Source organism: Enterobacter adelaidei (assembly GCF_041937165.1).
Taxonomy (GTDB): Bacteria; Pseudomonadota; Gammaproteobacteria; order Enterobacterales; family Enterobacteriaceae; genus Enterobacter; species Enterobacter adelaidei.
Genome location: NZ_CP154354.1, coordinates 1 through 57,671, shown reverse-complemented (window position 1 = coordinate 57,671; position 57,671 = coordinate 1). Strand labels below are relative to the sequence as shown.

The 57,671-nt window shown below is 41.1% G+C and carries 52 protein-coding genes (1 of these 52 running past the window's edge); 6 read left to right on the top strand and 46 right to left on the bottom strand.

Annotated features, from left to right (window positions below):
• The 22 genes from AAHF05_RS22740 to trhI all read right to left on the bottom strand — a co-directional run.
• Positions 1 to 714, bottom strand: partial view of a DNA replication terminus site-binding protein gene (locus tag AAHF05_RS22740; protein WP_000119428.1) — the 5' portion only. Its footprint begins 249 nt before the window's first position; the window shows 714 of its 963 coding nt (coding positions 1-714); the start codon lies at positions 712 to 714; its stop codon lies off the left edge, out of view.
• A 90-nt stretch (positions 715 to 804) separates the two neighbouring features.
• Complete coding sequence (locus AAHF05_RS22735) at positions 805 to 1,251, bottom strand: hypothetical protein (RefSeq protein WP_000549069.1); 447 nt, start codon at positions 1,249 to 1,251, stop codon at positions 805 to 807.
• 16 nt (positions 1,252 to 1,267) lie between these two features.
• A complete protein-coding gene (locus tag AAHF05_RS22730) occupies positions 1,268 to 1,804 on the bottom strand; it encodes a hypothetical protein (RefSeq protein ID WP_000107167.1) in 537 nt (178 codons plus the stop codon).
• A 73-nt stretch (positions 1,805 to 1,877) separates the two neighbouring features.
• The gene (locus AAHF05_RS22725; protein WP_001371933.1) at positions 1,878 to 2,135 is read right to left on the bottom strand and encodes a hypothetical protein; all 258 of its coding nucleotides are present in this window, start codon (positions 2,133 to 2,135) and stop codon (positions 1,878 to 1,880) included.
• Positions 2,136 to 2,142: 7 nt separating this feature from the next.
• On the bottom strand, positions 2,143 to 2,733 hold the full coding sequence (locus AAHF05_RS22720; protein WP_000578891.1) for a hypothetical protein: 591 nt from the start codon (positions 2,731 to 2,733) through the stop codon (positions 2,143 to 2,145).
• Between the two features lie 44 nt (positions 2,734 to 2,777).
• Positions 2,778 to 3,053 carry a hypothetical protein gene (locus AAHF05_RS22715; RefSeq protein WP_001004200.1) on the bottom strand — a complete coding sequence of 92 codons (276 nt, stop codon included), beginning with the start codon at positions 3,051 to 3,053 and terminating at the stop codon, positions 2,778 to 2,780.
• A 263-nt stretch (positions 3,054 to 3,316) separates the two neighbouring features.
• On the bottom strand, positions 3,317 to 4,273 hold the full coding sequence (locus AAHF05_RS22710; protein WP_000149830.1) for a hypothetical protein: 957 nt from the start codon (positions 4,271 to 4,273) through the stop codon (positions 3,317 to 3,319).
• 171 nt (positions 4,274 to 4,444) lie between these two features.
• On the bottom strand, positions 4,445 to 5,383 hold the full coding sequence (locus tag AAHF05_RS22705) for a hypothetical protein (RefSeq protein WP_000472041.1): 939 nt from the start codon (positions 5,381 to 5,383) through the stop codon (positions 4,445 to 4,447).
• Between the two features lie 66 nt (positions 5,384 to 5,449).
• Positions 5,450 to 6,370 (bottom strand): hypothetical protein, encoded by a 921-nt coding sequence (locus AAHF05_RS22700; protein ID WP_000991697.1) that lies wholly within the window; start codon positions 6,368 to 6,370, stop codon positions 5,450 to 5,452.
• A 68-nt stretch (positions 6,371 to 6,438) separates the two neighbouring features.
• Positions 6,439 to 7,374 (bottom strand): hypothetical protein, encoded by a 936-nt coding sequence (locus tag AAHF05_RS22695; protein WP_000691119.1) that lies wholly within the window; start codon positions 7,372 to 7,374, stop codon positions 6,439 to 6,441.
• 69 nt (positions 7,375 to 7,443) lie between these two features.
• A complete protein-coding gene (locus AAHF05_RS22690) occupies positions 7,444 to 8,322 on the bottom strand; it encodes a hypothetical protein (protein ID WP_000762003.1) in 879 nt (292 codons plus the stop codon).
• 78 nt (positions 8,323 to 8,400) lie between these two features.
• Entirely contained in the window at positions 8,401 to 8,922 is a 522-nt protein-coding gene (locus tag AAHF05_RS22685) for a hypothetical protein (protein ID WP_001011130.1), read from the bottom strand.
• A gap of 269 nt (positions 8,923 to 9,191) precedes the next feature.
• Positions 9,192 to 10,424 carry a toprim domain-containing protein gene (locus AAHF05_RS22680; RefSeq protein ID WP_000220379.1) on the bottom strand — a complete coding sequence of 411 codons (1,233 nt, stop codon included), beginning with the start codon at positions 10,422 to 10,424 and terminating at the stop codon, positions 9,192 to 9,194.
• A 113-nt stretch (positions 10,425 to 10,537) separates the two neighbouring features.
• On the bottom strand, positions 10,538 to 10,759 hold the full coding sequence (locus tag AAHF05_RS22675) for a hypothetical protein (protein WP_000192120.1): 222 nt from the start codon (positions 10,757 to 10,759) through the stop codon (positions 10,538 to 10,540).
• A 72-nt stretch (positions 10,760 to 10,831) separates the two neighbouring features.
• Positions 10,832 to 12,838 (bottom strand): VWA domain-containing protein, encoded by a 2,007-nt coding sequence (locus AAHF05_RS22670; protein ID WP_000762700.1) that lies wholly within the window; start codon positions 12,836 to 12,838, stop codon positions 10,832 to 10,834.
• A 76-nt stretch (positions 12,839 to 12,914) separates the two neighbouring features.
• The gene (locus AAHF05_RS22665) at positions 12,915 to 14,042 is read right to left on the bottom strand and encodes a DUF3150 domain-containing protein (RefSeq protein ID WP_000174396.1); all 1,128 of its coding nucleotides are present in this window, start codon (positions 14,040 to 14,042) and stop codon (positions 12,915 to 12,917) included.
• Between the two features lie 63 nt (positions 14,043 to 14,105).
• Positions 14,106 to 14,279 carry a hypothetical protein gene (locus AAHF05_RS22660; RefSeq protein WP_001176645.1) on the bottom strand — a complete coding sequence of 58 codons (174 nt, stop codon included), beginning with the start codon at positions 14,277 to 14,279 and terminating at the stop codon, positions 14,106 to 14,108.
• A gap of 131 nt (positions 14,280 to 14,410) precedes the next feature.
• Positions 14,411 to 15,469: an AAA family ATPase gene (locus tag AAHF05_RS22655; RefSeq protein ID WP_000063335.1), complete on the bottom strand. Its 1,059-nt coding sequence runs from the start codon at positions 15,467 to 15,469 to the stop codon at positions 14,411 to 14,413.
• A 57-nt stretch (positions 15,470 to 15,526) separates the two neighbouring features.
• Positions 15,527 to 16,504, bottom strand: coding sequence for a hypothetical protein (locus tag AAHF05_RS22650; RefSeq protein ID WP_000810361.1), 978 nt, complete (start codon positions 16,502 to 16,504; stop codon positions 15,527 to 15,529).
• A 60-nt stretch (positions 16,505 to 16,564) separates the two neighbouring features.
• Positions 16,565 to 16,942: a hypothetical protein gene (locus AAHF05_RS22645; RefSeq protein WP_000120822.1), complete on the bottom strand. Its 378-nt coding sequence runs from the start codon at positions 16,940 to 16,942 to the stop codon at positions 16,565 to 16,567.
• A 57-nt stretch (positions 16,943 to 16,999) separates the two neighbouring features.
• Positions 17,000 to 17,872, bottom strand: coding sequence for a hypothetical protein (locus AAHF05_RS22640; RefSeq protein ID WP_000041927.1), 873 nt, complete (start codon positions 17,870 to 17,872; stop codon positions 17,000 to 17,002).
• Positions 17,873 to 18,266: 394 nt separating this feature from the next.
• On the bottom strand, positions 18,267 to 20,051 hold the full coding sequence (gene trhI, locus AAHF05_RS22635; RefSeq protein WP_000517885.1) for an IncHI-type conjugal transfer helicase TrhI: 1,785 nt from the start codon (positions 20,049 to 20,051) through the stop codon (positions 18,267 to 18,269).
• A gap of 179 nt (positions 20,052 to 20,230) precedes the next feature.
• Between trhI and AAHF05_RS22630 the strand changes: the two genes are divergently transcribed.
• Positions 20,231 to 21,103: a hypothetical protein gene (locus AAHF05_RS22630; protein ID WP_000771834.1), complete on the top strand. Its 873-nt coding sequence runs from the start codon at positions 20,231 to 20,233 to the stop codon at positions 21,101 to 21,103.
• Between the two features lie 28 nt (positions 21,104 to 21,131).
• Here AAHF05_RS22630 and trhN read toward each other — a convergent pair whose 3' ends face one another.
• The 8 genes from trhN to hdtA all read right to left on the bottom strand — a co-directional run bounded on the left by trhN (position 21,132) and on the right by hdtA (position 33,681).
• Positions 21,132 to 24,320, bottom strand: a complete 3,189-nt coding sequence (gene trhN / locus AAHF05_RS22625) for an IncHI-type conjugal transfer protein TrhN (protein ID WP_000776701.1) — start codon at positions 24,318 to 24,320, stop codon at positions 21,132 to 21,134.
• Positions 24,321 to 24,338: 18 nt separating this feature from the next.
• The gene (trhU, locus tag AAHF05_RS22620; RefSeq protein ID WP_181231580.1) at positions 24,339 to 25,394 is read right to left on the bottom strand and encodes an IncHI-type conjugal transfer protein TrhU; all 1,056 of its coding nucleotides are present in this window, start codon (positions 25,392 to 25,394) and stop codon (positions 24,339 to 24,341) included.
• Between the two features lie 144 nt (positions 25,395 to 25,538).
• The gene (locus tag AAHF05_RS22615) at positions 25,539 to 27,050 is read right to left on the bottom strand and encodes a TrbC family F-type conjugative pilus assembly protein (RefSeq protein WP_001256132.1); all 1,512 of its coding nucleotides are present in this window, start codon (positions 27,048 to 27,050) and stop codon (positions 25,539 to 25,541) included.
• Positions 27,037 to 27,549, bottom strand: coding sequence for an IncHI-type conjugal transfer protein TrhF (gene trhF, locus AAHF05_RS22610; protein WP_001286760.1), 513 nt, complete (start codon positions 27,547 to 27,549; stop codon positions 27,037 to 27,039). Before trhF ends, AAHF05_RS22615 begins: the two co-directional genes overlap by 14 nt.
• Before the next feature lie 277 nt (positions 27,550 to 27,826).
• Positions 27,827 to 32,131 (bottom strand): IncHI-type conjugal transfer protein RSP, encoded by a 4,305-nt coding sequence (gene rsp, locus AAHF05_RS22605; protein WP_001232109.1) that lies wholly within the window; start codon positions 32,129 to 32,131, stop codon positions 27,827 to 27,829.
• A gap of 119 nt (positions 32,132 to 32,250) precedes the next feature.
• Positions 32,251 to 32,805 carry a plasmid transfer protein gene (locus AAHF05_RS22600; protein WP_000235773.1) on the bottom strand — a complete coding sequence of 185 codons (555 nt, stop codon included), beginning with the start codon at positions 32,803 to 32,805 and terminating at the stop codon, positions 32,251 to 32,253.
• 8 nt (positions 32,806 to 32,813) lie between these two features.
• Complete coding sequence (locus AAHF05_RS22595; RefSeq protein ID WP_000836981.1) at positions 32,814 to 33,239, bottom strand: hypothetical protein; 426 nt, start codon at positions 33,237 to 33,239, stop codon at positions 32,814 to 32,816.
• Positions 33,229 to 33,681 (bottom strand): H transfer determinant A, encoded by a 453-nt coding sequence (gene hdtA, locus AAHF05_RS22590; protein ID WP_000952689.1) that lies wholly within the window; start codon positions 33,679 to 33,681, stop codon positions 33,229 to 33,231. Before hdtA ends, AAHF05_RS22595 begins: the two co-directional genes overlap by 11 nt.
• Before the next feature lie 443 nt (positions 33,682 to 34,124).
• On the opposite strand from hdtA, the gene AAHF05_RS22585 reads away from it, so the two are divergent.
• Entirely contained in the window at positions 34,125 to 35,093 is a 969-nt protein-coding gene (locus tag AAHF05_RS22585; protein ID WP_072201439.1) for an IS5-like element IS903B family transposase, read from the top strand.
• A gap of 56 nt (positions 35,094 to 35,149) precedes the next feature.
• Here the strand turns inward: AAHF05_RS22585 and AAHF05_RS22580 are convergent, their stop codons facing one another.
• Together AAHF05_RS22580 and parM are read right to left on the bottom strand one after the other, a co-directional pair.
• Entirely contained in the window at positions 35,150 to 35,788 is a 639-nt protein-coding gene (locus AAHF05_RS22580; RefSeq protein ID WP_012695436.1) for a hypothetical protein, read from the bottom strand.
• Between the two features lie 11 nt (positions 35,789 to 35,799).
• The gene (gene parM, locus AAHF05_RS22575; protein WP_000818954.1) at positions 35,800 to 36,837 is read right to left on the bottom strand and encodes a plasmid segregation protein ParM domain-containing protein; all 1,038 of its coding nucleotides are present in this window, start codon (positions 36,835 to 36,837) and stop codon (positions 35,800 to 35,802) included.
• Between the two features lie 363 nt (positions 36,838 to 37,200).
• Between parM and AAHF05_RS22570 the strand changes: the two genes are divergently transcribed.
• Genes AAHF05_RS22570 through AAHF05_RS22555 form a run of 4 tightly spaced genes read left to right on the top strand, consistent with a single transcriptional unit; the run spans position 37,201 to position 39,881 of the window.
• Entirely contained in the window at positions 37,201 to 38,148 is a 948-nt protein-coding gene (locus tag AAHF05_RS22570) for a metallophosphoesterase (protein WP_000718595.1), read from the top strand.
• Positions 38,145 to 38,981 carry a hypothetical protein gene (locus tag AAHF05_RS22565; protein ID WP_000700976.1) on the top strand — a complete coding sequence of 279 codons (837 nt, stop codon included), beginning with the start codon at positions 38,145 to 38,147 and terminating at the stop codon, positions 38,979 to 38,981. Before AAHF05_RS22570 ends, AAHF05_RS22565 begins: the two co-directional genes overlap by 4 nt.
• Positions 38,974 to 39,495, top strand: a complete 522-nt coding sequence (locus AAHF05_RS22560; protein WP_000598517.1) for a hypothetical protein — start codon at positions 38,974 to 38,976, stop codon at positions 39,493 to 39,495. The genes AAHF05_RS22565 and AAHF05_RS22560 overlap by 8 nt, the downstream gene beginning before the upstream one ends.
• Positions 39,492 to 39,881, top strand: a complete 390-nt coding sequence (locus AAHF05_RS22555; RefSeq protein ID WP_000815011.1) for a hypothetical protein — start codon at positions 39,492 to 39,494, stop codon at positions 39,879 to 39,881. Before AAHF05_RS22560 ends, AAHF05_RS22555 begins: the two co-directional genes overlap by 4 nt.
• Before the next feature lie 61 nt (positions 39,882 to 39,942).
• Here AAHF05_RS22555 and AAHF05_RS22550 read toward each other — a convergent pair whose 3' ends face one another.
• The 14 genes from AAHF05_RS22550 to AAHF05_RS22485 all read right to left on the bottom strand — a co-directional run bounded on the left by AAHF05_RS22550 (position 39,943) and on the right by AAHF05_RS22485 (position 57,671).
• Complete coding sequence (locus tag AAHF05_RS22550) at positions 39,943 to 40,947, bottom strand: ParB family protein (RefSeq protein ID WP_001278838.1); 1,005 nt, start codon at positions 40,945 to 40,947, stop codon at positions 39,943 to 39,945.
• On the bottom strand, positions 40,944 to 42,197 hold the full coding sequence (locus AAHF05_RS22545; RefSeq protein WP_033487955.1) for a ParA family protein: 1,254 nt from the start codon (positions 42,195 to 42,197) through the stop codon (positions 40,944 to 40,946). Before AAHF05_RS22545 ends, AAHF05_RS22550 begins: the two co-directional genes overlap by 4 nt.
• Before the next feature lie 1,128 nt (positions 42,198 to 43,325).
• Positions 43,326 to 43,487 (bottom strand): hypothetical protein, encoded by a 162-nt coding sequence (locus AAHF05_RS22540; RefSeq protein WP_001371949.1) that lies wholly within the window; start codon positions 43,485 to 43,487, stop codon positions 43,326 to 43,328.
• Positions 43,488 to 46,035: 2,548 nt separating this feature from the next.
• Positions 46,036 to 48,717 (bottom strand): TraC family protein, encoded by a 2,682-nt coding sequence (locus AAHF05_RS22535; RefSeq protein ID WP_000387412.1) that lies wholly within the window; start codon positions 48,715 to 48,717, stop codon positions 46,036 to 46,038.
• Positions 48,718 to 48,725: 8 nt separating this feature from the next.
• On the bottom strand, positions 48,726 to 49,676 hold the full coding sequence (gene trhV / locus AAHF05_RS22530) for an IncHI-type conjugal transfer lipoprotein TrhV (protein ID WP_001022588.1): 951 nt from the start codon (positions 49,674 to 49,676) through the stop codon (positions 48,726 to 48,728).
• Positions 49,677 to 49,685: 9 nt separating this feature from the next.
• On the bottom strand, positions 49,686 to 50,438 hold the full coding sequence (gene htdT / locus AAHF05_RS22525; protein WP_182911723.1) for a protein-disulfide isomerase HtdT: 753 nt from the start codon (positions 50,436 to 50,438) through the stop codon (positions 49,686 to 49,688).
• 118 nt (positions 50,439 to 50,556) lie between these two features.
• Complete coding sequence (locus AAHF05_RS22520; RefSeq protein WP_000377632.1) at positions 50,557 to 51,039, bottom strand: hypothetical protein; 483 nt, start codon at positions 51,037 to 51,039, stop codon at positions 50,557 to 50,559.
• A 7-nt stretch (positions 51,040 to 51,046) separates the two neighbouring features.
• Positions 51,047 to 52,402 (bottom strand): IncHI-type conjugal transfer protein TrhB, encoded by a 1,356-nt coding sequence (trhB, locus tag AAHF05_RS22515; protein ID WP_000351841.1) that lies wholly within the window; start codon positions 52,400 to 52,402, stop codon positions 51,047 to 51,049.
• Entirely contained in the window at positions 52,392 to 52,853 is a 462-nt protein-coding gene (htdO, locus tag AAHF05_RS22510) for a plasmid transfer protein HtdO (protein ID WP_000521242.1), read from the bottom strand. The genes trhB and htdO overlap by 11 nt, the downstream gene beginning before the upstream one ends.
• 1 nt (position 52,854) lies before the next feature.
• Positions 52,855 to 54,126, bottom strand: a complete 1,272-nt coding sequence (locus tag AAHF05_RS22505; RefSeq protein ID WP_000592092.1) for a type-F conjugative transfer system secretin TraK — start codon at positions 54,124 to 54,126, stop codon at positions 52,855 to 52,857.
• Positions 54,126 to 54,914 carry a TraE/TraK family type IV conjugative transfer system protein gene (locus AAHF05_RS22500; RefSeq protein ID WP_000783153.1) on the bottom strand — a complete coding sequence of 263 codons (789 nt, stop codon included), beginning with the start codon at positions 54,912 to 54,914 and terminating at the stop codon, positions 54,126 to 54,128. The genes AAHF05_RS22505 and AAHF05_RS22500 overlap by 1 nt, the downstream gene beginning before the upstream one ends.
• Positions 54,915 to 54,925: 11 nt before the next feature.
• Positions 54,926 to 55,276, bottom strand: a complete 351-nt coding sequence (locus tag AAHF05_RS22495; protein ID WP_001447770.1) for a type IV conjugative transfer system protein TraL — start codon at positions 55,274 to 55,276, stop codon at positions 54,926 to 54,928.
• 17 nt (positions 55,277 to 55,293) lie between these two features.
• Positions 55,294 to 55,647: a hypothetical protein gene (locus AAHF05_RS22490; RefSeq protein ID WP_000423602.1), complete on the bottom strand. Its 354-nt coding sequence runs from the start codon at positions 55,645 to 55,647 to the stop codon at positions 55,294 to 55,296.
• 1,148 nt (positions 55,648 to 56,795) lie between these two features.
• On the bottom strand, positions 56,796 to 57,671 hold the full coding sequence (locus tag AAHF05_RS22485; protein WP_000594611.1) for a RepB family plasmid replication initiator protein: 876 nt from the start codon (positions 57,669 to 57,671) through the stop codon (positions 56,796 to 56,798).

Below are 57,671 nucleotides of genomic sequence, written 5' to 3'. Positions count from 1 at the left end.
AGCAATCGGAACAGGGAAAGAGTTAGTTCGACAAAGGCGATAAGATTCGCCCTGCTTCAGTGGGTGAAATTCAAGACGGTGTAAAGCCTTATCGATATTAGACACGACATTCAAATTGGTAGTTGCTACATTTTTTACTTCTGAGGCTCTCCTGCGCTCCAACAAACTCACAAGTTGCTCTGCTGTTTTAACTTCCTGGTTTCGGTTTAGCCGCCATGAAAAAGTAACTTTTTTAAGCTGGGACTTGATGAAAAGGATATTTCTTGTTGAGTGCATAGCGACAAGGCCCGGGAGCTTCTTGTGCACTTTATCAAAACGGACATTCTTTTTATTATCGATACGCCTCATTGCCGCAGCAAAATCATTTTTTGCTTCGTTTATAGAAGTGATCAAGCTTTCGAGAAGATCTGCTCTTTCGGGGACAATGATTAGACCCGGGTATTTAGTGGTTACTTTGGTGGAATCATGACTTAATGACTCTATGTCATCCACACAGATGTCAGTAAGTGCCTGAATAATTTCCTCAACCGAAGCATCGTCTTTAATACTAACCCTGATGGGTTTAACCTGCTTCAAGCGCTCTTCTGTTCTAGATACGGTGGAGACAGTCATCAGGTTTGCCATCATCGGGGGGGTGTTCGAAAGAAAACACTTGAGCGAGTCGATGCGTTCCAGAATCTGGTCACGAAAATAGGGCAAATCGTCATAACTCATACGTTTCTCCAGGCTCATGTTATTTCCAATCAATTTTGCTGCCCAGGCTGACCTTGCAGAACATAAATGTCATGTAAACCTCTAAAGAAGTCATTTTGAAACAGCTTTCACAGCATGCGATTTATGTTCGATAGGGCTCATGAACAAAGGATGATAATGGAGACGCCATGGATAGTGGATAGTCTTACCCACCTGGGTGATCCGATTGAGGCGAAAACGACCATTTATACAGTCAACTGACCAAAGCCCGGGAGAAACTAACCTCTTCCAGCGGTAAAAAGAGAAACCTGCAACACAGAGGTCATGCTCCAGGAAATGTTGAGTTTCGACGACGCGAACTTTTATCAAAAACCCCAGCATTGGCGAAAACCAGATCAACAACCATGTTGGCGGCAGGATGACTTTGTTCAGGAGATGATCTGTCATAAGCAAGGCAGATAACATCAGAAAACTGATAGTCAACCACAGGGCCATCCAACCGGCCCATACGCGGCTCTGACAGGGTTTCCATTCGAGAAGAAAAAGTTTTTTATGCATTCTGCCCCGCCTAATTTTAATGTATTGCCGAAGTATGCTGCATCATGATGGTGGTGCGGGGAAAGATTTCAAACTTCCACAATTCTGAAGCCGTGTTCCAACCATGAAAGATCCCGTCTCCACAGCGAGTGTTAAAAGCAAGAATTTCATCCCTGACCTGGTAAGCGAGCACTTCTGGCATATCAATAAACTCAGGTAAGGAAAGAAGAATTCCATGGATAACTTCTCCGGTTAACTTACTCATAACCTCTTCCTCAGACAGGGCAGCGTCCGGGAACAAACACAACGGAAGTGAAAAACAACATAGGTCAAGACCAATAGCAGCCCTTCCTGCGTCGTAGCCTTCTTCATTAACGACAAAACGAAAGAATTTTTCTGTCTCACCCCGTAATGATGACGGTCCTTCAGACGGAACTTCAATACCACTGAAGACTTTATCGGTCCAGTTGGTAAAAGGACTGGTGAAAACCCAACAAATTAAGGATAACGCCAGCTCTTCCTTAAACATACGTTCAGTGCCGGTAGTTCTGGAAAGTTGCTTTTGAGTACTCATGTTTTACCTGTTGCATGAAATTATTGATGTTATATAAACACAACCGGCATTTTATCTAATAGGTTTGAAAACACTAAAAATCGCAAATGCTGGTACCTTTCTGTTTTAAGAGATTTTCAAGGTAAAGTGAGGCTAGATCAATTGGCTGGTTCTCTTCAAGACAGGCTCGCACAAGATCTTCAATAGAGACCGAATCAACCCCCCTTCCCTGTAAAATTTCTTTAGCAGATGCCAGCGTTTTATGAACGCTTCGACTTAGTTGTAATCTGACTTGTGTGCGGGTATCAAAAAGACAATCTTCTGTGACACTTTGTGAAACGGTTCTACTCATTGAAAAATCACTCCATTTCTGGGATCGAATGAAAATTAACAGCTATAGATGTATCAGGTTTCCCATTTTCTACGATACTCAACCACGTACGCGCTGAGATTTGTTGTTCACAGACGAGTATGTAACCTGTTCCCTGTTGATGATGTAGCTCAAGAGCTTTTAGGATAGGCTCTGAATGAGGTCCGAGAGCATCACGCGTGTGAATAAGCGTTTGCTCTGGCAATACGTTGCTAAGCATAGACAGCAGAACATTACGCTCATCCTCATTATCCGACAAAACAAGAATTATACGAAAACCCGTTTTTATACGAAATCTGATTTCTGAAACTAACTTTCTTAATCTTAATTTATATATGACCAGGCGGAATCGAGTCATCAGTAAAGAGACCACTGTGAAGATAACGATTACTGCGCCATATTTTGACCTGTAGAACCACCAGTTAAGGCCTCCAGCAACTATCAGGATTAACATTAAAATTAAACTCCCATAGAAAAAAAGTGCTGGGTAGCGAGTTGTCTTTCCTTCAATTAGTGCTGAGGCAAATATCAAAATGGATATTCCGTAAATTACCCAGTCAAAAATACTTTCTCCAATCATTCTTTAGTGAACATCCTTAAAAGTGGAAATGTAGGTTTATGGGTTTATGCATTTTCCTGATGGCCTTGACAACCAAGGATTTCACAGAAATTGTCACAGTGTGAAGCTGTAACAAAGCGCTCTCCACGTTCGAATCGCTCAACCAAATCCTTTCTTACTTCACTTCCAGGTTTCTGGAAGATGTACTCAAACTGGAGATCCTCGGCCGTTGAAAGTAGTCGTTCTATGCTGAAATCAACATGGTAAAAGCAAAACTGATTATCAACCGGGGGAAAGTTGCTTTTGGTACTGTTCTCGTTTTTGGATTTTAGTTCATTCATGAGCTCTCCTTGGTTGAGAACAGTATACAAATCTCTTTAGGGATTTTTTTTCGTTAATAGCACTTTTTTGAGTTTAAAGAGTATGTTCATACCAGAGCATTAGAGGCTACGAAAAGGATAATGGAATTAGAAAGATAGATTTTAAGTGGTGATGTAAGGTGGGATAGGTAGAAGAGGAGTAGACGCTTGTAAGCGAGGCAAAAAAAAGGCACGGAAACCGTGCCATAAGAGTATGTGAGAAAAAATCAAAATCAGGGAAAGAATCAAGCAGCTTGTGAAACTGAATCTCCAACTGCAAGATTTAAATTTCTTAGGTTATCGAAAACTTCAGATACTAAGTCATTACGGTCGTGGATTTTAATCCGCCCACCGGTTAACTCTGAAACATAAACGGTATGGCAGAGGTCAGTAACCACTTCGCCGTATTCATCAACGACTTCCAAAGATGCAATCATCGGAATATAAGAAGCCGCAGCATAGCTCTCATAAATACTTATTATGGAGTCATTGTTGCGTCGAGAAATTACCCTACCAGAAGGTAAAGCCTCATCTTCCATATAGCAATCAGATAGGTCCTCACAGAAGTCATTTTCTTTAAGTGAAATATTAAGGGTCAATTCACTGTTGATAGAGCGTGAATAAGAATATTCACTCAGTTTATAGCAAGCCAAACTTATATCACTAAAAGTTTCATAAGCTTTATAGAGGCTCGATGTTATAGACTCAGATACAAATGTTATTAGTCCAATAAAATGAGTATCCCAGAACTGTTGCAAAGCAAAACGGGCAATCATAACCTGACCATCAACCTGCATCAGTCTGTTATATTCATCCCGGTCATAACCTTTCGACTGAGAAACATCATTAGACATGCTAAGAACTTCACTACAAACATCATCATATTCAAAACGGCTAGTTGCAAAGTGTTTTCCTGAAATCTCAAGGTACTGACCAGAGACTGCGTCAAACACCTCAAGAAAGTAACAGAGTCGAGATTTTAAAGATTCTCTGTTTAAAGCTTCTATTTCATTCTCAGAGATACTATCGACATATAAATCAACAGCATTCTTGAGTTCAATAGCTTTGATATTACAGGTAAAAGAAAGCTCGTCACTTTGACAATGGCAAACACTTAATACTATATCCGCCTCATCAAAATCTATGCCAAGATAGCTCAGAACTGCTCGGACATAGTTTTTATCATCAGATGAATGTGTCATATACACTACCTCAAATTTGAGAGGAAGTGCCCCAGAAGGGAAGCGACTTCCCCACTGGGTTAGATAAAAGTTTGGTTAAGCTAAAAGAAGATGCCAGCGACAGATTTTACATTGTCATAGACAAGTGTCTTCAGCCAACCAAAGTTACTTTTTTGGACTGAAGCAAAAGGATCATTGAGACGCGTTACGAAAATCGTCAAAAGCTTCAGTTATTAGTAATGTGCGATCAGTTACTCTGTATCGGTCATTACTTTCGAGAGATACGTAAGTTGAATGCGAAGAATCACAGACAACACGCCCTCTTTTATTGATCAATCTTACTTCCATCATCACCGGCACATTGATAATTGAAGCAACATCGGTATAGAGGGATATGAGGGCATCATTGTCACAATATAACGCCCCGTTCCCATCAAATGTATCGTTAAACTTAATATATATATCTGGCATATTTGCCGGATAATCATCAGTATTGAAATCAATGCATAACTTTAAGTCATCATTAATACGGCGATTAATCTTATGCTGCCCAACACGTACAAAGCCATGTTCAACAGCTTTGATAATCCTTAAAGTTTCATTAAGACAATCTGTAATTCTTTTCTCGACAAATGAGATAAAGTCACCAAAGTCGGAATGAAAAAACTGTTTAAGTGCAAATTTCGCAACTAACACTTTCCCATCCACCTTCATTTTATCGAGATAAAGATTTCTTATAGCATCAGTAGAAGAATTAGCTTTAGATAACTCTTCACAGTCATTAATAATCATTGAAACAATATCAATAACTTTAACTGGGCTTAAAGTATTACTATATCCGCGAATATCAAACGTAAAAAATCCGAAATTCTTAAATACTCCAAGAAAATAAATTATTTTTTGTTTCAAAAGAATAGAATCGGAGTAAGATGCGTTGTGCTTTATTAGTTCAGATATGTAGAGATCCAACATACAATTTAAATTATCGATATCTACATCGTAATCAAAGGTTACTTTGTCGAACGAAGTATCAGATAATTGAACGGTTATATCGTCAGCGGGAACATTAAGGCCTAAATTTTGATAAAGAAAGGCACTAACAAATTCCACGTGGTCAGATTCTTTAAACATTTACACTACCTCATGACTAAAAAGGAAGTGCTTCCCACCGGGAAGCAAGTTCCCGGATGGGTTAGATTAATTATAAAAGAGTTCTTCAGAAGGTACATGCATTTCTGGTTTGAACTGTTTTAAGGAGTTGTTTATAGCTTTTCGATATAACCCTGAAGAGTGTGGCTTAAACATTTGATATTCCGTAACGAGCAGAGGAGACGTAAAGCATCCTAAGTTCACTAGTGAAATATTTGATGTTTCTTCACAAACATCTAATTCAGCGTATATCCGCCTCTTCATTACCCTGCCTGCTAAATAGCGACGAACATGATTTATAAACTTGTCCGCATCTGATATAGAATTAACTATATAATCAGATGTGACTATCTGATTAGATACAGTTTCAGGTATAGCTTCGGCTATTATTTTTACGTTCATTTCATAATCAACACTATGGAAGCAAGCAAGAATTTGTGGCTTCGCGCTTTCTAAAATCTTTTCAAGAACAGAAAAAATCAGAGAGAACTCGTTTAAAATTCGCTTTTGTATAAGTCCATGTAGATGTTTTATGAAAGGAGAACCGTGTTCAACAAGGCCTAGTATAAGATCCTTAGAGGCCAAATCTGAGCGGTAATAAACGTATTCTAGATTATCCCGGTTAAATCCTTTGATAAGCAAATCAGGCTGCTCTGAGACCAGTCGTAAATGAGTTGAAGCTATAGAAACTTCAAAACGAAAGTTCGCGAGATTTACAGGGCCTGCTTTTAATGTAGCCGCTTCGGAAAAATAAATGAAAAGAGGATGCAAATCATCGTTACCACAGTAAAGATGGTCTGCGCCCTTAAGATATTTCACCAAATGAGGTAGAAAAGATATTACTGGAATATCAGCCACAAATCGAATATGCCGAAATGGTTTTGAATCCAAATATATATTTTCCACTACAGCGCCAACAAAACCCATTTTAACAAGAATAGATTCAACTAACTTTTGTATCGCATTCATTTAAATACCCTCTTAATAGAGGGATTTCTCCCAAAGGGAGAAATCCCTATGGGAGAAAATAATTTTAATTAATAATTGTAGCGAAGCGCATGTTCTTTTTCACTAAGATGGTTTTCATATTCCGACTTACCAGAACTTAAACACTCTTTGAAAAAGACCTTTGAAAAATTCTTCAAGTCACTTCGGTTGTTAATTTCTTTGTCAGACATCAACTTAGCTGAGTGTGAGGTATCCACAGGCCCCAACCACCATTCATATTTAATATAAACACAATTGGTTTTTGTATGTCCATTTAGAAATCGTTTTGCATTTCTAAGTATTTTTCTACAACCGTTAAGGTCTGAAAGTAAGATATCTGGAGCAATGAGCTCTTCCAGAATATGACCAGGTAAGCCTTTCCTAAAAAGCTCAACATCGTAACTACAATACCAGTCACGATAATTAAAAGCTTTAATAAGTCTTTCAGGTGTATCCAAAGATATCTTATTCAGGATTTTTAATGCAAAGCATACAGCATCTTTTAACAACTCGTGCACCTCAACATTGATAAATGAGAAAAACGAGCTTAATTCTTTCTCTAAGGAATTATACAACTTACCGTAAATATCCTGAGAAAAAAGATACTGCAATCTTTCTTTATTATAAGTGCAATTCGAAATTGAATAGACTTCTCCTCTTTCGATTTTGCACCCTTCCCTTAAAACTATAGGAAACCTCAAATGGTTAACAATGAAAGAATGATTCTTTCTTTGCTTCAAAGCATCTAATTGAAATTTCGTAATTTCCTCCAGATTTGCATCTTCAAAACCTGGAAAGGGAATATCACAGAAACAAGAACTATATGCTTTTGCTGATTCATACATAAACTCCAGTGAAACATCAGCATCAAAAGACATACCAGAGAACATGCCCTGCCCATTGTCTAAAAATGTAATGTTTTTAACCTGTATTTTTTTATGTTGAACAACCAAAAAGGCATTAATGATTTTTTCGATAATTTTCATGTGATCCTCTCTCAATAAAAAAGGGATCACTCCCATATGGGGTGTGATCCCCACATGGGTATAATTTAATTAAAAATCTGTAAGACCTAAATCTTTATTTCTACCACAAACTGTAGAAGATATAAGACGTTTTACTCGCTTTCGAGCACTTCGGCCTGACGTATCTTTCAAGTACATCGGTAATGACAATGATGAGATTTGATTACTTCGCTTATGATGGCAGACTATATAGCCCTGCCTCCACCCCGAACGCACAAACTCACGGATGCGGTTAATATATGCCGAAGCTTGAGATTTTGTACTTATCGATTCAGAACACTTTAAGTTCTGTTCGATAGAGTAAAGCTCAGCCGCCATTAATTTCACCTCATACAGGTCATCCCCATAACTTATAGTTTTCAACAGCTCTTCCTTTTCCCGAATGAAAAATACTTGCTGCATTCCAAGGATCAGGTCATAGGCCTCTCGAAAGAGGTCGATAAGCTTATTACGAACATAAATCATAAACTCCTCAAAGTGCTGAAGCCAGAAATAAGCCGCATTACTTATTTGTGAATTGTGAGAACAAACAAGCCCTTTAGCAAGCTCGACCTCTTCCTCCCGAAAAGTAAAGTTACTTTTCTTAAACCGACTTTGTTCAAAAATGCTTTGATGCATTTCTATCCATACAGAAACAAAACCGAGGGATTCAAATTCTTCGTTTAACAAATGTAAACTTTCGAAGATTTTCTGAATTTCGATCCCGATGTCATATGACAGTGGACATTCTTTTATAGAATAAACATAACCGGGTAGGAAGTGAGATAAATGCTCAGTTCGCAAATATAAACTGAATTTAAGTTCTGTCAGTGGTTGTTTCAAAGATAATTTAGATGATTCGCTTATATTTACTGGTTCAACACCATTTCTAATCAAAATAGCTTTTACCAGGTCCGTAGCTAACTTCATACAGCCTCCAGTCGTTATTGAGGCCTCCCTGATGCAGGTTGGCCATCAGGGAAAATATGTAAATCAATTAGCAACCAATCAGACCGTTGCCATTACATTGTCAATGTATCTGACAAGGGATGGGCGGTCGTCCTGTAAGGCAAAACGGCGAAGGTCATCAAGATTATACGCAGGAAGATAATCAGCGTAACCTCGAATACGAAGGTCCTCAACCACAACTTTTATATACTCAAATCGTCCAAGATTTCCTTTTAATGGGGGTTTTCCTGGACTAGACAGCATATCGTCTGCTTGCTCCCATGTGATTTCTTTAGCTTCACCACTATGTAGATCAAGATGGACATATATGAATGACTTATAATCTCCACGGCAACGAAGATAATATTTCGGATAGAAATATTTGTCACAACGCAACAAACACGTTCCTGAAGGACGAACTACGTACAACAGGTTTCTGTCATTTTCTAATATGCCATGTTTCAAAATCGTTATATCTATCTCATTATCATGCAGCAAATAGCATGACGATGGTTCATTGACGATGCGCGATTTTATAACAGCAGCAAATTTATTAAAAACTTCGTTAGTTTGAAAATTCATTAAAATGCTCTCCGATGTAAAACGACGAGCATCACCATAACGGTAATACTCCCGTTATGGGTTTTAATAGTTTATGGAATAACCATGTCATACAACCGACCATAGCCAGTAGTACCGCACATTTATTTAACTGAGCAAGCATCTCAGCCGTGAAAAGACCTTAAAGGCAGGTAATTATCACGAAGGAAAGCGGTTATCTTATCAATACAATTTAAAAAATAATATTGATAAGATAACCCCCCCCGCAAAATGCGGGGGAGTTATCGTTGTTACAGCTGATTAAGACATTCAGGAGCCCAGTGAATCGGGAATCCATCCTGCCCTGTTAACTGGAGAACATCGTTCCAGTCGATACCCTTTTTCCCATCAGGAATATCTTGTGCTGGTTCGAAGACTTCAATTGTCAGCTTTGATGCGGGATATCGTTTAGCCAAAAACTCAACCATGCGGCTTTGAAGTCGCTGAGCAGCTTCGATACCGGCACGAGTGCCTTGTGAGTTAGCAATATCCTTATCCGCCCAGATATAAAAGTTTATATATTTTACATCCGGCGGAGGCAGTAAAAAATCAGGAACAGTAACGTTTTCAAGGCACCATGCGGAGCTGGCTGCCCAGCATGGTGTTGAAGTCGCTTCTACAACAGAAAGCGCATTCTCGATCCCTTCAGCCACTCCCAGTGTCCAGGTCGAACTACCTGAATCATAGTGAGGGTCAAACAACTGAATTGAGCCACCTGTCATATCGGCAGGAGGCTTCATCATCAGCTTTGGATTTTCTACAGGTGCCTTATCACCGTTTTTGTCTACGTATGTTCTATGGATAGTCAGAGGCCGACCTCGGGTGTCACGATAGATTGCAATCATTCCCGGATAGATAATCGATTTCTGCTTATCTTTATCCCAATAGTAGATCCGGTTATTAAAGCCTAAATCCTTTGGTAAGTGACTCAGTAAGCGGGAGATCCCACGATTACGGAGGTACAAAGCAACAGGAGTATTAGGCTTTATTTCACCGGTATAGTGATACATCACATCAAGTTTTCGCATTCGCTTTGCCACTTCCTCTCGGTCAAGAGTTTCTGTGGCACGAACTGCTGATTTATAGCGTCGTTCATTTTCAATGTCGGCGTCAGTTAACGGAGCATGCAGATCCATCCCGAAAAAATCTGAGAGAATCTTTTTGCAAGTCTGCGTTTTACTTAATTCATAATATTTCGCCAGAACATCAATTCCGTCGCAAAACTCATTTACCGGAAAGTCATTATGGATCGCACATCCGGTATAAAGGTCTTTTTGTCGGAAACGAAACTTCGATTTCCCTGCGCCAGTAAACGGGCAAGGAACCTGGCTCGGGGCTTTTGCACAAGCGTCTTTGAAAGCAGGTATTCTTTCGAATATATACTTCCAGCCAGACACTTCAGCAATTCGAGCATGAACGAGTTTAATAAAGTGTTCAGATACTTCCTGTGGTTTACGACGAAGAGCCGGGGATGCATAAGTCATGATGATCTCTCTTATCTGGCATTGTGAGTTTCTCAATGCCTTCTGCGGTGCAGAAGACAGGGAGAAACCCACAACGCAGAATTTAAGAAAGAGGGCCCGGGGGCCCTCAACATTTATGCTTCAGTCGTGAAGCCATTATTCTCAAGACGCTGTATGTAGTTATCTACAAGTAACGCAGCCTGCTGGCTATTACCCTCCGCTATAGTGACTTCGCGGAAGATTCTTTCCTGAGGGCTATCATTGCTTATAACTTCACCAACACGTCCGAAAATACGGACTTTATGCATCGCACCGACTTTTTCATGTTCTACACGGTAAGTTTTTATCTGAGTCATATTTTGCTCCTTATTCCTTCATGGAGCAAAAAGACCCACCGGGGCCTTTTTGCCCCGATTGGGTAGAGTTTATTAAGAAAGTATTTGATGAACTAGCTTACTGACTTCAATAGACAATAAAGAAGTATCATCAACTGTTACGAAAGTGTCCGTTTCAAAACCAATTATTTCATCAGTCTTAATACCAACACCAACGATTTCTATTCCATTACATTTAGCCTTTTCCATAACTTCGACGATAGTAAATTCCGATTTATTCGGATAACCATCAGTTATAAGAAAAATTATTTTCCTATCGAATTGGCTGTCAAGTAACAGATCAACAGCTGCCATTAAAGCAGATCCCGTAGGGGTATAATAACCCTTACATCCAAGAGTGAATTTCGATAGAGATTCCTCAACGCTTTGATCAAACGTTTTGATAATCTCAAATTCACTTTCCTTGAAGGGAAAAACTATATTGGAGACATGCATTTTTGACAAACTTTCAGCGGCCATCGATAAAGCAAGATCTGACTTAATGGCATGAATATATCTTTCATCATTAGCCATTGACGCTGAAATATCACGAACTAATACGAGGCCAACATGCCCTCTATTTTTAGATTCGCTTTGAGCTCTGAAGACATCACGAACTCCCATTTGTGACAGAATTAATCGATTTCCATCGAAGGTAATTCCACGCTCATGAGTTTTGTTTCGGCCACGCATTTTAACCTGCTGTAAAACAGACAAGTCGCTACCGATTGAATGACTCAGAGACAAAGCCTCATTGTAAACATTCAAATCGATAAGGAGATCAGGGATATCCCATTCAGAAGCACCGAATTCGGCTTTCACGTCATCGGATACTTTTGATGCAATACCTTCAATCTCTTTAGCCAAAGCATCGTGATAATCTTCGCTATCCTCATCACTGCTAAGAAAGGCATCCAACAAATCTGCCAGTATCTCCCATTGAGCCGATGAAAAGTTACTTTCATCTTCAACGTTAGTCGAACTGGCTTCATCTGATTCACTCTCGGAAGGGTTAATCGCATCAGTATCGTCTTCAATAATGTTATCACCCGTGGGATTGCCACCGGTGGGTTCATTATTTCCCTCGTTATCTTCAGCAAGTTCTGAAGGCTCAGAACATCCCTCTTGAGCAAGATCAGCGTTATCGGAAGTATCTGCCTGACCTTCACTATCGTCCTCAGAATCATCCTCACGACTATCAGTCGACGTAAGCGATTTATCTTCTGATTCGGTATCGGTATCGGTCTCGGATTCATCATATGCCTCCTGCTCCTCCTGCTCTGTCTGCTGCTGTTGTTCCTTTGCCTCATCCCGCAGTCTCTCTAAAAGAGCCAGGGTCTTACGAGCAAGGGATTCACAGCCCTGAGTATTTTCACAACCAAGAGCATCATGAAAAATTTCCTCAACATCAGAAATTACTGGAGAAAGTATCTTTTGGGCATAGTCAAAAAACGGATCGAGGGTTTCTTTGTGACCTACCTGCTGAAGGACTTTTACTCGCAATGAGTTAAGCAGATACCACTCAATAAATAGGACAGGATTTTCCGGACGAGAAGATATATCAGGAGTCATCCTTCCGGCTTTAACCATCAGTGCGTAAGTGGCTGCAAGCCGCCGCTTTGCATCCGGATAATCGTTACCAACCTTCTCTTCCATCTGTACATCATCGAACAGATTTATAAGCCCGGTAAGACGTTTTGCCCTGCTATAAGCTTTACGTTTCTCAGCGAGGCTCTCAAACTCTGCATTCATTCCGTCATCGAAGCGTGTAAACCCTTCAGATGACATGAGAACACTATTAAAGGCGTCACTGTAAACCTCACTGACGGTATAGCGACCATGACCAGCTTCATGACAGGTAAAACCTTCAATCAGACTGACAAAGTCATCATCGCTATAATCGCCGTTTGGTAAAACACAAACTTTATTGACAGGATCAAAATACGGTCCTTTGGTATTGTCGTCTATTACAACTCTTACATCGCCTAAGCCGCTAATGACTTTTGCTATATTCTGTAAACGCTTAATATGGCGCGGCGATGATTTAAGATCTAATTTCATAGAATACCTCTTTATAAAAAGGGGTACTCACCCAGATGGTGAAGTACCCATCTGGGGTTTTTAATAAAGCAAACAGTTACCAGCCTTTGAGCTCGATATCAAAACCATTTTCAGCATTGTCTTCCTGTTGCGAAACTGATTTCTCAGGTTCAGCTACAGAATCAGTGTTTGAAAACGTGCTGTTTTTTATATCGTTCTCTACGACAGGTTCAACCTGAAACACATTTGTTGAATCTAAAATAGCTTCAATACCTGTGTTCTGTAGCGCGTTCGGTTCTGTTTGTGAGCTTTGATTAAATGATCTGGTAATAGATTCCAACCAGTCAGTAACCTTTTGCTCTCCTGAAATAATACGCTTTAACATTGAAGCATCACTCATGAAATAAAACCACTGCTGTAACACCGCAACGTCGCGAGGTTCAGAAATGGCACCTTTAGGTAAATTATTCATTATGTGTTTTATAGCTTCTGCAAGTACTGCCGCCTCTTTATGTATAAACATGAAGCTAATGATCTTATTTTGCATTTGCTTCAGTCGGTCAATAGTACTTGAGCGCAAATTATTATTTTTACTAATTTTTTCATAAACCCTCATTGCTTCTTCTGCCAGATCTGTTATCAATTGTTCCTGATAGTAGTCCTGGGTTTCATCACCTTCAACGCTAATAGGCGTAAAAGGAATAAAGTGAGCAATATTAAATCTAAAGGATTTTATGAAATCATCTTTAGTTAATTTCAACTGATCAATCAAAGAAGACATTCTTGGGCTTCTATTTTTTTCAGCCTCAATATGCATCTCATAATTGTCTACAACGTTTTGAATACCTGCCTGAAACTCTCGTTCAATCTCTTGGGCCCCTTCCAGAAACTCTTCCATACTGGAAACTGGTAAAATCCACATATTGCTATAGCGGATGCACAAGCGTGAGCAAAGGGTTGATATTCTGCTGGTAATCGTACTTTTGAAGCTAAGGGCTTTTATGTCAATCCAACGTACTTCGCTTTTAGATACGCTTTTTTGATCCGTAATATCATCTCCATCATAAGACAAATCGATTTTATCGGTTCGACGCGATCCTTGACAGCCACTTATTTCAATTTTTGTTATAACTGCACCTTCCAGTAAATCTGGATATGATTTTGCAAAATTCTCAGAGATTTGTTTTGCAGATACTTTGTTAAGCATTGAAGTATTTAAAGTCATGGGTTTCTCCAAAAAAAAGGGGAAACCCTCCCCAACGGGAAAGATTTCCCGATAGGGTTGATATTAAAGCTTCTCTGGTGCAATTAAAAGAATACCGGGAAACTCAGCGGCAACATCATCATTGCCCATTGCTCCCTGATACATATAACCTTTTAATTCCATTTCTTTAATTAGACCTTCCATATTTATTTTACCATCATGATAAAACAATAAAGAATAGTCGTTATTCAGTTGCATAAGTCCAGTAAAATTAGTTCCGTTTTTTGCTATAGCAATGGTAGCAGCACCATCCGTACTTAAAAACGCACTAAATTCAAGATGGGATAACTCTGAGATACAAATATCAGAGGTTTCATAACAAATCCCATCTAACTCGACTTTTTTGCTGTGAAATACTCCAGCGATTTATCCTTGTCTTCGCCAAGAGAAAGATCTATAGCTTGAAGAACAAGATCGACCACATGTAAAGGTAAAGCAGAAGCAAAAGCTATTTTGAAAGTGTCAAGAAGACTAAAGGTTTTTAACGTCATCGACGTGCCAACCCAAGCTACTAATTGACGAATATCCATCACACTGTCTTCTGTACCAGAGTCATTTACTGCAATCGCTACTCTTACGAACTTCTCAATGACCTGAAAAGGCAAAGAGCTATATCGTTTAGTAAGCACATTGGTTAAAGCAACTTTGTCGGGCTTCTCCATTTCAACTATCAAGAACCGCTTTATAAAAGCTGCATCTTGACGTTGAGAAGAAACGAACCGGCGAGCGCCTCCACTCATGTTTGTGTTTGCAGTACCAATAAATCGCGTGTAGCCATTAGCAGTTATAACCTCACCACCATTAGCACTGAGTGACCAGGGCTTACGTTCAATGGGCATGTGAAGTTTTGCTGCCGTATCAGGATCGATTTTGTCCACTTCATCCAGAAGAATGAGGTGACCATTACGAAATCCCGTTACCAAATCGCTGTGTACAAAACCTGTATTACCACCATTAAGACTGCGCTCACCTTCAAGCTCATCAACTCGAATATTGCTGTTGATCTGCTTAATTGTCAGCGGCCAATTCATCATGTGGCTAATGTACATTACCATTTCAGTCTTGCCAGAACCGGACTCACCTTTAAGACACACACTTAAATCTATATCCGGACTGATAAGCAGTTTAACCACTTGTTCAAGTATTCGGGGATTTGGTATGTAGTCTTTGTTCAGCGGAGCTCGATACGAGGTTTTAGTTTTGAAAACAGGCACAGCCATCTTTGGATCCATTTCTGGAATACCAAAAAGGTCCTTTGCTAGAACTAAAAGATACTCACCTTTATCCACATAATGTTTTAACTTTATAACATCCGGGGAAAGAAGAGCTTCTAATTTTTCATAAGCATCAGAAGATGTTTCATTTAACTTCATAGCGGCATTAGACATTTTTAACTCCGGTAAAATGCAAACACCGCCCTCTGGCAGATGTTTGCCAGTGGCATTTTATTTGAGATTCATTTGGCAAATAGTTGCCATCAGTTTCCTGATTTGAGGCACATTATAACCAAGATGATTTCCCACTATTTCAAAAGCTTCAGACATGATCCATTCAAAATGATTTTCGAATATTGGATTTATTTCTAACTTGCCAAAAGCGTTTCGTTTAGTTAACAGATCACATGAAACAAGCTCGTCAAACAACTCTAATGTGGATTTAAAAGCTTTTATGTAAACATCCATAATTTCCCTGTCAGTCCATTTAACAGCCAGTTTTTTTTCTGACATTAAATAATCCTGATCAAAGAAGATGTCCCAGCCCATATCGTCATTGCAATCATGCAAAATGATTTCATCATCATTCCTGCATTCAGCTAATTTCGTGTTTTCACTAATCGAACGATGCGAATGATAATAGAGCCATGATTTTAATTCCGCTCTAAATTCACATGCATCAAGTCCATGAGATAAACAAGTGTATTCAAATGATTTTGACATATACCACCGTGTTTCAGCTTCTAAAAGTGGATTCACTGTGATATTACCATTGTCATCTTTGAAGAATAACTTTCTCCTCAACACTAGTTCTTTAATGATTTCCAAAGACTCTTCCATAGCGGATAGAAAAACAACATACACATCCTCAGGGGTCCATTCTATTACCAGACCACCCAAATCTGGGTTATATTCTTCAACCGAATATAGATAATCTGTTTCTGCTGCAAAATTAATTGTATGCAAAATCTGATTTTTAAGTAATTTGGATTTTTCATAAAGGTGATTTTCACGCCTTTCAGAATCATAATTTATCTCAGAAATGTTACTTTCATCTGATTTAAAGTTTAATCCGGACGTGTATGCATCATTTAAATGCTCTTTGGGTGAATCAACTATTTGCGTTATTTCATCTTCATCTATATCGAATATAGAAAAAAAACTAAGTTGATTACTACTTATTGCAGTAGCCCTAAATTTTTGTTTCATGGGGACTCCAAAAGGAGAAATCCCATGAAGGGATTTCTCCCCTTTAGGGTGGGTTTAATGTCAGATCTGATTAAAGCTACTTTGTCCAAAACCTTTTAGAGGTTTAGGTATGTGAGCCAACTTACTTGTTGCTACCACTCTCATGTAGTCAAGAGGATGTTCTCTCCCTTCAATCATAATAGTATCGACAACAATATAACCGGAGACCATCAACTCATCACCCTGATTTATACCAGTGAAACAGGTTGAATACATTTCAGGCGACACCTTGATTTGAACTGAAAATTCTCTCTCAGTGATTTCACCATCAACTTCTGTCTTCATCCTATTTTTGAGCTTTATTAACAAACCTATACTCTGGTCAGTCATTTTTTTCTCCACAGCACTGATAACTATCCCGGACACTTTTACTTCATTGATATATTCAAGATATGACATTTTCCGCTCCTCGATTTGTTCAAAGAGAAGCCCCGTTAGGGTTCCCCCTTAACAGGATTAAATAAATTTATTAGTTACATACATGAACGTGCAGACTACCAAACAGGCAATTCCGGCAATATGTAACCAATTTCTTGTTGGTTTAGTTGGTGCAATCGCTAAAGAGTTCTCCAACTTCTCTGTTACAAGACGTCGATTCTCTGCTTTAGCCGCATCATCTAAATATTGAGTTTCACGCTTAGCGAGAGTCTCAATTTTCGATTTTATTGCATGGTCCCATCCTTTAGTTTCAAAAACGCTTAACTCACTAAAGGTGTGCGTCATGAGATCTTCTGGGAAACCCAGTTTTTTCATTAACGGACGAATGGTATCATACATTTTTTCTACATTTTCGTAGTGGGCCTTTACTGCGACATCAAAACGCTTACGTAAAGTTAATTTTTCACGTTTGCAAATGATGTCCGAAACCCAATTTATTAACTGCTCATTTTTGAGTTCACTGGCTTTTTCAAGTGAGTAATCCAGATTATCCACGTCAAGAAATGAATTTAATCCGTATTTTTCAAACTCCTCAACAAGATATTTATCCAGTTCAGTTAAGCTTTTAAAAAGTGGTACATCTGGGGAAGCTTTAAGAAGCTTATAAGCTCCTTCGAAATCAATTTTCTTGACCACGAGCTCCACAACATCCACATGATAATAGCTTGAATAAGCAGAAAGCTTTTCGGCCAACAAAGACACAGGCTTAAGAGACTTAAGTTCAATGATATTTGGGCCGTCCTCATTCAAAATAACAATCAGTTCATTATCACGTTCTGTATATTTCATCAGAACTTCTAAGAGCTGTTTGTTTAGCGCCTTATCCATCTCTGGAATAATTTCACTAAAGGTTTGATGAAGGGCTTTACTGCGAGCTTTATTTTTAGACATTTGGGGTCACCTATATATAGTAAGAAGGAAGAAACAAATTTTTGTTTCAACACGAAGGCAAAGCCTGTCATTCATCTCCCGTAAGCTATGAACCGCCTGATTTATACTATCTGGCATTAGAAGTACGCAACAAAAATAGCCCCAGGAGGAGCTAAATTAGTTACGGTTTGGTAAATTCAGATTGCCTTTTGCAGGCATGGGAAGTGCACCAGCGACAAAGGTGACATTTTGCCGGTGGTGTCTTACAGCTTGTTTAAGCTGGCCGCTTTTCACGGCTAAATCAACGCTTAACGCGAAAGTAACTTTAAGCAAAGTTACTCAAATTTGGGAGCTGATATTTAAGCTCATTGTTTTTATACTATAGCTTTAAGCATAAGTAAATGCCCATATCGAATTATTCTGTATAAAGTGGAGAAATTCGAATATTAGCTGCTTCTTTTATCTTTTCTTCACTGCATTCTCTTAAAAAGAAAGAAGGATCACCATACCACATTACAAAAAGTTGCTTTTCTGCACGCGTAAATCCAACATAAAGCAAACGTCTTTCTTCTTCTATTGCCTCCTCCCCAACTGATCTTTTACTTGGTATCTGATCCGCATTACAACTCATTATTATTACTTTATTCCACTCAAGACCCTTTGAACCATGCAAGGTTGATAGGACTACTTTCTCTGGGCTGTATTCCTCGTCCTTCTTCCTAGGGCCTAATGACATTGCAGCAGCACGATTTATCATATTCATCCAACCAGTCTTTTCTGCCCACTGTTTACAAGTGTCTAAAGCAATTTTTGTTAAGGTTGCTGTACCTTTATTACTCCTCATCTTGATTGACGACGATTCCATCCATTTCGTAAGGTTGGCGAAACGTTTTGCTATCTCAACTTTATCAGAACTTTCCTGGGTAAAGCGCACGAAGTTTGAATGTAATGTTTTTGTTTCGAGAGAACTGTCCTCCGGGATGGCAAGGTCGCCAAAAGTAACTTTTCTTCCTCTCATACTCAATGCCACTTCATCCAAAACTGATTCCTGTTCTCCAAACAATGCCAATACTCTCTTCATTAAGCGAGGATCATTTGATTGTCGGAAAAAGGCCATAAGGCTTAACACATCGCTTGTTTCTTTTTCATCCCAGAATGATTTACCTCCGTAACGAATTACTGGCTGTTCGATCAAACTTTCTAGCTCATCCAAGTGAGCATTATTGCGGCTTAGAATTGCCCATCCATGTGGATCCTGATTTATAAGGCTTAAAATACCCTGTATCTGTTCCTCCATATCTACATATGAACGAAAAGTGACCTTTCCCCCTCCCTTTTTTGCCGAGCGTAACTCTTTGGCATAACGGTAAACATTCTTTCCTATCAGTGCTCCGGCCACCTCTAAAATTTCAGGTTCACACCTAAAGCATGTGTTTAAGTAAAATATGTTAGGTCTGAAGTGTTTTTCAAACTGTTGAAATATTTTGACTCCTCCTGAGGATCTGAAGGAGTAGATGGCCTGATCATCGTCTCCAACTATACTCGTATAGACTCCAGCTCTTGTATGCAATGCTATCCATGAGAATTGTATAGAGTCAGTATCCTGAACTTCGTCTACTATCAAATGTGTCAAATCTAACGTGCGCATTTTTCCCGAATGCATTTGACCGACAACAAATTTTGAAAGAGCATTGAGGTCCGCCACATGGTCTTTCTGGCATAACGCCTGATAGGTATTAAACAAATGGATCTGTTGTCTGTTATGCCGAACTGAAATCACATCCGTATCCATTTCTCTGCCGATAGCATCAATAACGAATTCAGCTTCAGCAAACTTCATCGTTACACCGGATTCTTTCAAAGCCCGGTGAATGACAGATCTCTGTGCTGGCCCTATCAACATCTTTCCCGGCCAGCGAATCATGTCCAGTTGCTTCTTAACGAGTCCGTGAAAAGTATCCACCAGCACCCGGTCAAGATCCTTCTTGCTCAATCGCTTTTGTAACTTTGCTGCAAGTGCGTTTGTTGCAGCGCGAGTAAAGGTCACCATCCCGATTCTTGCATATGGATACTTTTTGAGAATCGATATAACCGCTTCTATCATGGTGAACGATTTGCCTGATCCAGGCGCTGCTATCACCATATTGTTTGCGCTAGCATTCTCGATAACAGGTCTTTGCTCTTCTGTTGGCTTACCCATTTCAACCTCATTACTTCGTTTTAATAATTATACATTTTTATAAAAGCGCTTTTCTTGTGTACTGCTGGTTCTACTGGAAATCACTTTTTTTCCTTTTTTATGCAATCAGGTTGTTTGTGAAACGCGTGACTATGGAATAATGGTTCCATCTCCAAAAGACATTACAAAAAGGGCTTTAAATGAAACTTTTACGTTTAGTATCTCTGGTCTCTTCTGTCGTCATTGGTTTTTCCCTATCGGGTTGTGCCGGTGACACCGGCACTACGCCAGGCACCGCTCTGAATGCGTACAGTCACGGCCAGTACTGGCATGCTAATGCAAATGATTCTGTCGCCAAGAATGCCTATTCGTTTGCTGGTTTCGACGTTAATTTTAAGGAGCAAGAGGTTACTCCTGGAGGGGATGCCGACAACTTTCTTTCTAAGTATCTCATCAATAGTTCGATGGGCTACGTAACAGGCGGTCTAAAAGGTTTTGGGATCATGAGCCTCAGCTCTTTGTACAGTTCTTCTGACGCCGAATACATCCAGGTCAATCAATACCTAGTGTTCGTCCCCAATCCAAAAAAATTGCCTTACAATGATGAAAGTTTGGTACGTGAGGGAGCTAAGTATGTTTTTGAGCATACAAAAGCAACTCAGGCCTCATTTGGATACAACCCTGAAAAACAGAAAGCAGCTCTGGCCACATGTAAAATTGATATGGCAGTCGTCAATAAATGGAGTACCTGTGATCTGCCCTCTAAGCCTGATGCTGATGTTTTCCCTACAGATTCAATGTACAGCTTTCAGGCGATTCGCCCCGCAACAGGAACCGAAATTCCTGAGCTAAACCTTCCCGCTGGTGATTACGCTGTAATTCGTTATGTGTTCATCCCATTTAAAGGAAACGAAACAAGCGCTGATTTTTCGGGTATCATTTTCCGTTCTGATAGCCCAAATACAACAACTCCAGGGGGTGTTGCAGCCTCCATCAACGGAAAAGATTATTACCTCTTTACCGGTGAATACGGTAAAAAAGGCTTCCCAGAAAAAACATTGAAAGCCAAGTAATTAAAAAAGGGGCCTAACGGCCCCTTCTTCAATATTTCGGCAACTGCTTGCCCGTAACCGGATCCAGCGTAGTTGAACCTACCTCACATATGGCCGGTCGAGGTAAATAGCTACAATCTACATTTTCCTCTTTTATAGCCTGAGCATTTTCTTGTCTGGCCTTTATCATATTTTCTTCACCGCCCATTGCTTCCTTGGTACGTTCTGATGGAAGTTGATAGTTCTCATTCTGGAATGGTAAGTTTTCCACAATTGATTCTTCGGAGAATTTTGAATATTGATCAGGAACTTCTCCTACCTGAACTGCATCATTAATCCACTCCGTCAGATCAATTTTATCGAAATCCAGTTGCTGTATTTGCTTTATTGATAGCCCCACGCAATTAGAGGCGACAGGGTCTATTCCTAATTGCGGATAAGCTTGTTGCATAATAACGCGTGACAACATGGAATTATAACAGCACATGTCTGTTGCTTTTTTAACGCATTTCTTTGTGAAACCAACATTCAGATATTTGACGCATCGTTCCGTATCTAATGTAAAACAGGATTTTTGATTCTTATGAATAGAAGCTTCCATCTCTTTCTGGTCGCATGCTACCAACATTTCTAAAAGCATTTTAGTGACCTGATAGGCTGTATAAATCCAACCGATCACGTTTAATGCAAGCATAAAGTTTTGAACCGCAGCCGAGAAGACAACCTCTCCTCCGGTAGTAGCAACGTTCTTAAAGACAAAGTCACGAACTGTATCTGGTAGCAATTCGTAGGCTTTCTTCATTGCCATCTGCTTAAGCTGACCTATACCGAAGCTGGACATTGTTTCCTGTGCCAACTGGCCAGCACCTCCTGCCCCTCCAGAAGTTGCGGAAGACCCAACTGCCCTGCTTAGATTACCAGCGACGTTTTCATATACGCTCGTTAAGGAGCTCGTGACGTTGTTCCACATTTGCCCTACTGTTTTACCAGCTGATGCAGTCCACTCTCCGACCGCATTAGACATAGAAGCCCATGTACCTGTATCACCGCCGGTCCATTTTATTAGCTGAGCATTAACTCTGGTCCAGTTTGTGTTTCTGATCATAGATCCGGCAAGCATGATACCTTCAAGTGCTCCTGCGGTTCCCTGTGGTGCTTCGCAGCAGTCCGTCTTTGCCAGGCCATTTACAAAGCCTACTGAACGACCACACCATTCAGGTTTTCCTTCAAAGACGGAACATGAATTGGCATCGTTAGGGTCTTCGCATTTGGCTTCGCCCTGCATGTACTGAACCATGTTTGAATAAGCCGCAACTTTTCCAAAATCGTTGTTCTCTTCCTTTGGCCCAGTTTCGCATGTTCCACCTGAACATGGGATCATGCCAACACAGGCATTTGTAGAAGATTCAACCTCCCGAACTACATCCTTCCCTCTGTCACAGGTGTATTTCTGTTCATACATGTAGCAACTGTTAGTGCCCTCATCGAACCAACCCTCTGCACATGTTTGTTTATCGAGTACACATGCTGCATCATTTTTATAAGCACTACATGCATCAGGCATACTCTTTATTTCTTCATAGTTGTAACAGAGGTCCTTTCCATTAGCGTCTTTCATAATTTTTCCACTAGCGTCATAAGAGCAAATTTTGTCTTTGGCCAATGGATCACAAAAGTAGCCTTCAAGGTTTGTCTTCCAGGTAAGAAATCCTTTATCACCTTCATACAGAGGCTTTGCCAATGAAAGCACGCTTTCCGGAAGCCGTTTTGTGCCAACATCCATATCTTTAAACCGATCGAAACGGCAGAATGTATTCGGAGCTTGTACAGCATCGTAACAACCAGCTGGTTCCTGGACGTGCTTATCTTCGAGCTTCATATTTTCAAAAGTCAGCTCAACCTCAAAATACCCTTCACCCTTCCCACCAACCCATACTCTGGATGCCATTGTCACTTCTCGATCAGGCTCCTCATACACCGATTTTCTGACCTTATCAGTCACATCGTAAACCTTGTCGAGTTTCCACGATTTTTTTAACTCCCAAGATCCCTTAGGAGCCGGATAGTCACTTTCTCGATATGCACCATCTATGTGAGCAAAAATCTGCGTGCCATCAAGTGTTACCCGCATGTGGTCATCCCACTCCGCGTTAACAATCTTTGCTGAGGCCAATTTTGCATCCGGATGGAATTTTAATGTCAGTTCGTTATCATATACCCCGTCACTCCAGTAGTTGTCATCACGGCGACCAAACCATATACGCACACAATTATCGCCGCACATCGACATGTCTCCGTTTCCGCCTGAAATGTAAACAGGGACTGAAAAATCACGGGTTATCGTGCAGCTGCTGAAGTTATCTTGCTTAGGCGAGTTACAGTAGAACTCTTTGTAATCAGGATAGTGTGTGGTTACTGTTTTTTTAGAGGTCTCAACATTACAGTTCTGAAGCCAGTTTCCAGTACCAGCAACAGCATTTGTTATCTCATTTCTCCCCGCAGTAAACATGGGATCGTTAGGCTTTATAGATGATGCCGGGTTGTCCTTGTTAGCATTTACGAGGGTGCGGTAGGCAACGCCATCATAACTTTGAGCATCAAATAACTGGCTTTTCCGATTCTTTATATCGTTTACAAAGCCATCCTCATCCCCATAACGATCTGCGGCATTGAACTTAATATCGCTGTGCTTTTGCTCTGAGCTGAAAATCTCTCCGGTATTTGTTTTGGTTCCAGGAGTAGTATTGGGATTACTGCTTATACCAATGTTGCCATTAGCATCCCGAGAGAGCAGCTTTGCCCCTTCCTTGGTATAGTTTGAATTGATTGTCCCTCCAGACATACTCGGCAGTTGTACGGCGCTACCAATGGACTTTCCATCGGATGCGGCATTTTTCATGACACTTTCATTTGAGTTCCCTGCCCCATACTTTCCGAGATTAAGATTAGCGGATTCGGCTTTACCCACGTATTTCTCGGTGATCTTCCCACTGACATTCTCGCCTGAATCCGCATTCTTGTACTTCTCAACAATGTCCTGAGCACTGGTTGTCGCATTGCGATTTGCGTTAGGATTAGCAAGATTAAAGTTACTTTCGAGCTGGTCAAATATAGCGTCTGCCGCATAAATACGAGGAGTCATTACCATATTTATGAGAGAGATATAAAAAGCCCAACTCATAGTATTGGCAATCATTGATGCAATAATAGTTGAAGCTATCGTTTTTCTAAGTTTCATTATTTTTACCCTTAGAAATCAAGCGCCTGGTATATATCTGACGCAACAGTCATTGTAACGCCACAACATATAGACATAATTATCATTGCCTATTTTTTTGCGCCCACCTTTAAGGGTTGACCAGTCATGTACCGAATCACCAAGACGATGACAGCAATCCGGCCCTTTCGCCTCAGGAGTTGGGAAAAGCATTGAAAGCCGATACTGGGAACGAGGTGTAAAGTATTCCCACGTTTTCTCACACATTGCGTCTGCTCCCATCGTTCGCATCAGCATTCCCTGGCGATGTAGTTTAGTCAGAAGACGCTGGGTTATCAGTGAACTCGTCCTTACAGCGTCATCATTTGCGTAAATGTGGCCGGTTAATGGATAAAGGTTGCCATCGCATCCGGCACAAAAGTATGCAGCGAGATTATCCTTTCCTGCTGTTACTGCTACACAGTCAGCAGCGCACACCATTGAGGCAATTGGGTTTGCAAAAACTACTGCCTCTGGATTCAGGACGAGTGTAAGCAGATCACTTTCCCACATAGGGTCCACTTCGCTTATATAGGTCAGGCTGGCATCTATATAGGGTTCAGCAGTGCACTCGCCAATAATCAGTAATTTGAGCATTGTCATGATTGGGAACTCCCAAAGATGAACATCGTAAAATCCGGCTTCAGTTGCTGTCATTGGCTGATTTGTGTTGCTTTTACCAATATCAAACTGCGATTTTTGAAGCATCGTGCCTTCAAGAAAGGGGCTGCACCAGGGGCTCTTTACAACTTCTACAATCTTCACCGGCTGAAAGAAGCTCAATTGCCAACCTATTTCCGGTACGCCGTTCTGATCTGTGCAGTAGCAACCCGGACGTGAAGGAGCAGCGCCTTCTGGAGCTGCCCCTATGCCCATTATCCTCATGGGAAAAATGCAGCTCCAACAGATATTCTTAATCAAGCCCTGCCACACTCCAGCTGACTGACACATAGCCCCAGGGACTCCAGCATCTGCTGCCATAGCCATACCCGGTATAGAAAGCGAAAGCATAACTGCTACAATGAACTCTAAAAGTAACTTTTTGAATTTTTTCACCATCATGCTCACTTGGATGTAATAAATGTTGCAACACTTTCGATATAGTCGACGGCTTTGGTAAAATAACTTCTCATCTGGTCCGGATAATTTAGCGTCAGCCATGTTGCAAAGAGAGCGCCTATAATAAATCCGAGTTTCATCTTATTTTTCCTCTGAAAGATTTGGGGCTCCGATACCACGGACTTCTGCCTCGCTAAACAGGGTGATCCGGAATTTATCTTGGTCAGTAGTTATAAGCGCAGGTGTGTTTTTAATCTGAAAGCGTGAGATGATCTGTTCGTTAACTTTAAACACCTTACCGTTAAATTTTTCACGTAAATCATTTAGGTGATCCCATCCATTATCTTTTTGGATACGGGTAAACATTGGCATTACTTTTCCACTACCCAGACGTTGTCGATACTGCTGCTCAGCCCATACCAGCTGGCCCGGATTGAGTGGATCGAAAATTATCATCGTCAGGTTTTGAGGAAATCTCGAAAGTGGATTAATCAACTCACCGGCGGAAGCTATTACACGGCCCTGCTTATCTTTTACGTCCTGAGTGACCCTCACTGTAGGGTCAATTAAAAATTCTTTGTGTTCCTGGGCAGGAGGGAGGTCGACCATCCATTGATTTTTCCATGTGTCAGAAACGGCCCTTTTTTTTGCACCTTCCCAGTCATATTTTTGTGCACGTTCTTCCAGTTCTTTAATGATGCTCTTTTCTTCAACGGGATAAGTGGTACCAGCAACCGGGAAAATATCCTGATCGGGTTTTTTAGCAAGTTCTCGCTGAAAAAACTCAACGTTGAAGGAGCCTACCATTTTTGCAAAACGAGCTTGCTCCCTAGAAATAATTGTCGGTACTTGAGTTACTTGATACTGACTGAAGCTATCAGGATCAATTGTAATCAAAGGAGATTCAAATTTTCCTTTGACAATCATTTGGTTTATTGCTGCCTGTGTCTCTGGTAGCCGAGTAGTTCCTTTCTTTAGACCATTGAAAACTACACGAGCTTTATGCTCTGAGGCCGTACGTAGAAGGTCTTCCAGTACATAATCCGGCAAGCTAAATGAAGCAAAGATCGTTATTCCATTTTCAGTTGATAGTGCTTCTTCACGTGTGCTATCCATTTTTCTTTCGAAGTCAGCAGCTGTGATGCCCGAGGAACCAAACAATTTTTCGATATTTTTAGATTGTCCTCGCATGACTTCCGGCTTATTTTCCACAGCTTTCAGAGCCGCTTCATTAAGGCTGGCGTTTTCTTGAATTTCATCACGTCTTCTAATTATATCGTTGACAGCTTCAGAGTTATTACTTTGGGCCCTGATAGCCTGGGTATGGTCTATAACTGCTTGAACACTATCCGCATTCATACCGGGGACGTAACCACGGTTTATTTGCTTGCTCAGGTCCTGGTTTTTTTGGAGTGCTTCAGCTTGCGCTATGTACTTCTGCACATCTGGTGATTTTAGCGTAGCATCAAGGCTAAGAGCCCCATCTGGCTGCTGTGCACCTTTAGCCTGTGCCCCAAGCCCTTTTGCTTGCTGAGCGATTAGGTCAGCATCATGTTGATACTCAGTGCTTGCATTTGTATTACTTAAAACTGCACATAACGCAAGTCCAGGAAGTATTGGTAAATATTTTTTATTTACATTAAAAGATCGCATATGTTTTCCCAATTACTGAATTCAGCTTTACTGTTCCCCAAAAACGGGAATCCCATGAGTGATCGGTTTGCCCAATTAGGAAAACTTCGCCTTCAGGAATTATCAATTCTTTTTCAATCAAAATGGACGGAATATTGTATTTCTTCGAAATACGACGTGCATTAGCTTCAAAAAATTTGTCCCCGTTATAAACCCCATCCATTGTTACTTTAAGTTTGTCACCGCCCACACCGGCAACAATTTTTATGACTCGTTCATTTTCTGGGATAAAACGTACCGATTTCGGCATGTTAAATGCTATGAGTTCACCAGTTTTAATACTTTTATCCGAATGATCAATCATATAAAAATCAGCAGGCAGGCACCCATTCAATAAACCGTATCCAAATGTATAACGGGTGAAAAAGACACACATAACGAGAATCAGCAATAAAATATTAAGGGGGACATACCAATCCAGTATAAGCAGCCCTCTCTTTTTAGGTATGTAGTCGCTCATATTTTTCTCACTGGCACTGAAGAATATTTTTACTAGGCAGATGCACCTCTATCCAAGTAATTATTATCCATGTTTTTCAACGCTCGGAAGTCTGCAAACCAACCTAATATTCACCTATAAGAATGTTAATTCCTCAGCATGTATACGCAGCTTTGTTAGCGGCCATGAAAGATGCCTTTGGAGCAAAGTTACTTTCCGACATTAATTTTTCAAAGGTCCAATTATTGGGTATAAAAAAGCCGGGACATAATGTCCCGGCTTTATATTTAAAAATTAACTACTCACTGCTTGGTATTGATACAGTGTTTTCAGACTTACTTGCCTCTTCAGCCGGTCCGAAAACTGTCACGTGCTGTGTTGCAAAGTCTCCACTATCATCATAAGCAATTACTTTTATGTCCTGCTTACCACGGTTAAGGTTTTTAGAAAGTGTAGCCGTACTACCGAAAACGTTCCTTAATTCGCCGTTGATGAACCATTCATATCTAACCATTTTTCCATCAGTATCATCACATTTATTGGTAAAGCTCCAGCTTAGGTTGGTTTCCGTGTAGCTCAATGTACAATTAGGCACTGCGTTTTTAACGACATCAAACTCAACAGATGCTGAACCTCTCTGTCCAAGTTTACTAACAACATCAATTGTAATCTCGTATTTCTTTTCTTTTAAACCCGAGATCAGTTGAGCCCAATAATTTTTGCCGCTGGGTATTACTTCACCGTTCACCTTGTATGTGACCGTATCTATCGAGTCCGCCGAATGAGATAGCTTGATGTTTGACCTTAAGGTTACATCGAGTGGAGCTCTCATATATTTGTTAGAGAACTTGGGTGTCATCTCAACGTTCATTGGCGTTTGTTCATCGACAACAAAGGTATTTTCGATACGCTGTTCATTGTTTCGGTTATCTTTGAAAACAACCATCAATGTATATTTGCCAGGATTTTCAATTGTAAATTCTTTGGTGTCACCTTCATCTTTAGTGATTACCAGATTCTCTTTGTCGTAGATCCATTCACGGGAATAAGTAACACCAGGATAGTCTCCATCCTTAATACCGCTCAACGCAACGCGTAGGGTGGTCGGTGCCATGTCGTATTTAAGTTTGGAGCTTATTTTCATCTCGGGAAATTTATAAACCCACGATTTGACAGAAACTCTACGGGTAGAAACCGTATTCTCCTTATTGTCCGCTAACCATGCACTGTATTCAAAAGCAGCATATCCCTGTTTATCCAACATTTGCTCAGTAAGGGTAACAGACAGTGAAGAGCCCTTAAATGTCTGGCCATCCGGTGTTTTCCATTCTTCAACTACGTTATTACCATTCTGGTACTTACTGTTAGGGTTCGTGAACTTACCTTCCAAAGTAACTTTTTGACCAACCTCTACCTTTGAAACCCCCGTTACCGAGACAGAAAGGCGCTTGGGTTTTGCGGCTGCCAACCGAGCAGACGTTTCCTTCCATGAAGACTCCTCTGCCAGTTCATCGGAATCAAGGTAACGCATCCGGGCATAAATCGTAGACGGTAGGGTATCAGCTGAAGCCACAGTGTAAGTTGTATCTCCCTGCACCCAGTTGACTTTATCCTCTGACCAGAGAACCTCAGCGGTGCCTGCTGGTATAGGTTCATCGTTATCAAGCAGGGTTACAGGTATATCTGAGCCCTGAAGAATGTCTGTAACATCTATACTGAGCTTAGGCTGCTTGTAGGTAACTACCGTTAAGGCATCTGTGTAGGAAATCTTGGATGTGAATTTATTAGTCATTTTTGCCCTATAAAGCCACTTTCCTACTTCTGTCTTTTTGATACTTACACTTCTCTTTCCGGTCATGTCGGAAAGCATGGTCCAGGTTTGACCATTATCAGAGGACTGCTGCCATTCGGTGGGGGCGAGTGCATCAGAGTTAGCCGTACTGGCAGATTTGAAGCTTACCAGAGTACTAAGTGGGATCCTTCCGATAATAAGGCTTTTCGACAGGTTACCCTCCAGTTCCTCACCTTTATAGATTCGAATGCCTACAGCACTGGTCTCACGTTTCATTTCAAAATCAGAGAATGGCGATCTGACCTTAGCCACACCAACCAGACGCATATTACCCAGATCCATATTTTCAATTTTAATCTTGGTTTCGACAATGCCCGCATCATTGACCGGCAATGCTTCAGTCAGCGCAGTTCTTTCGTATGTAGTTTTATAACGGCCTGTTTCTGGATCTTTGCCGTATACACTTTTTTGAGAGTATATCGTGACGTCCCATTCTCCCATTGTTTTACGGTCAAATGCACTTTTACGTGTGGAGTTGTTATAACGCCCCACTGTTACCTTTAAGGGCACTTCAAGAGATGTGGCTGTTTTTTTGTCATCCACTTCCATCGATGCTCGAATATTGAAATCAGGCACCGTATATACGTTGAGGGTGTCTGTAGTTCTTAATTCTGGATCCTTTGAGTATTCTACAGCTATGTCAAAGACGTTCTTTGTCCACAATGGTGCAGCAGCAACCTTGACCCTTTGTACAAAGGTCGTTGCATCGTTGTTTGAGGAACGATTTTTAAATGACGTTTTGACAGCCTCAGAGCCGTTTTGAGAGACGATCATCGTAACGTCAGCTGGTACCACCTTCGCTAATATTCGAGCGGCCTCCCCCCCGGTCGTATAAGCCAGAGCAGTGTTCGGATTGATGCCTGCTATGACTTTATTCTTTTTGTAAGAGATGATCGGGTTGTATGGTAATTGTGTGGTCAGAGTACGGCGATTCCTTGCGGAAACCGCTTTAGAGCCCTTCCCGTTAATCATATAGACTTGATAGTCGAGCAGATTCTCACCTGTTTTATTAAAGAATCCAGTTAGACCCGGGGTACGTCCTTTAAAATAGAACTCCAACCCATCAGGGACATTGTTCCACTGAGGGTAGCATGCTGTAACATCTGATTTTTCCCCATACCAGGCGAGGTAAGCATTCGCATTTTCCTCTGTGGTAAACAGAGTGCATTTATCACCAGCTGTTTGACTAAGCAGGTCCGTATACTGACGTACGCGCGAGTAAAGAGTTACGTTTTTTTCCAGATTCTTAAGAGTGAATCCAGTAGGTTGATAAGTGAACACGGTACTGAAATTTACGTTTTTTCCATAAAGGTTTTCAGCCACCACAGTAATCTCGTGATCCGAATTAACTGCTAAATCGTCTCCAACCGGCAGGTAGTAAATACCTTTATAATTTGTAGGTGTTAACGAAACTACTTTGTTGTCTATTGTTACTGATTTTATGTCAGCAACCCCAGCCTGCCCCTGGAAAGCTGCAACGATAATCTCGTTCAGGAAGTATACGGGTGCTCGTTTAGTTAATACCTGCCCATCTTTGAGAACCATAAGCGTTGGGTTATCAGACAGCATCAGTTTGCTTTCAGGCTCAGTGTACGTAGAAGAGTTTTTGCTCGTATTTTCTACTGTAAAAGTCGCTGCGTAGGACCCGTTTATAAGATCCGTTAAGTCAAAGATATAGAGGTACTCATCACCGACTTTTTGAGGTCCACTTACCGGCTGTAAAGTTCTACGTAAAGGGGTTGCCCAGGACTGTTTGAAATCAATCTCAGTGCCATCATCTAAAGTCACTTTAGTCGTCGGCTTAAACACGCCATCCGGAGTCATAGTGAGCGACATAGCTGTTGGGAGCCACCATTCACCTTCTGTTTCTTGCTGGGGTACCTTAACGGCCACAGCAACGGTTTTGGCTCCGGTATAGATGTCCTGGCCACCTACTTTGATTGTTTTAGCCTCATCGGTAAAATTCCAAAGTGTATGGTCTACTACAGGAGGCCGATAATCCCAGTTAACAACAAGCTTTTTGGATTCAGGAGGTGCGAAATAATTATTCTTAGAGTTTGCTGTAATTGTGATATCACGTGAACCCAAAAGTTCATCTGTATCACTGGCCTTAATGCTTCCAACTTCAATGGTACAGGAAGTTCCGCCAATAGGTACTTCACAGGCGGAGCCTGAACCTATTGAGATGTATTGAATATAATTGCGGGGTTCAACAGAAACAGCGATATCTTTGATCGCTTCATCCTTTAAATACGATTTGAAAGAAAAGCCGTCATAGACTAATCCGTTCAGGGATGATTTAAGACCGGTGATAGTTGGTTTTACCGGTGCCACACTTTTGATTGAATATTCACCTTTTACTATTTCAACTTTTTTCCGTTCAGAACCAGAGAAGTAAGAAATCTTGTAAGGTAGTTTTAAATCACCGGTGGTGTTGGGAACGCCTGAAAGAGTGAAGCCGTTAGAAGTTAATCCCAAGGTATTGGGTAACCACTCAAAAAAACAAACGAGGTTATCAACAGAGGAAGTCGCTCGATCATCAACCGTTACATTACAGGCTGTGCCTGCACCTGAGGCAGTGATAGTGTTAGAATTAACGTATGCAACAAAGTCGCCCGGCCCCGGGTCAAAGGATACGGCTGGCAAATCAGCCTGTAGCTTTCCTGAAATCATAATCGCTTCAGCATAGACCGCTTTAATCGGAGCAATTAAAGAAAACAACAGGGCTAAACCTAAACCTGATTTTCTCATGACGAATACCTGTTTTTCTGAGCAAAATTAAACTCACTTTACGATGAAAAACAGAAATATCCGTCCGTATAACATTTAAAAAAACCTGTATTTTTCCGTATATTCCGTATGTTAATGCGCTATTTTGAATTCTTGGCTTCAGATAAGCGAAGCGCGGTAATTATAGACTCGGAGCTTACCCAGGGCGTTTTTTGAGCAAGATATCCAAGTATGTAGAGGCCAATTTTAACGCAATCCATTTGTGAGACGGGGACCATGTGCATGAAGGGTTTTAAGCCATCTTTATCGACTGGAACTATCCCTGCGGATAACAACAAACCGCCCCTCTCGTTTGGGGTAACGCTTATATTTTTGTATACGACGTGGCCATGATGTGAGGTTTTCCTCTTATCAATCTTTAAAGTATGCATGATTCTAAGAAATACAGATGCCATCTGCATAACTTCATTCGTCGACAATTTTAGAAGTACAGAACGGTTTGAGCCCCAGTCATAATCTTTTTTTGCGTTCCTTGGAGCGACGTGCAATGTAAGATAATAATTATCAATCTCATTTGAAAAAGGTGAAGGTTTTGATGAGCTAACATCTTCATTGTTCATCTCAATGACAAGGGCTGCATCCTGACCAAATGCTTTAACATTATGGTTTTTAAGAGCGAAGTCTGAAGTTGCCATATAAAAAGTCACTTTTGATAAAACCACATACCGCCTAATGATTCATCATCGGCAAGATGCTTGAAATTTGATAGTGTAAATCCTGTTTTGGTTTCAGAAATCACCAGGCTGTAAGATGCCGTATGTACAAGGCGAGAATTGTTTAGATCAAGATCATCACAAAAACCAGGGCTTTTGACGGGGTCAGCCTTTTCAACAAAAGTTACTTTTGAAGCGATGCCGTTGATCACGATTTTCTCGTTATCAGCAATTTTAATGTTTAAAGAAGGCGAGCTTTTATCACATGGCAGGAAGAGTGATGTCTTTTTAAATGTGTTTCCAGTGAAGTCCAAAAGGTCAGGTTTAACCGGAACATTGTTTAGGATTTTATAAACTCCAGCAAATGCACATAACACAACAAAACCAGATAAAACATATCTAATCTTAGACTTCATCCCCCAGTTCCTCTCCTAAAAGTTTTAACGCGCTTACGCACATAAGCCTCAACTGATACAGTAAGTTATCAGCGGTTATTCCACCAACGAAGGTAACTGTACGTCGTATTGATGCTCCGCCAGGCTCGCACTGGATATGGCCAATACCAGAATCACGGAGGAAGTCATTTTCTGCACTTACAAGGTCTGACTCTACAGGTGGAATGATAACTTCAATGAGTATTGTATCAACTGGGGCCCACTCCCAATCGAACTTAAGAGAGGAAATTGGGGATATAGAAACAAGAAGCTCATCAATATTAAAAATTACGGGTTTTATTCCCATAACCTCAGACTGAATGAAGTGGCTTTCTACCATAACTACCGGAAACTCTGAAATAGTCAGAACTCCGATTAACTGGTCTCGGCGTAAACCATGTATTAGTGAGTTGCGAGATAGCATTCGATCAGCCTTTATTATAATAATCAATCATTTGGGACAAGGACAAAAGGGATTACAGAAACGAAGATTCTACATGAACATCGTTGTCAGTGACCTTAGGTCCATCGGGTATAAGGGTATCAAAAAATCCTTACATAACCATTAAACCACAAAGACTTTTTACGTAAAATAATAATTAAGTACCAGATTTATTAAGATAATTCTTAGGTTTTTTACAAATTTAGGAAAAATCCGCACTTCCTGTAACAGCATCCAAATTAACCTAAAATACCGTTTCATTAACAGTAATTTTACAGATTCAGCTGAAGCCTGAGTTTATTATAACAAAAAAAAGGCCAGCAAGTATGCTGGCTTTCCTGGTAAGACAAGTTGAACTCAGAAGTCGATTGTACTGTCTCTCACCTATCTTGCGGCTTTGTTGAATAAATCGAACTTTTGCTGAGTTGAAGGATCAGATCACGCATCTTCCCGACAACGCAGACCGTTCCGTGGCAAAGCAAAAGTTCAAAATCACCAACTGGCCCACCTACAATAAAGCCCTCATCAACCGTGGCTCCATAACTTTCTGGCTGGATGATGAAGCTATTCAGGCCTGGTATGAGTCAGCAACACCTTCTTCACGAGGCAGACCTCAGCGCTATTCTGACCTTGCCATCACGACTGTGCTGGTCATTAAACGCGTATTCAGGCTGACCCTGCGCGCTGCGCAGGGCTTTATTGATTCCATTTTTTCTCTGATGAACGTTCCGCTACGCTGCCCGGATTACAGCTGTGTCAGCAGGCGGGCAAAGTCGGTTAATGTCAGTTTCAAAACGCCCACCCGGGGTGAAATCGCACACCTGGTAATTGATTCCACCGGGCTGAAGGTCTTCGGTGAAGGCGAGTGGAAAGTCAAAAAGCATGGCCAGGAACGCCGTCGTATATGGCGAAAGTTGCATCTGGCAGTTGACAGCAACACACATGAAATCATCTGTGCAGACCTGTCGCTGAACAACGTTACGGACTCAGAGGCCTTCCCCGGGTTAATCCGGCAAACCCACCGGAAAATCAGGTCAGCCGCCGCCGATGGCGCTTACGATACCCGGCTATGTCACGATGAACTGCGGCGTAAGAAAATCAGCGCGCTTATCCCTCCCCGAAAAGGTGCGGGTTACTGGCCCGGTGAATATGCAGACCGTAACCGTGCAGTGGCTAATCAGCGAATGACCGGGAGTAATGCGCGGTGGAAATGGACAACAGATTACAATCGTCGCTCGATAGCGGAAACGGCGATGTACCGGGTAAAACAGCTGTTCGGGGGTTCACTGACGCTGCGTGACTACGATGGTCAGGTTGCGGAGGCTATGGCCCTGGTACGAGCGCTGAACAAAATGACGAAAGCAGGTATGCCTGAAAGCGTGCGTATTGCCTGAAAACACAACCCGCTACGGGGGAGACTTACCCGAAATCTGATTTATTCAACAAAGCCCTATCTTGCCAAAGTCGCTAGTCGCTTGTTTGCCTTAGCTTTAGATTTTATGCTTATGGAGGCGGTTTGATTTTCATCCGATACTTTTTCTAGCACTGGCACCACAGAGGAAATGGACTTTTCTTTTGAAATTTTGGATGCACCTGAAGAAAGTGGGCTTTCAGATGGTATAGAGGTATCGCTTCCCTCATTTTCAATCTTCACACCAAAGCAGGCATGTTCCTTTTGTACAAGGAAGGTTTCTTTTACAGAAACAGAATCCTGCTTTGAATTATCTAATTGTAGAGGTGTTAAATACTCCTTAAACTTTTGATCTAAGACATTCTCTAGCAATACATTAATAGGAGGCTTAGGTTCAGTATCTATAGTATTTCCATCATTCAGAAACCTATTAAGATCTGCAAGTGTTAATCTTTCGTTTAAACCATTTATAAAATTTGCCAAGTCAGGAAATAAATTATTTAATACCAACCCGGTACTAATAGCCGACCTAATTAAATCCAGTTGGTCACCCCTATGACAAAGTTCTGTTTTTTTCAAGAAACTATAAACATAGGGTGCTTTTCTTTCGGATATCCAGAAAGACCGGATCTGAATCCGGTCGTTATCTGCCTTATTTGAGATAGGGTATTTAGCCATGTTCTAGCTCATTATTCTGAATAAATAGTATCAGCAATTGCCAAAGATAATGCGAACTGCGGATTGTCTACCATGATAACTTTAGCCGTTTCAAAATGTTTACGAATAGCTGTTTCGATGAGATATGAACCTCCCCCAACAAGGAAAACATTATGAGGCCTCTCTTCGACTTGTGTAACCGCTCTGATTACTTTACTTTGCAACTTCTGTACCGCAGAGTTTACCGCATCAAAAACACCGTCACGCTTGTCCTCTGCAACCTTCAAAGCTGATTTATCATGACGATTATCAACAAGATGATGAATGTAAGCATTACTCGTATTCAGTTTCTCAGATTCAAGATACCTGCTGATCTCATCGTAAACAATAGAACAACCAATACGGTCAAAACCTTTTACTTTCGAAATCTGTTCTAATTGCCCAGTAATACTTGCAACATCAAGAGTAGTACCACCAAGATCAATTACCAAACTTGATTCAAATGAAGCAATATCCTCAATTTCATCTGCCCGGGTCACAGCTGGTAAAGATTCAGGGAAAACAGTCACAGACAAAACGTTAAAAGAATAGCGTTTACCGTCAAGATAACGCTCTACTGGTTTCATCAGATTATCTTTTTTTCTCTGAATATTTTCAATATTCGTTTCCCCTAAAGCAGTATAGAACTGGCTAAGTGGTAAAGTAACAAAGAGGTGAACATCCTGAGGAACTAAACCAGAAGCATGAAGTGCATGGTGAACATTTAACCGGCTAATTTCATCGTATTGGTGAGATACATCAGTCGATTCCAGTGAGTTACTAGATTCGCTGTGATGCGAAAACCTTTCCAGCCCATCAATAAGATAGTTAAAAGGATTGAGACCCTCATGGCGAACACGGAAATCTGGAACAAAACTATTTTGTGTAAGCAAGGGAACTAATTCGTTTCTTTCATTAAGACAAACCAGTTTTGCAGCTTTACTTCCATCATCGACAACGATTTTTAAAGCTTCAGTGATATCCTGCACTGATGGTGAAACAGGACTTTCAGATTTTAATAGTTCAGCCATAAAAACTCTCTTTTATTAATAGGACCATATTAGATATTAACTTTATACATTAATGGTGACCTATTATCAACATTAACACTATTAAAAAAATACGTAAGTCTATGTTATTTCAGCATCCTTCCATTTTAAATACCTTACCGTTAAATTTCCTGTATTCATGTATTAACCATGTTTATAAAGGAGCCAATTATAATCAGAAAGTTACTTTGCATCCTAAGTATGAACTGTTTGAGAGCCAGGACTGGGGCCTTTACCTGTAAGTAACAAAGGTCCTTAGGCTTAGAATCCAAAATGACGCCTTTTTGTAAAAAAATCATAGTTCGAAATACCGTATCATCGATGTAAACATACGTAGAGGAATTTATGGCAGCTGAGCACGTCCAAACTATAGACCTTACAAACTTCTCCGGAAGGATTTTCTTTCTGGCAGATCCTCATGGACATTACTCTGCGCTGTGCAACTTGATCCAATCAGTTACAAAGCCAGAAGAAGAGATAGTAATTTTCTCTACTGGAAATTTGTTTGACTATGGGCCGGAACCCATAGAATTGATGAAGGCGATAAACAGTGGCTTTTTCGATGGACGTTTTGTGAGGCATTTCTCAGCTGCCGGAGCCGGAGAAGAAATGTTAAAAAAATTGTTACCATTAAACAAAGACCGGAGAACATTTTACCCCAGCACATACCTCAATGAGAGATGGTGTGTAATGGGCGGAAAGTGGCATAAAGCTGTGAATCGTTACTATTTAGAGGAAGAGGTAAAAAAACTTCTTAATACCCAGCTTGGTACGATGATGCAGATTTTACTAAAAGGCGATATAAAAATTGGGGTTTGCCCTTCTGATTACGCCCCTATCCGCACATCATTCACTGATACTTATAATGCGCTTCAAGCATTCAACTATGCCAATGTGAATATTTTTCAGAGCCAGTTTCTATTCGGTATGGACCATGCCGTAATACCAATGATGATAAATGACGTCAACCTTATGGTCCTAGGTAGGAATCCTGTAAACAGCATTCGAAAAGCCCATGGTCGTACTCAAAACAATCTTCCAGTACTGATCGGTAATTGTTTGCATATAAATACTGGATCACTCTATATGTCAAAATTAGAAGACCAGGTAATAGTTGCTCCGGGTATACCGCAAACTGACTCACCAGCACTTACATTAGTAGAAATAATCATGAAGAACAATCCAGTTTTATTGTGTCATCAGCTAATACAAACAACAAACAAGTTTTATTCACTTAAAACCTATCCTTTAGAACTCGATTCGATTGAAAACAACATTGAGGTAACAAGATGAAGATAAATTGGAAGATTATCTCAATTTCAACATTACTTTTGCATCTTCACGCAGCAGCTGCACCACATCAAGAGAAAGAGCATAGAAAAGATGCTTTTTCTTCTGCCGCACAGAAAAGTGATTCACTTATATCTGCTAAAGCGGAGCTTATAAACGGAAGGTGGTTTATAAATGGTAAATATAGGCCTGTTCTAAAGACCAGCATGACCAAAACCAATTTCTTAGAAATCATGAATGTTTCAAATAAAGAATCACTTTTTATTGTGATACCAAAACTTGAGTATAATATCATTGCCAAAAATAAAATCTTACTAAATGAAAAAATTGCATTAAGCGAAGGCACATCCGGAAAAAGCATTGTTTGGGTCGAGCCAAAATCAAGTCTAACTATATCGTTTATAAATGACCTTGCTAATACGCCCCTTCAGGCTATCGTTTCGATCACAAGAAACAACAAAGATATAATTGCCATCTTTGGACCGGATCAGGGTAAAGGGTTTACTCTTCCCGGAAATACGTCTAATGATCAAGTGTCCGTTCCTGACTATTCTGACCTAAATATAAAAAAACTTAACATACCTCAAAGTGTTGGTAATCCAGTAACCATCAATCCTAAAGAGAAGAATTACCTCTTAGTTGGACAAGGAAAATATGAAATCTTATCTCTTCCTAAATATCAACATTTAGTATTTTCTGAACCCGTTTATATTGAGAAAAGAAAAAATATCCTCGGTGGTTATGGTTATTGGACGAAAGAAACAATTCTCTACCCCGGTGAATCATTATCTTTTATAACGAGCGCCAAAAACAATCTAAGGAAGCGGGATGATTAAAGTTATCACACTTTTATTGTTTGCATTACTGACTGGTTGTCAGTCAGTAGAAAGTAAAATCGAAGAACTCCCGACAGTTGGTTTTGACCCTATTCTATACAATAAAAGTGAGGCCTTTACTGACGGAAAAGTTACTTTACGTGTCGAAAGTTCAGGAACTGATGTTTGGCTTGTCGCCAAGAATGGAACCAGAAGTTTTATTGAGCTTTCAGGCCTAACGCTAGGTGGTAGTCGTTGTGCTTACAATGCCCGTAGTAAGCAACTTTTGCCCCCAGGCAGCGTAAGCACATTCGTAGTTCCTACGGTTGGAATGCTTGGACTTTGCTTCAACAATGAAGATCAACTTATGTTTATTAACCGTGCTTTTAGCAGAATCTCTCCCAAAGCAAAAGGAAAAGATTCGCTTTCGCTTTTATTTTCTGTTAGTTACGATTTTCCCGGAAAAGCGGACCTAATTACTAACCACGATTTTCAAGAGTTATATCTTTTATTTTTGAATGAGGATAATCTATGAAACAAACATTAATTGTTATTTTAATATGTTTTTGTCACACGGCTTTAGCATATCCATACCGTATCTATACTGTCCCGGAAGGGGCATTAGTAAAAAACATACTAACTAATGAATATCTAGGAAAAACCCCTGTGGTTGTGGACGTGAGCAATACCGAAGCTGGTTCTACTTTTGGGATTTCATTATTTAGACATGAAAATGTTGCTATAAAGATTTTTACAGTAATGCCTTCAGCAGAAAATAATTTTGCTGTTTCTGGACCTGACGTTGCAACTATGTCATTGCCGGGAAAAGCACCTTTAAACGTAGTAAATGATGGGAATGGCGCTTCTGTTCATATAGAACTAAGACCTTATATGTCTGAACCTGCGCACACCCCATATTAATATAACAAGAAATTAAAAATATAAATCATATGAACTGCATCATAAAGATGCAGTTCAATATTTATTCTGATACTTTTAATTTTTCTTTTATGAACTCCTCTAGTTCCTTAATAAAACCCGCATTTATCCTATTGAATTCAAAGCGAATTTTTCTACCAGTATTGTTTTTACTGATTCTTGCATACTTATCTTTGTTATCAAAAGTAATAAGATCACTTGTTTCCCATTTTGTGGAATAAGTTTTTTCACAAACACTTTCCACAGATTGTGTGATTTTTTCCATTACAACTTTTTGAGCAACCTGGAGATCTCCAATGTCTAAATCTTTTGTTTCCTCTTTAACATTATCTATTACTTCATCTAAAGGAAATAGATTTTTTTGCACATATTTCTGTAAACGAGACAAGCGACTATAATAGGAGTTCGGGATTCCTTCATAATCCGGGAATAAAGAGATCAATGTTTCGTCAATACGGGCCGCCTGGATTCTTTTGGCTACCGATACATGACTAATCCCAAGATATGCTGCGAGTTCTTCATTAGTAGAAAATCCTTTTTCTTCCATTTTTTTGATAAATTGAAACCCAACTTCTCTATATGAAAATTTTCGAGATGTTTGTGCTGCGGATATAATTGAATTTATATCATCTTCGGTTAGTTCATCCGGAAGAACCCACAGGGGGAGATCCTTTTCTGCCTTTATACAGCAGAAACGTCTGCGACTTCCTTCTATTAATAAATAAACCCCATCTCTTTTTACAGCGATCCCTTCGGTATCGACCCCTCTTTCTTCAATCTGCTTAAGAATATCTCTAACAGAATAATCTGTAAGGGCTTCTTGATTTCGTGGGTTCGCTGGATGGACTAAGGTCTCCTTCTCCACTCTCTGGGCTGGAACAATCACATGTTCCGCTTCAAGTCTCCGGCCCTTATGAAGAGTGAATAACTTTTTTATGCGAGGTGCTGTTTTCAAACCCGCAAGACCTGAACGGTGACCGACTTCTGTCCGCTTTGGTGCGTTTAAATATCGAGATTTATCATTCCCGATATGTTGCTCATCGCTCATGCGTTAACTCCTTGCTTAGCTGAAAAACTTTTTATTTCATTTATAAATTGCTGATATACCTGTAATACAGATTCTTCTGCGACATCAAGCTGCTTTGCGGAACAAAGTTCCTCTGATTTTTTGATATCAAGCACTGTACGCCCTTTGGAAGCAGCTGCCTTAAATGCTTCAGAATTTTTTATGTTAGCGGACATCAAAAGGTCCTGAACAGTTCTGATTAATTTATCCAAAACTATTCTTTCATATGGACTTTTGTCATCTACATTGACAGCAAGAACTTTGAACCATTTTAAATTGTCGCCCTTACTTGGTGATTGTTTAAACCTTTCACTTATTGTAAGCATGAAGTCTGTAGTAGAGGCGTAATCATATTCACGTGGTGACACTGCGACAAGAATCCCATCGGCCGCTTCGTCAGCAGCCCAGATCAAAGGTGAATCTTCAGGTGGAGTGTCTATAATAATCAAATCATAGTTCTGCTTCAGTACCGGTAAGATAACTTCCTTGAAACGTAGTAACAAAGACGTACGTTCTTCTCTAGAACATTGCCAGTATTTATCTTTAAAACGAGCATCTGTCGGAAAAGCCGTTATTACGTCCAAGTTTGGCAGATGCGTTGAAAAAGGCATATTAGTGATGATTTCTTCTTCAGAGAATCCTGAATCTAAATATTTTTTATACTCAGAATTTTCTTCATAAATTCCAAGGATTGCATCAATTGCTGTAAGGAAGACATCATCTTCTGAGACACTTTGAATCATGCTGCTTCCAATCGAACCTTGTGGGTCCCATTCGATCATTAATACACGTGCATTGAGTTGTAGATCTAAAGCAGCTGCTACTGCTAAAGCTACAGATGTAGTGCTTTTCCCTGTACCGCCTTTATGATTCTGAGTAACAATAGCTCTGCTAAAGTAATGTTCGCGGTACTTGGGATAACCCAGGGCATCCATTATTTTTTGAACATCCCAGCGGGTGTAAAGATGATTTTTGTTTTGATAAATAGGTGCACCAACAAGTTCTTTTTCTTCTAAGTCCGAAAGTATTTTATTGAACGTTACTCGTGACTTCCCAAAAAAATCAGAGAGATTTTTTTTATTCAAACAGTGGTTATAGATCAGTCTATCAACACCATCAACACTATCATCAGAAACAGATACTCTTGATGAAGCCATCAGAGATTCCTTTAGAGAAATCTGCTCGCTTTTCATGCGCTGACCAACGAGGGCGATCTTTTCAAGTAAATTCATGGTTATGACCTTTTTGCACTGAAAACCGACTTTTACGCATATATGTAAACTTTACGTATAATGCGTCCATTTCCTTGTTATGCGTACAATTCTATCCTTAGTTTCAATCTTAAGCTAATGTTTGTTTACTTTTTTATGATTTTTTGTGAGCTTAACTTGCAGATGTGAGCTCAGACTCTCTAGTCCATACCTAATGCACAACCTGTTTAAACCACGATTCTTGTCTCCTTCTCTACGCTTTGAAGTTAAGAGCTCCATTAATGAATCTTCACGCCTACCCTATTTCTTGCTTAGACCCTAAAATCTATCTCACCGGTGTGCTGATATACGTTTCCTAACTGTGAACCGTTGTCGTCAGTCCAGTCTAAAGATATGAGGTGTTAATCTCTTGAGGAGGCACACTACGAATTATGGGAGCAGAGTTAGCAACCTCACCCCGAAATGAAACCCAACTTAAGGAGGCAACCCCAGTGTGGAGATTAAGGGGGTTAAATCTGCCAGCGGCTGACAGTGTCCCAGCTGCTGCTCAGTCACACCACGCCCTGATTTAATCCCCTGCCCGGTATTGTAATGACCGAAAAAAACCCGTGCACTGGTGTCGGCAGACCGGCATGCATGAATATGACGTTAATCTGTATCAGCAGGCACTTTTCGCATAATGGGAGCAAGTGATAGCAACGCCGCCCAGAACGGAATGCCAACATCAGGACTGAACCCAAGTTTGGCGATTAAGGGGGTTAAATTTGCAAGCGGATGACAGTGCCCCCAGCTGCTGCTCAGTCACACCACGCTTGATTAAATCTCTCGCCAGGTCTTGTTTTGACCGAAAATAGCCCAAGCACTGATGTCGGCAGACTGGCATATAGGAATATGACGTTAATCTGTATCAGCAGGTACATTTCGCATTATGTGAGCAAGTGATAGCAACCCAGCCCGGAACTGAAGGCCAGCATGAGGACAGAACCCCAGTTTGGCGATTAAGGGGGTTAAATCTCACAGCGGCTGACAGTGCCTTCAGATGCTGCTCAGGCATACTACTCTCCCTGATATAATCTCCCATATGTTCTTGAGATCGTCGGAAATCGCCCATGCACCGGTGTCGGCAGACCGGTATGCAGTAATGTGAATTTAATCTGCATCATCAAGCACATTTCGTATTATGGAAGTAAGTGTTAGTAAACCAAAGCCCGCCCAGAACGGAAGGTCAACATCAGAACAGAATCCCAGTTTGGCGATTAAGGGTGTTAAATCTGCAAGCTGCTGACAGTGCCCCAGTTGCTGCTCAGTCACACCACGCCCTGATAGAATCTCCTGCCCGGAAATGTGATGACCGAAAAAAGCCCGTGCACTGGTGTCGGCAGACCGGCACGCAGGAATATGACGTTAATCTGTATCAGGAGGCACATTTCGCATTATGGGAGCAAGCGATAGCAACCCAAGCCCAGAACTGAAGGCCAGCATCAGGACAGAACCCCAGTATGGCGATTAAGGGGGTTAAATCCGCCAGTGGCAATAAGATCCCGAGCGGTGTTTAAGAAATATTTCCCGAAGGACAATCTTCCGCTCGTACGATGAATATAGTGTTCAACCCGGGAGAGGGATCACTTAACCTGCTTAGCCTAAATCTTACGTCATTCTCTAAACGGAGTTTAAGCTTAATGGTCCTGAGAAAGTTAAAAGGACTACCCATAATGACGGTTTGAGATGGCGAATAAGGGTTTTTTCTGCCAGCGGCTGACATTGCCCCAGCTTCTGCTCAGTCACACCACGCCTGATTAAATCTTCCGCCAGGTCTTGTTATGACCGAAAATTGTCCGTGCACTAGAGTCGTAAGACCTGCATACAGGAATGAGGCGTAAATCTTTATCAGGTGGCAAGGTTCGCATCATGGGAGCAAGGGTCTTGAACTGGAGGTTAACATCATAAAATCCCAGATTGGCGATTAAGGGTGTTAAATCTGACAGCGACTGAAAGTGCCTTCAGATGCTGCTCAGGTATATTACACCCTGAAAAAATCAAGCATCTGTGCTTGCGAATATCGGAAAAGGCCATGCACCGGTGTCGGCAGACCGGCATGGGCAATGAGACGTTAATCTGTATCAGCTGGCGCATTTCGTATCATGGGAACAAGTGTTAGCAACCCTCTCCAGGACGGAAGGACACTATCAGGACTGATCCCAGTTTGGCGATTAAGGGGGTTAAATCTGCCAGCGGCTGACAGTGCCTTCTGATGCTGCTCAGACATACTATGCACAGATATAATCACCCGTCCGTCCTTGTGATTATCGGAAAAGGCCATGCACCGGAGTCGGCAGACCGGTATGCAGTGATGTGACTTTAATCTTTATCAGCAGGCGCATTTCGTATTAAGGGAGCAAGTGTTAGCAACCCTGCCCAGGACGGAAGGACACTATCAGGACTGAACGCCAGTTTGGCGATTAAGGGGGTTAAATCTGCCAGTGGCTGACAGTGCCTTCTGATGCTGCTCAGACATACTATGCACAGATATAATCACCCGTCCGTCCTTGTGATTATCGGAAAAGGCCATGCACCGGAGTCGGCAAACCGGTATGCAGTGATGAGACTTTAATCTTTATCAGCAGGCGCATTTCGTATTAAGGGAGCCAGTGTTAGCAACCCTGCCCAGGACGGAAGGACACTATCAGGACTGAACGCCAGTTTGGCGATTAAGGGGGTTAAATCTGCAAGCGGATGACAGTGCCCCAGCTGCTGCTCAGTCACACCACGTCCTGATAAAATCTCCTGCCCGGTAATGTGATGACCGAAAAAAGCCCGTGCACTGGTGTCGGCAGACCGGCACGCAGGAATATGACGTTAATCTGTATCAGCAGGTACATCTCGCATTAGGGAGCAAGTGATAGCAACCCCGCCCAGAACTGAAGGCCAGCATGAGGACAGAACCCCAGTTTGGCGATTAAGGGGGTTAAATCCGGCAGCGTGAGTAAGTGCCCGTGCTGTGTTAAAGAAATATTCCCTAAGGACAATCTTCCGCTCGGCCTTTTGTATAAAGTTGTCACCCCGGGAGCGGGGATCACTTTACCTGCTTAGCCTAAATCTTACGTCAATCGCTATCCGGAATTTTAGCTTAATGGTCCTGAGTAAGTTAAAAGGGCTACCCATAATGACGTCCCCAGATGGTGATAAAGGAGTTAATTCCGCCTTCGGCTTACAGTGCCGCAGCTGCTGCTCAGCAACACCACGCCCTGATTAAATCTCCCGCCTGTCCTTGTGATGACCAAAAATAGTCCGTGCACTGGCGTCGTAAGACCGGCATACAGGAATGAGGCGTTAATCTTTATTAGGTGGCAGGATTCGCATCATGGGAGCAAGGGCCCTAGAACTGTAGACTAACATTAGAAAATCACAGTTTGGCGATAAAGGGGGTTAAATAAGTTAAAAGTCTTCGGTGAGCAAATTGGATAAATTTTCAGAAACCAAACCGTTAATAATAAACTTTTAGAAGAATGATTAAAGGATATTAAGTTTTGTATGCAAAATGACACCAGTGATCTGTTTTCACTAATAATGCCGCGCTACTTTGATTACCTTTGGTAAACAAAAATGTAATTTACGTGATTTTCATCTTATAATGTCAGTATTGAAGTTATAAATTTTGTTTACTTAATGCGTACACAACCTAACTGCGATTTGTATTTATGTCACTGTTTTTACACCACATTAATTATAAAACCAAAATTTGCAGCACAGTGATGAACTCATTAAGTCACAACCTCATTTGTTTACTTAAGGCATACAATAAAAAACCAGATTCTTATGAGACATCTGGTTTAATTATTTTTGCTTGAAGATATTTACTCTACGCGGCCAAACCCGCTGCTACTTCTTGAGCATAGAGAATTTCTATTGCCTCGCCATAGCTACAATTCTCGCGGCTTTGAATTTCCCATAATTTACTCCTGTCAGCACTATCCGTAGTAAAACAAAGCTCCATTTTCCGGTCTACGTATAACCGACAGATCTCTTGGAAGTTTTCGAACCTGACTAACATCTCTGAAAACACCTTTTTGACTGTACGAATATTTTTCATACGTTCATATTCTGCATCTGAAGTAGAAAAATATTTATTAGCCTTCATTGCTTCAATGCTTTCTTTTTCTTGTTTCATGATTATCTTCCAAGGCGAGTTAGCAGTCAGGGCCCGGCCAACAGAAGAAGTAAAATAATCTTCAAACGACTGTGTGATACAGATGCCAGCGCAGTTTGTTTTCCTGAACCTACGCCATGCCGCTTCGAGGAAGGAAGAGAAGAATTGGTTTGATTGATTTCCGGCACCTGATGAATTATCAGGACGAATGTACTCCCATGCTTCATCAAGGATGAACAAGCGACGACGCCCATCTTTTTTGATGAACATTGCATGCTGAGCAGCCTGAATGATAGACATTAATACAACTGTCTGAAGGTGGGGGGTGCCTTTTAGCTCCTCCAGTTCCAAAACAATAAATCTGCTGTCGAAGTTGATTGGAGGCAACGTATCGGTAAACCGGTGCCCATAAATTCCACCTTCGCACCATGCTCCGAGTTGCTCCCCAATATCCTTTATACGTTTGTCTTCATGCTTCTTGCAACGCAGAGCAAAGCCGGTTATTGAACCGGTCCGACCTGATTTTCTGGATTCTTGGTACTCTTCTGCAATAAGCTGAAGCATCACTGATTGTTGATAATCATCGATAAGGCCTTTCTCTGAAGCCATAATTTTTAGCTGATTCAAAACCATTATGGTCTGAGCAACTTTGTCTTTTTCTGCATCGTTTGAAGTTGATTCACCGGTAAATTCAGGTGCTTCGTTAAATACATCGTCGTTAACAGTGATGTCAGTTAGGAAGGCAAAGGGATTTAGGGTGAAGTCAGGGGTTTTACCGAAATCAATAAATTGACTGTTTGTATATTGTTCCGCAATCCCCTGGTAAGAACGGCCCACGTCCACAACAAATACTTGAGCACCGTCAGGATCATCATCTGGGTATTCGTTTTCTAAAAAATGCTTAAATGTTGAGCGATAATGAACGAGGTTATTAGATCGCGGTCCAGCTCCAAGATAGTTATTGATTAGATATGCTGTCCAGAATGACTTCCCTGCACCTGACGTTGCACCAATAACCATGTTATAGCTTGCAGAAGTCTTGAAAATATCAAGTCCCATGAGTTGACCTTCACGAGAAACTAAACTCAGTACTGGTCTATCTGTATTACCTTTCCAGGGCCCAAAGATCGGTGTCATATGAGCCGCTCCGGTGTTGCTCACTACTTCGGAACGGTCAAGGTCGAAAATTGTCTTTGGGTCATTGCACATTGGCAGACATGACATAAATGACGGGAAAACGATAAAGGAATCATCTGCTACTTTGACCCGGCTTTCGAGGTAAAAGGATTTGAGATCGTTAGCTGCTGTCTGCACAGAATTGGCATTACTACCCATAACAGTGAAAGTAAGATACCCTCTTAAAAGCTTTGCGCCATCCTCAAGCTCGCGAGTTACGGCCATGTAGTCATTATCCATATCCCGCAGGCGAGGGCAGAATGTGACAACTGAAGGTATACTTGCCTGTTTATTAGTGATTGCTTTGTAGCGGACGTTTTCTTTTGACAACTTGAGCGGATCGGCAAACTGAACAGTCTGAGTGATCATAAATGGGCTGAAAATTGTCTTACGTCCATGCATCCAGTTAACTACTAACTCATACATACAACCGAAATTGACGTATTCAGGAAACTTTACAACGGAAAGTTGTTTGAAGTAACGATGCTCAGATTCGTCGTCACTTTGTGTGACTGATGAGAAATGATTTTCTGTGACTGTATACTTACGGCCGGGAACGTTAACTTGTTCATTAAGCCTTTTCATAGTGTTAACGTCTATGAAACCTTCAGCCCACCGGGAGTTCTTTCCGGGGTTTACGACCTTATCTATACAATAGAGCCAGTTTTCTGCATCGACCTTAAACGGATGCAATCCAATCGTAATTAACTTACTTACAAGTTCAGAGTAAAGTGAATCGATACGCGAATGTTCCAGCTCGGTAGGAAGGGCAGACTGTAAAGGAATCGATAGCGAGATCCATACCTGAAAATCCCTCAACATAAGGTTATCATGATCAGGTTTTAAAGGCTTATGCATACTTCTGTCGTAGTAGTCCAACTGATAACCATTAAGCAGATCTGCTTTAAGCTTATCGTTCCCAGTCATACGCCCACCTCGCACAGCTGACCAAGCACTAAGCTGTAAAGTCAGGTCTGGCAATGCAGTCAGAGATATTTGACAGACAGTATCTGTAGGGAAATCCATTTTGAACATTTCAGCAAGAACATCTTGCTGATTATCAAAAACTCCAGGGGATGGATTACAGATAAACATAAACCCTAATCTGTTGCCATCAATCAAAAAATAGTGAGTCCCTGCTAATTGATCGTAAACAGGGATAAACCCACCTAATTGATGGCGATTTAAACCGCTATTGTAATTATTGATAGCTTCCATATTTGACCTTACAGTTGTCTAACAATGCCGTTCGAAGAGACAGCTTTAGTTGCTTTTTGTTGCTGCTGCATATTTTCCCGGGCCGCATCCTGTACTTCTAAAGGAACTATGCGAGCTGGGTTTGAGGTCGAATTCTTGCCAGCAATCCATGTTTGCGGTTTTACGTTGACATAAACGTAGCCGGGAAGATTAAGCGCATCGTTATCATCGGTATAAGGTGCAAAAGTAATTCTCATTACTTTCCCCTGTTGCAGAACAGCAAGTGGTTCAGGAGCCACTACAGCTTGTTTATAACCTTGCGAACGGTATTGCTGGATCTGCCCAGGGTTGAGAGTCGGGTTAACGGGCTGGCCATTGTAAAGAGAGTACATATCCTTACCAGGGCTGATATCAGAATTAGGTGCAACGTAGCGTGGGGCATTTCCAGCAGAAACCGGATAGCTTGTTTGTTTAACGACTTCCGCAGCCGGATGAACGAAAGGGTTACCAGTTGAAGAGGCAGTGCTATAACTGCTAGTCATCCTTACGTTTGAATTAACCGGTACACCAGAAATAGGCCGTGGTCCAATGGATGAAGTAGGGGCACCCATTTTTAAAGTTTTATCGTACATGACAGGTAACTGACCAACTGGCTTAATTTCGGTTTTTGAATAAGCCACAGGCTGATTTTTAAGGGTAGTAGACTGTGGATATTTGACTTCCCCTGGAGGGCTAATTTCAGTTGGATAACGGCTGTCATTGACAGCCGATTTCTCCTTTCCCGATTCCGACTCTTCCCCCGCCAGTGCAGACAGATCATCTCGATTATTAGTTAACTCCATAACTTCGCGAGGACCTTTACAGATAACGCCCTTTTCAATGCCTGGACATTCGGATTCGGAACTACCGATGGAGCACCCCGTAAGATATGAGGATGTACCTACAACCAGAGCACTGAGTACCAATCTTTTGATGTTCATAAACTAGCCTTAATTTGTCTCAAATGGATTTTTTAAGAGAGGTTCAACGCTTTGGTTCAACCAGTAGTCGAAATCTTTTGGAATGCCATTACCAGCCAAACCATCCTGTCTGACAACTGAAGGTACACCCTGCAATTTATAAATTCCTGCGAGCATCAATGACGCTACCAAAGGTTCCGCCGGACATTCTTCTGCTTCTTTTTGAGAGAGCAATCTTTTTTCAATGTCGGATTTGCTTCCCATTAGCCAACGAAGAATATCGAGGTTGTTTATTTTTCCTTTTTCTTTACTACACCAGAGCCTTCTAAGCTCTTCTTTTGGCTCACCGGGTGAGGGAACTAAAACAATATCTATCCGATACTTGTCCCGATCTGCATAGAATTTCTTAACAAGTTCCATGCAACCGTCACAATCAAGTGTTATGAAAATGGCTGCTTGTCTTTTAAGCTTTGAATTTCCCAGAGGAATGGACGCTACAGTTTCCAGAGGGAAGGGGGCCTCATCAAGACTAATAAAATAGGAATTCCTGATTTCTTCTACAGTCAGAACAGGTTTACGTTTAATTACATCAACAAGGCTTCCCCCAGTAAGGGAGTATCGGCCATCGGTCGTTACTGCCATTAGCTGCGAACGTTCGTCCTGAAAGAGGTATAGCCCACCAGAAGGAATGTATATGGCATCCTTAGGTTTATATCCTTTCATTTTTGATAACACACCCGAGATCTGACTGGGTGAAACGCCACCTTCCTTTGCCTTTGCCATTAACGCAGCAGCATCACTATTAGTTAGGACCTGCTCTGAAGCATAAGTGACCGTATTCGCCATAATGGCGAAAGCCGCCATTAAAGGGAAAAGTAACTTTTTCACTATTGGGTGCCCTCTACTTCTTTGCATTATAAGAACTTGATTGTACCGCTTCAGAGCTATCTTCAAGTTCCATATAAGTGACGATTTCAACACTATCCGGTACAGTAACGGCAAGCGTTGCATCAATAATTAAATAGCCACGGTCACGGTAGATCTTCATTAATGTTCTGAAATATTCTTCGAATTGAGATCTATCATTGTCAGCAGTACGGCCTCCGTGATGCTTGAAAAATTCCTTACGTAATTCAGGCATGTCAAGCACTGCAATCTTGTACGAAGGCTGGGATTGTTTATTGAAGTAATCGTAAACATTCATAAAGCCTTTATAACCATAAATAATGACCAATACGGCAAAGGCGAAGAAAAATAAATACTTCAATATTTTTTCAATATCAATTTCGAAGGTAATTTTTTTTGTTGTCCTTTCTCGCACCATTTTTTTAGTGATTTCAGGTCCAGCTGATTCAGGCGATTCTTTTTTTTCTAAACTATCCATTTAAACCTCAGCGACTGGTCAGATTCGTTGGAATTGTAGTTCCGGTCTGAACGACAAATGTAATAGCTCGGCCAGGGCTAATTTCTACGATTGGCCACTGTTGTTCTGCAATTGCGGTGTAGTAATCGACGAGTCGATTAAGACCACCTTGAGCTGCACCAGCCCCGGCTAATGCCCCAAGTGCACCAAAATTAGGGGACTGATACTGAGCCTGTGAATTAGGGTCGATGTTAAGTGAAGATACCTTACTGGGACTTAAGCTACCGGCAAGTGAAGAAAGTCCACCGGCAAATGCAGCTCCTGCAATTGCGTTACCATTTCGGCTGATAAGCGTGCCTCGGATCCCATTTTTTCCGTCATTTTCACTTACAGCATATGCTTCCAGTTTTACGTCAAAAGCTTTCCCTTTTGAATTAACACAAGAGATAGAAGTGGCACGTATGTAAGCACGCTGTGACGCCAGATCACCAACAGCTGAACCCAGAAGGTTACAGTCACGCAAATCCATGGTGAAATTATTGGGCATGATGACATCTTTTTTAATACGCATCGTTACTGGCATTGGTTCTGATTTGGAAGAAAGGCTTGTAGGCGCTTCAAGCCCGGTAATCAGAACACCAGTGATAATAGATGTTGCCGGAAGAAACATTTCATCTTTTCGGGCAGCATGCCGCGCTTTGCTATCAACTGGCGCAGTACCATCACCTCGTACAGTCCGAGTTGGCGCTTTATCTCCTGCAATGACCTCTCTGCCTTCCTTGATTCTGTTTTCAGACACGGGCATAACCTGAATGACACCATCGGTACCATTAGTCTTAATGGAACTTTGTGTGATTGTTCTCATTGGGCTATTACGCGTAGGTGTGATAGAAGCGTAATTAGGGTTTACGCCATTAATCGGCGCATTAGCATTAAGCTGATAAGGAGCTGCCGGTGCCTGCTCATTAATCGTTTTACGCGAACTACCAGCATCCAAGTTACGATTGCCGTTTCGATTTGTCTGCATATCATTAATTTGCTGAGACAGCTGCTGAAGTTGAGAAGTTAAACTTGCAACTTGGGCTTTAGTTTCCTGTTGGGCTTTTTCTGCTTTTTCGCGGTCCTCTTTCGCCGCATTTTGGTCAAGTCGGTTTTGCTTAACCATTTCTTTATATACTTTCTGGCTTTCTTCATTACTCAATTTGTTCATTTGCGAATCATCTAACAACAAATTGGTCTGCATGTCTTTTTTCTGTGTTTTCTTTTCTTTCTTAACTGGTGTGGAAAAAATAGACTGGCTAATAATATAAACAATCACTACCAGCAGAGCGCCAATAACAGAAAGTCTGACGGTCTTATTTTCCCAGGCCTTTTTAATGTCCATGATTAGCTCCACTTGTAGGTTTCTGGAATCGTTTAATTTTTAGATTTCGTTCGCTGTCAGACATCTGAGGAACGATATAGGGTTCACCTGCTCTGGCCCAGTTTTCACGAACAGATGGATGATTCATTTCAGCTTTATCTATCTGGCTCGTTCTAGATATTTCATGTTTGTAATTAGGTTCCAAAACGTTACTTTTGTGATAGTCAAAAGCATTCTCCTCATTAATATTGCCCTCTCCTACAAATTTATCAATAAGAGTTGGATCGTTCATTATTACTGTCTGAACGGGAAAAGCGTTACTGCCATCTTCGATACTAATGGGTGCGTCCGGAACGATTAATACACTCCTTTTTGGTATATATTCTGACCTGTAGTAAAAGCTGGTTAAAGCAAATACGACAAAACCAATCACGGTGGCCCCAAGCAGAGCAGGCAAAGTAACTTTTCCCATATTATTTTCTGATTAGACTTGGTCTGGTTGTAACCCGGGCCTCGCGTTCCTTGAACAATTTATCCCGGACTATGTAAAGCTCTGTTTCTTCTCCCGGTTGCAGGTATGCTTTATCAAATAAAGCACTTGCAATAACGCCTTCTGCCATACACTGCTGATCAGCAACGATTTGACCGTATGGTTTATCGTTTTTCACAAGAATTACATCAATAAGTTCACGTGAGCCAACCAGTCTCTGACCGAGCTTTGCATACATATTAAAGTTACATGGTGACTGCTCTGGCGCAGGAATACGAGAAAGTCGGTCCTGTTGTAAACTGAATCCTGAAGGGACCTCACCAAGAGCCACAGGAGTCAATAAATCAATGATTCTTTGTTTATGATCGTCTTGTTTTGGATCCGTTGGAGCCAGTTCTTCTGACTGGGAGCGGGCCAACATTTCCTCATAGTTTTGCTTATCCAATGAGGTTTCACGTTTGGCTTGCATAGATGGGCTTAAAGATGTAGTAACTGAAATCATCGCACCGGGAACATCAAGCGGTACCAGGGTCAGGTTATAGGTCGATTCAGGTACCTGATCTTCAGACAACATAATCCCGATTGGTTTATCGGTATTAGTTGAAATAAAGACATCGCCACCATTAACAAATATGCTTGCCTCTTCAGCAGGGGTAGAAGTACTGACAGAAGCATTCTTGAAGCTGGTCGATATTCTGTTTTGAAGTCCTCGTGAAACTGGCAGTACCACATTCCCACCAGGCGGCACATTTACACGCTGAACTTCTTTATATCGGTTACGAGCTTCGACATAAAGTTCATCGGCTTTTGACGTGGCGGTCGCATTGGTTGCATTCTGCTGGGAAGAGGTACCTGTTGGTCTCCCATAGCTATCAATTGCACCAGATCGGGTCTGTGCGTCAAATCCGGGGAGACTAGGATTATTTGATAATGCTCCAGTAATAGCGCTTACCGCAGGCGAAGCATTGCTGGCTGGGGAAAGTTGCACGGTAGGGAGATCAGTTGTAGGTTTTTGTCCCTGCGCATTACCGGCTTCACTAAGGTTTGTTTGTGCACCTGACTGTTCAGAACCAGCTTGACCCGGAATAATGGCTTTTGCAGCTCCATTCTGAAATCCGTCAGCACCAACTGGCATTACAACCGGGTTATTAATTGTTGCTGGCAATTGGTATTCTTCAGCGATTACGCAGTTCGAAGTCGTGAGCATGATCAATGCTGTAATTGCGTTGAAGCCTAAGCCCTTTTTTTTAATCATCACTTGTTACCTGTAGACGGTGGCGGATTATCCAGCGTTGCCAGTTGCTCTTTGCCGTTTATCGTAATTTTTTTAATATTCGGTGTTCCGGAATATTGATTTACATATGCAATTCTTGGGCGACCATTTTTCATCCCGAGAACCCATTCATAAGTCCATTTCGATGATTCAGTTTTGTCCGGAACATTTACAAGTCGAGTCGTTTTGGTACCCCAGACATAGACCATGTCATTTTTTGGATCAAAGTAAATATCATTAGGCTTAAAGGTCTGCTCAACACCACGAGCCTGCATGATATTTATCTGCTCCTGTAAAGACTCACTCGTTTTAGCCTGTAGTTCAGGTGAAAGGGCATCGAGGACATAGGCCGTCACAAAGGAAATATTAGTTGGATTAATATTCCCTAAAAGGGTACTAAAAAAGAGAGCCCATTGTGTTTTATAAGATTCCGATGCTTTGTTACCAACAACCGTGATCTCTTCATTCATGTTTGGAGGGGTAACAATCGTCACTGGGTCAGTGAAAAAAAGAATCTTTGCAACCAATAACCCAATGACGGCTATTGAAACAGTATTAATGCGGATAAGTTTTGTATCACGATTAATCAGGGCGCTGTATGTAATTCCAGCACCTGACGCTTCAGCTTGTGGGCTAAATCGTTTTTTAATGTCCAAAAAACGTCCCTTAGCACTTTCATCTTTCTTTACGTATGACTGTTCAAGATCACCGTTTTCATCCTTTTTAGATTTTTTGAAAAAAGGGATGTTAATGCCACTTAGCATTTTCATTCATAGCTCCATCAAGAATACAAATCTCTGATAAATGGATCGTTGAAATAACGGCTACTAAAAACTGCTTTACCTGGCAAAAAACCGAGCCACCAGAGTTTGTGTTTTAGCAATCCTCTTATTCCTGACTCAGCTGCTTTGTTATACGCAATCCAATACACAACCGCTGCTACAACAGAAAACCCGAAGCATTCGAAGATATTCCCAAATGCAACCAGAATGAATGCAAGCCCTAATTTTTTGGCATCCCAAAACAAAATCAGTAGAGGCATGTTGATCCTGAAAGGGAATCTATAGGTATGCTGAGGAACGTCGTTCTGCTTACTCATTAAAAATCCAGAGAGGGGGATGAACCCCCTCATGCATGATTAACAATAAATTACAGCGGTACGCCAGCATCCATAAAGGTGCTGATAATTTTCTCGCCGTTGGCCATTACCAGCATCATGAATAATGAAACCAGTGCCAGGCCCGGGTTAGGCTTAAGGACAGAGAAATATACGCTTGAGATCAACATCGCGGCTGCCAGAATTTTGCCCGGAGCTCCAGTCATACTTTCACTCATGTATGACCAAATATCTCCCAGTGCCCCATCATCTGAACCCGCATATGCCAGACCGCAAAAAAGCACGGTCAGCAGAACAAACAAAATCACTTTTGCGCTTTTTGTTTTAAAAAGTGCAGCCGTGTTAGATTTCTTTTCACTAAGGCCAATATTTAAAGAAAGTTCCATAATTACTCCGTGTAGATTTGAGTTCACGTAAACGCGAATGAATAATACTTTTTTATTCCGATCCTTCCGTTCGCATAAACCCCCTTTTTTTAACGTTTAGCGATTGGTGAATTTTTAAGCAAAGGGCCTAAAGCATAATCTTTGAAAGGTACCAGTGAACGCTTAGTAAAAGTTTGAAAGAGGGGAGGGGGTAAGATTACGTTAAGCTCAATCCTGAAGCTGATGAGACTCCTCAAGCATAAAAGTCACTTTTGATGGTTTGAAAAGCTCTAACTAGATATCGGGCAGGTAACTAAGCTTCATATCTAATCTTTTTTGTTCCCTTATTATCTATCTCTTGATTCTGAGAAGGCCGCATATCACTGTGCTCCCTGGTTCGGCAACTATCAGTTGGAGAAACTACATACAATCCTCGGGCCGGTGCGTCATTCATCTAAATGCCTTTTACACCTCTGGGCGTGAGTGGGACTTTGTCTTGTCCATACGAACATCATTCATTCGAATGCTTTTGGCCAATGCTATTTAAGCAAATGCTTTCTGGCTGAGTCCTTTTGCGAATGAGTCTTTGATATAACTGCATGAATTTTGGGTTGTTTGGTGTACTAACAAAACAAAGGCATTTCTTTGAATGCCATTGGAGTTGTGATGCTTCTGATATTTTTTTGATCTCATATCAAGCACATAGTCCTTCTGATGCCCAATGTCATAGATGTCTTGGACCATTCTCGCTCTTAACAAAGCTGAACTGTGTGTCATTCGACCTAATGCCATTCACCAAAATGCCTTTTTATACCACTGCATAGCTATGCTCGGGATACAGTGGCAAACAAAAGCATTTCAATGAATGAATTTTTGGGATACCGACATCAAAAGCATTTGTATGAATGTAAGAGGCGTAATCCACAAAAGGCATTCACGTGAATAGAGTGCGCACGAAACCATCTTGCTCAACGGCATTTAATGAATGGGCTAGCATGTACGCTTGAGTCAGAAAGGCATACAGATGAATAGTCAGGAGTTCGTTTGAAAAGTTACTTTTTTGCACATTAAGCCGAGATGTAAGACCAGTAGTAAAAGAAGCACTAAGCATAGCACTGATAAATAACTTATTTTTCAGCAGGTTATAACCAGTGCATACCAGATAGCTTTCAACCTTGTTTGGCAAGGGCCAGCTTAGGGCTTCTTTTGAAGATCTGAAATTGTATGTCGCGACCTTTCTTAACTTCTTGATAATCGAGATATCCGATAGATTCAAGTTCCCGCATTGCTTTACGAATTATCTGGTTTTGCGTACGAATAGGGGTTGTAAGAAGCAACCTTTCCCTCAACCGTTTCATATTAACGAACAACGTACCAGCTGGCATTGCTTCAAAATAAATATAGAGAGATTGCGCAGCTTCTTTTTTAGCCAAAATGTATAGAACCTGAAGGCTTAACAATGTCTTATGGTCGTAACGATACAGTTCCCACATAGAAGGATCCCCAACCAGCTCAACAGTATCGCTTTTTGGATCAATCATAGCCTTCTGCACCAGATGCGTTACTGTGAACCGACCACTACGAGAGTCTGAGAAGGCAAGCACTACCGATGCAAGGTTCATTAATGACTCTTTAAAGCGCGCACGAGTTCGTTTGTTGATGTTTGTTGAACTGATACCACACATCTTCGCAAACTCGTTAAAAGTCAGGCTAATCTTCTCGGAAGTAAAACCATATTTACTGAAAGCCATGATGATCCCGAGCCAGCACTTAAAGTCGGTAGACATAGATAGTTTGACACCAGTTATCTTGATGTCGTCATAACCCTCCGATCTTGCAATTTCCATACACGAAAGCTCATCAGAGGCATCAACTTCAAAGTTTCGGTCGCGGTTTTCTTTTGTGCCGACAGGGGTAAATACACTCAATCTCAGCAGGGCCACGGGCTGAACCGACTTGGACGAGTTAGGCGTCAGTTGATAAGTCTTACCTGATTCATTACTGGTTACGTCAAAAGGATGGATTAACTCGTTGTTTTTAATCAT

Coding starts and splice junctions, on each gene's coding strand:
- trhF (WP_001286760.1), bottom strand. CDS start 27,549: ATGAGCGACTACATACCTAAAAAGAGAGGGCTGCTTATACTGGATTGG.
- AAHF05_RS22545 (WP_033487955.1), bottom strand. CDS start 42,197: ATGAATTTACTTGAAAAGATCGCCCTCGTTGGTCAGCGCATGAAAAGC.
- AAHF05_RS22485 (WP_000594611.1), bottom strand. CDS start 57,671: ATGATTAAAAACAACGAGTTAATCCATCCTTTTGACGTAACCAGTAAT.
- AAHF05_RS22595 (WP_000836981.1), bottom strand. CDS start 33,239: ATGAAGTCTAAGATTAGATATGTTTTATCTGGTTTTGTTGTGTTATGT.
- AAHF05_RS22675 (WP_000192120.1), bottom strand. CDS start 10,759: ATGACTCAGATAAAAACTTACCGTGTAGAACATGAAAAAGTCGGTGCG.
- AAHF05_RS22730 (WP_000107167.1), bottom strand. CDS start 1,804: ATGAGTACTCAAAAGCAACTTTCCAGAACTACCGGCACTGAACGTATG.
- AAHF05_RS22640 (WP_000041927.1), bottom strand. CDS start 17,872: ATGTCTAAAAATAAAGCTCGCAGTAAAGCCCTTCATCAAACCTTTAGT.
- AAHF05_RS22580 (WP_012695436.1), bottom strand. CDS start 35,788: ATGGCTAAATACCCTATCTCAAATAAGGCAGATAACGACCGGATTCAG.
- AAHF05_RS22645 (WP_000120822.1), bottom strand. CDS start 16,942: ATGTCATATCTTGAATATATCAATGAAGTAAAAGTGTCCGGGATAGTT.
- AAHF05_RS22555 (WP_000815011.1), top strand. CDS start 39,492: ATGAAACAAACATTAATTGTTATTTTAATATGTTTTTGTCACACGGCT.
- parM (WP_000818954.1), bottom strand. CDS start 36,837: ATGGCTGAACTATTAAAATCTGAAAGTCCTGTTTCACCATCAGTGCAG.
- AAHF05_RS22490 (WP_000423602.1), bottom strand. CDS start 55,647: ATGGAACTTTCTTTAAATATTGGCCTTAGTGAAAAGAAATCTAACACG.
- AAHF05_RS22630 (WP_000771834.1), top strand. CDS start 20,231: ATGAAACTTTTACGTTTAGTATCTCTGGTCTCTTCTGTCGTCATTGGT.
- AAHF05_RS22665 (WP_000174396.1), bottom strand. CDS start 14,042: ATGACTTTAAATACTTCAATGCTTAACAAAGTATCTGCAAAACAAATC.
- AAHF05_RS22600 (WP_000235773.1), bottom strand. CDS start 32,805: ATGGCAACTTCAGACTTCGCTCTTAAAAACCATAATGTTAAAGCATTT.
- htdT (WP_182911723.1), bottom strand. CDS start 50,438: ATGGCAAAGGCAAAGGAAGGTGGCGTTTCACCCAGTCAGATCTCGGGT.
- AAHF05_RS22495 (WP_001447770.1), bottom strand. CDS start 55,276: ATGAGGGGGTTCATCCCCCTCTCTGGATTTTTAATGAGTAAGCAGAAC.
- AAHF05_RS22670 (WP_000762700.1), bottom strand. CDS start 12,838: ATGAAATTAGATCTTAAATCATCGCCGCGCCATATTAAGCGTTTACAG.
- AAHF05_RS22505 (WP_000592092.1), bottom strand. CDS start 54,126: ATGATTAAAAAAAAGGGCTTAGGCTTCAACGCAATTACAGCATTGATC.
- AAHF05_RS22650 (WP_000810361.1), bottom strand. CDS start 16,504: ATGAAACAAAAATTTAGGGCTACTGCAATAAGTAGTAATCAACTTAGT.
- AAHF05_RS22570 (WP_000718595.1), top strand. CDS start 37,201: ATGGCAGCTGAGCACGTCCAAACTATAGACCTTACAAACTTCTCCGGA.
- AAHF05_RS22565 (WP_000700976.1), top strand. CDS start 38,145: ATGAAGATAAATTGGAAGATTATCTCAATTTCAACATTACTTTTGCAT.
- trhV (WP_001022588.1), bottom strand. CDS start 49,676: ATGAACATCAAAAGATTGGTACTCAGTGCTCTGGTTGTAGGTACATCC.
- AAHF05_RS22500 (WP_000783153.1), bottom strand. CDS start 54,914: ATGAAAATGCTAAGTGGCATTAACATCCCTTTTTTCAAAAAATCTAAA.
- AAHF05_RS22710 (WP_000149830.1), bottom strand. CDS start 4,273: ATGACACATTCATCTGATGATAAAAACTATGTCCGAGCAGTTCTGAGC.
- trhI (WP_000517885.1), bottom strand. CDS start 20,051: ATGGGTAAGCCAACAGAAGAGCAAAGACCTGTTATCGAGAATGCTAGC.
- AAHF05_RS22700 (WP_000991697.1), bottom strand. CDS start 6,370: ATGAATGCGATACAAAAGTTAGTTGAATCTATTCTTGTTAAAATGGGT.
- trhN (WP_000776701.1), bottom strand. CDS start 24,320: ATGAAACTTAGAAAAACGATAGCTTCAACTATTATTGCATCAATGATT.
- AAHF05_RS22735 (WP_000549069.1), bottom strand. CDS start 1,251: ATGCATAAAAAACTTTTTCTTCTCGAATGGAAACCCTGTCAGAGCCGC.
- htdO (WP_000521242.1), bottom strand. CDS start 52,853: ATGGGAAAAGTTACTTTGCCTGCTCTGCTTGGGGCCACCGTGATTGGT.
- rsp (WP_001232109.1), bottom strand. CDS start 32,131: ATGAGAAAATCAGGTTTAGGTTTAGCCCTGTTGTTTTCTTTAATTGCT.
- hdtA (WP_000952689.1), bottom strand. CDS start 33,681: ATGCTATCTCGCAACTCACTAATACATGGTTTACGCCGAGACCAGTTA.
- AAHF05_RS22685 (WP_001011130.1), bottom strand. CDS start 8,922: ATGAATTTTCAAACTAACGAAGTTTTTAATAAATTTGCTGCTGTTATA.
- AAHF05_RS22550 (WP_001278838.1), bottom strand. CDS start 40,947: ATGAGCGATGAGCAACATATCGGGAATGATAAATCTCGATATTTAAAC.
- AAHF05_RS22535 (WP_000387412.1), bottom strand. CDS start 48,717: ATGGAAGCTATCAATAATTACAATAGCGGTTTAAATCGCCATCAATTA.
- AAHF05_RS22655 (WP_000063335.1), bottom strand. CDS start 15,469: ATGTCTAATGCCGCTATGAAGTTAAATGAAACATCTTCTGATGCTTAT.
- AAHF05_RS22690 (WP_000762003.1), bottom strand. CDS start 8,322: ATGAAGTTAGCTACGGACCTGGTAAAAGCTATTTTGATTAGAAATGGT.
- trhB (WP_000351841.1), bottom strand. CDS start 52,402: ATGGACATTAAAAAGGCCTGGGAAAATAAGACCGTCAGACTTTCTGTT.
- AAHF05_RS22695 (WP_000691119.1), bottom strand. CDS start 7,374: ATGAAAATTATCGAAAAAATCATTAATGCCTTTTTGGTTGTTCAACAT.
- AAHF05_RS22560 (WP_000598517.1), top strand. CDS start 38,974: ATGATTAAAGTTATCACACTTTTATTGTTTGCATTACTGACTGGTTGT.
- AAHF05_RS22660 (WP_001176645.1), bottom strand. CDS start 14,279: ATGCAACTGAATAACGACTATTCTTTATTGTTTTATCATGATGGTAAA.
- AAHF05_RS22720 (WP_000578891.1), bottom strand. CDS start 2,733: ATGATTGGAGAAAGTATTTTTGACTGGGTAATTTACGGAATATCCATT.
- AAHF05_RS22705 (WP_000472041.1), bottom strand. CDS start 5,383: ATGTTTAAAGAATCTGACCACGTGGAATTTGTTAGTGCCTTTCTTTAT.
- AAHF05_RS22725 (WP_001371933.1), bottom strand. CDS start 2,135: ATGAGTAGAACCGTTTCACAAAGTGTCACAGAAGATTGTCTTTTTGAT.
- AAHF05_RS22520 (WP_000377632.1), bottom strand. CDS start 51,039: ATGGATAGTTTAGAAAAAAAAGAATCGCCTGAATCAGCTGGACCTGAA.
- AAHF05_RS22680 (WP_000220379.1), bottom strand. CDS start 10,424: ATGACTTATGCATCCCCGGCTCTTCGTCGTAAACCACAGGAAGTATCT.
- AAHF05_RS22715 (WP_001004200.1), bottom strand. CDS start 3,053: ATGAATGAACTAAAATCCAAAAACGAGAACAGTACCAAAAGCAACTTT.
- AAHF05_RS22615 (WP_001256132.1), bottom strand. CDS start 27,050: ATGCGATCTTTTAATGTAAATAAAAAATATTTACCAATACTTCCTGGA.